General features: G+C 62.7%; 50 protein-coding genes and 4 pseudogenes (1 of these 54 running past the window's edge). 31 read left to right on the top strand and 23 right to left on the bottom strand.

Annotated features, from left to right (window positions below; genetic code table 11):
• The 7 genes in view from FXB41_RS13535 to rfbF are tightly spaced (at most 31 nt apart) and all read right to left on the bottom strand, a layout consistent with a single transcriptional unit that may run on beyond the window.
• On the bottom strand, nt 1–678 hold the beginning of the coding sequence (locus FXB41_RS13535; protein WP_219682110.1) for a thiamine pyrophosphate-binding protein. The gene continues 1128 nt to the left of window position 1, outside the view; the window shows 678 of its 1806 coding nt (coding positions 1–678); its start codon is at nt 676–678; its stop codon lies beyond the left edge, outside the window.
• Nucleotides 675–1751 (bottom strand): NAD-dependent epimerase/dehydratase family protein, encoded by a 1077-nt coding sequence (locus tag FXB41_RS13530; protein ID WP_219682109.1) that lies wholly within the window; start codon nt 1749–1751, stop codon nt 675–677. Before FXB41_RS13530 ends, FXB41_RS13535 begins: the two co-directional genes overlap by 4 nt.
• Before the next feature lie 27 nt (nt 1752–1778).
• On the bottom strand, nt 1779–2903 hold the full coding sequence (locus FXB41_RS13525; protein WP_219682108.1) for a 3-dehydroquinate synthase: 1125 nt from the start codon (nt 2901–2903) through the stop codon (nt 1779–1781).
• The gene (locus tag FXB41_RS13520) at nt 2887–3603 is read right to left on the bottom strand and encodes an SDR family NAD(P)-dependent oxidoreductase (RefSeq protein ID WP_219682107.1); all 717 of its coding nucleotides are present in this window, start codon (nt 3601–3603) and stop codon (nt 2887–2889) included. The genes FXB41_RS13525 and FXB41_RS13520 overlap by 17 nt, the downstream gene beginning before the upstream one ends.
• Before the next feature lie 31 nt (nt 3604–3634).
• Nucleotides 3635–4432: an aldolase/citrate lyase family protein gene (locus FXB41_RS13515; protein WP_219682106.1), complete on the bottom strand. Its 798-nt coding sequence runs from the start codon at nt 4430–4432 to the stop codon at nt 3635–3637.
• Between the two features lie 24 nt (nt 4433–4456).
• Entirely contained in the window at nt 4457–5554 is a 1098-nt protein-coding gene (rfbG, locus tag FXB41_RS13510; RefSeq protein ID WP_246648807.1) for a CDP-glucose 4,6-dehydratase, read from the bottom strand.
• Entirely contained in the window at nt 5536–6303 is a 768-nt protein-coding gene (gene rfbF / locus FXB41_RS13505) for a glucose-1-phosphate cytidylyltransferase (RefSeq protein WP_219682105.1), read from the bottom strand. The genes rfbG and rfbF overlap by 19 nt, the downstream gene beginning before the upstream one ends.
• Before the next feature lie 120 nt (nt 6304–6423).
• Here rfbF and FXB41_RS13500 point away from each other — a divergent pair, with 120 nt between their 5' ends.
• From FXB41_RS13500 to FXB41_RS13490, 3 genes are all read left to right on the top strand, one after another.
• A complete protein-coding gene (locus FXB41_RS13500; protein ID WP_219682104.1) occupies nt 6424–7761 on the top strand; it encodes a sedoheptulokinase in 1338 nt (445 codons plus the stop codon).
• A gap of 20 nt (nt 7762–7781) precedes the next feature.
• Complete coding sequence (locus FXB41_RS13495) at nt 7782–8279, top strand: NUDIX hydrolase (protein ID WP_219682103.1); 498 nt, start codon at nt 7782–7784, stop codon at nt 8277–8279.
• An 85-nt stretch (nt 8280–8364) separates the two neighbouring features.
• On the top strand, nt 8365–8928 hold the full coding sequence (locus FXB41_RS13490; protein WP_219682102.1) for a sugar transferase: 564 nt from the start codon (nt 8365–8367) through the stop codon (nt 8926–8928).
• A gap of 4 nt (nt 8929–8932) precedes the next feature.
• Here FXB41_RS13490 and FXB41_RS13485 read toward each other — a convergent pair whose 3' ends face one another.
• Both FXB41_RS13485 and FXB41_RS13480 read right to left on the bottom strand, forming a co-directional pair.
• A complete protein-coding gene (locus FXB41_RS13485; protein WP_219682101.1) occupies nt 8933–9808 on the bottom strand; it encodes an NAD-dependent epimerase/dehydratase family protein in 876 nt (291 codons plus the stop codon).
• Between the two features lie 51 nt (nt 9809–9859).
• On the bottom strand, nt 9860–10135 hold the full coding sequence (locus FXB41_RS13480; protein WP_219682100.1) for a hypothetical protein: 276 nt from the start codon (nt 10133–10135) through the stop codon (nt 9860–9862).
• A gap of 517 nt (nt 10136–10652) precedes the next feature.
• On the opposite strand from FXB41_RS13480, the gene FXB41_RS13475 reads away from it, so the two are divergent.
• The 8 genes from FXB41_RS13475 (at nt 10653) to rfbB (ending at nt 19291) form a co-directional block, all read left to right on the top strand.
• Nucleotides 10653–11831, top strand: coding sequence for an ABC transporter substrate-binding protein (locus FXB41_RS13475; protein ID WP_219682099.1), 1179 nt, complete (start codon nt 10653–10655; stop codon nt 11829–11831).
• Nucleotides 11832–11990: 159 nt separating this feature from the next.
• Nucleotides 11991–12860 (top strand): branched-chain amino acid ABC transporter permease, encoded by an 870-nt coding sequence (locus FXB41_RS13470; RefSeq protein ID WP_219682098.1) that lies wholly within the window; start codon nt 11991–11993, stop codon nt 12858–12860.
• Between the two features lie 8 nt (nt 12861–12868).
• Nucleotides 12869–13897, top strand: coding sequence for a branched-chain amino acid ABC transporter permease (locus FXB41_RS13465; RefSeq protein ID WP_219682097.1), 1029 nt, complete (start codon nt 12869–12871; stop codon nt 13895–13897).
• Nucleotides 13894–14649, top strand: a complete 756-nt coding sequence (locus FXB41_RS13460) for an ABC transporter ATP-binding protein (protein ID WP_219682096.1) — start codon at nt 13894–13896, stop codon at nt 14647–14649. Before FXB41_RS13465 ends, FXB41_RS13460 begins: the two co-directional genes overlap by 4 nt.
• Nucleotides 14642–15358: an ABC transporter ATP-binding protein gene (locus FXB41_RS13455; protein ID WP_219682095.1), complete on the top strand. Its 717-nt coding sequence runs from the start codon at nt 14642–14644 to the stop codon at nt 15356–15358. The genes FXB41_RS13460 and FXB41_RS13455 overlap by 8 nt, the downstream gene beginning before the upstream one ends.
• Nucleotides 15359–15377: 19 nt before the next feature.
• Nucleotides 15378–16496 (top strand): cobalamin-independent methionine synthase II family protein, encoded by a 1119-nt coding sequence (locus FXB41_RS13450; RefSeq protein WP_219682094.1) that lies wholly within the window; start codon nt 15378–15380, stop codon nt 16494–16496.
• An 830-nt stretch (nt 16497–17326) separates the two neighbouring features.
• Nucleotides 17327–18214: a glucose-1-phosphate thymidylyltransferase RfbA gene (rfbA, locus tag FXB41_RS13445; protein ID WP_219682093.1), complete on the top strand. Its 888-nt coding sequence runs from the start codon at nt 17327–17329 to the stop codon at nt 18212–18214.
• Between the two features lie 15 nt (nt 18215–18229).
• Nucleotides 18230–19291, top strand: coding sequence for a dTDP-glucose 4,6-dehydratase (rfbB, locus tag FXB41_RS13440; RefSeq protein WP_219682092.1), 1062 nt, complete (start codon nt 18230–18232; stop codon nt 19289–19291).
• 777 nt (nt 19292–20068) lie between these two features.
• On the opposite strand, the pseudogene FXB41_RS13435 reads toward rfbB, so the two are convergent.
• From FXB41_RS13435 to FXB41_RS13425, 3 genes and pseudogenes are all read right to left on the bottom strand, one after another.
• Nucleotides 20069–21168: pseudogene (locus FXB41_RS13435) on the bottom strand (IS256 family transposase).
• Nucleotides 21169–21337: 169 nt separating this feature from the next.
• Nucleotides 21338–21781, bottom strand: a complete 444-nt coding sequence (locus FXB41_RS13430; RefSeq protein ID WP_219682091.1) for an arsenate-mycothiol transferase ArsC — start codon at nt 21779–21781, stop codon at nt 21338–21340.
• A 312-nt stretch (nt 21782–22093) separates the two neighbouring features.
• The gene (locus FXB41_RS13425; RefSeq protein ID WP_219682090.1) at nt 22094–23812 is read right to left on the bottom strand and encodes a caspase family protein; all 1719 of its coding nucleotides are present in this window, start codon (nt 23810–23812) and stop codon (nt 22094–22096) included.
• A gap of 172 nt (nt 23813–23984) precedes the next feature.
• Between FXB41_RS13425 and FXB41_RS13420 the strand changes: the two genes are divergently transcribed.
• The 5 genes from FXB41_RS13420 (at nt 23985) to FXB41_RS13400 (ending at nt 30278) form a co-directional block, all read left to right on the top strand.
• Entirely contained in the window at nt 23985–25340 is a 1356-nt protein-coding gene (locus FXB41_RS13420) for a hypothetical protein (RefSeq protein ID WP_007601977.1), read from the top strand.
• A gap of 60 nt (nt 25341–25400) precedes the next feature.
• Nucleotides 25401–26597 carry a methionine adenosyltransferase gene (metK, locus tag FXB41_RS13415; protein ID WP_007601978.1) on the top strand — a complete coding sequence of 399 codons (1197 nt, stop codon included), beginning with the start codon at nt 25401–25403 and terminating at the stop codon, nt 26595–26597.
• A gap of 124 nt (nt 26598–26721) precedes the next feature.
• Nucleotides 26722–28143 (top strand): adenosylhomocysteinase, encoded by a 1422-nt coding sequence (ahcY, locus tag FXB41_RS13410; protein ID WP_219682089.1) that lies wholly within the window; start codon nt 26722–26724, stop codon nt 28141–28143.
• Between the two features lie 422 nt (nt 28144–28565).
• A complete protein-coding gene (locus FXB41_RS13405; protein ID WP_219682088.1) occupies nt 28566–28895 on the top strand; it encodes a hypothetical protein in 330 nt (109 codons plus the stop codon).
• Between the two features lie 396 nt (nt 28896–29291).
• On the top strand, nt 29292–30278 hold the full coding sequence (locus tag FXB41_RS13400) for an O-antigen ligase family protein (protein ID WP_219682087.1): 987 nt from the start codon (nt 29292–29294) through the stop codon (nt 30276–30278).
• Between the two features lie 692 nt (nt 30279–30970).
• On the opposite strand, the gene FXB41_RS13395 is transcribed toward FXB41_RS13400, so the two are convergent.
• The 3 genes from FXB41_RS13395 to FXB41_RS13385 all read right to left on the bottom strand — a co-directional run bounded on the left by FXB41_RS13395 (nt 30971) and on the right by FXB41_RS13385 (nt 32708).
• Nucleotides 30971–31231 (bottom strand): hypothetical protein, encoded by a 261-nt coding sequence (locus FXB41_RS13395; protein WP_219682086.1) that lies wholly within the window; start codon nt 31229–31231, stop codon nt 30971–30973.
• Nucleotides 31195–31548 (bottom strand): integrase arm-type DNA-binding domain-containing protein, encoded by a 354-nt coding sequence (locus tag FXB41_RS41940; protein ID WP_376707499.1) that lies wholly within the window; start codon nt 31546–31548, stop codon nt 31195–31197. Before FXB41_RS41940 ends, FXB41_RS13395 begins: the two co-directional genes overlap by 37 nt.
• Nucleotides 31549–32138: 590 nt before the next feature.
• The gene (locus FXB41_RS13385) at nt 32139–32708 is read right to left on the bottom strand and encodes a DUF2939 domain-containing protein (protein WP_219682084.1); all 570 of its coding nucleotides are present in this window, start codon (nt 32706–32708) and stop codon (nt 32139–32141) included.
• Between the two features lie 287 nt (nt 32709–32995).
• On the opposite strand from FXB41_RS13385, the gene FXB41_RS13380 reads away from it, so the two are divergent.
• From FXB41_RS13380 to FXB41_RS13370, 3 genes and pseudogenes are all read left to right on the top strand, one after another.
• Complete coding sequence (locus FXB41_RS13380) at nt 32996–33436, top strand: hypothetical protein (RefSeq protein ID WP_219682083.1); 441 nt, start codon at nt 32996–32998, stop codon at nt 33434–33436.
• Nucleotides 33437–34156: 720 nt separating this feature from the next.
• Nucleotides 34157–34328: pseudogene (locus tag FXB41_RS13375) on the top strand (LysR family transcriptional regulator); the annotation flags it as partial.
• A 145-nt stretch (nt 34329–34473) separates the two neighbouring features.
• Nucleotides 34474–34629, top strand: a complete 156-nt coding sequence (locus FXB41_RS13370; RefSeq protein WP_219682082.1) for a hypothetical protein — start codon at nt 34474–34476, stop codon at nt 34627–34629.
• Here FXB41_RS13370 and FXB41_RS13365 read toward each other — a convergent pair.
• The gene (locus tag FXB41_RS13365; RefSeq protein WP_246648806.1) at nt 34598–35260 is read right to left on the bottom strand and encodes a hypothetical protein; all 663 of its coding nucleotides are present in this window, start codon (nt 35258–35260) and stop codon (nt 34598–34600) included. The two genes, FXB41_RS13370 and FXB41_RS13365, sit on opposite strands and share 32 nt — an antisense overlap.
• A 249-nt stretch (nt 35261–35509) precedes the next feature.
• Here FXB41_RS13365 and FXB41_RS13360 point away from each other — a divergent pair.
• The 3 genes and pseudogenes from FXB41_RS13360 to FXB41_RS13350 all read left to right on the top strand — a co-directional run bounded on the left by FXB41_RS13360 (nt 35510) and on the right by FXB41_RS13350 (nt 38774).
• A pseudogene (locus FXB41_RS13360) lies at nt 35510–36438 on the top strand (aspartyl/asparaginyl beta-hydroxylase domain-containing protein).
• Between the two features lie 391 nt (nt 36439–36829).
• The gene (locus tag FXB41_RS13355; protein WP_219682151.1) at nt 36830–37288 is read left to right on the top strand and encodes a YybH family protein; all 459 of its coding nucleotides are present in this window, start codon (nt 36830–36832) and stop codon (nt 37286–37288) included.
• A gap of 145 nt (nt 37289–37433) precedes the next feature.
• Nucleotides 37434–38774 (top strand): MFS transporter, encoded by a 1341-nt coding sequence (locus FXB41_RS13350; RefSeq protein ID WP_219682081.1) that lies wholly within the window; start codon nt 37434–37436, stop codon nt 38772–38774.
• A gap of 63 nt (nt 38775–38837) precedes the next feature.
• Here FXB41_RS13350 and FXB41_RS13345 read toward each other — a convergent pair whose 3' ends face one another.
• From FXB41_RS13345 to galE, 3 genes are all read right to left on the bottom strand, one after another.
• Nucleotides 38838–39539 carry a fumarylacetoacetate hydrolase family protein gene (locus FXB41_RS13345; RefSeq protein ID WP_219682080.1) on the bottom strand — a complete coding sequence of 234 codons (702 nt, stop codon included), beginning with the start codon at nt 39537–39539 and terminating at the stop codon, nt 38838–38840.
• 35 nt (nt 39540–39574) lie between these two features.
• On the bottom strand, nt 39575–41377 hold the full coding sequence (locus FXB41_RS13340; protein WP_219682079.1) for an ABC transporter ATP-binding protein: 1803 nt from the start codon (nt 41375–41377) through the stop codon (nt 39575–39577).
• Nucleotides 41378–41495: 118 nt separating this feature from the next.
• The gene (gene galE, locus FXB41_RS13335; protein WP_007612473.1) at nt 41496–42509 is read right to left on the bottom strand and encodes a UDP-glucose 4-epimerase GalE; all 1014 of its coding nucleotides are present in this window, start codon (nt 42507–42509) and stop codon (nt 41496–41498) included.
• A 125-nt stretch (nt 42510–42634) separates the two neighbouring features.
• Here galE and FXB41_RS13330 point away from each other — a divergent pair, with 125 nt between their 5' ends.
• Nucleotides 42635–43672, top strand: a complete 1038-nt coding sequence (locus FXB41_RS13330; protein ID WP_219682078.1) for a glycosyltransferase family 4 protein — start codon at nt 42635–42637, stop codon at nt 43670–43672.
• Nucleotides 43673–43894: 222 nt separating this feature from the next.
• On the opposite strand, the gene FXB41_RS13325 is transcribed toward FXB41_RS13330, so the two are convergent.
• Nucleotides 43895–44425, bottom strand: coding sequence for a D-glycero-alpha-D-manno-heptose-1,7-bisphosphate 7-phosphatase (locus FXB41_RS13325; protein ID WP_219682077.1), 531 nt, complete (start codon nt 44423–44425; stop codon nt 43895–43897).
• Nucleotides 44418–45488 carry a lipopolysaccharide heptosyltransferase II gene (waaF, locus tag FXB41_RS13320; protein ID WP_219682076.1) on the bottom strand — a complete coding sequence of 357 codons (1071 nt, stop codon included), beginning with the start codon at nt 45486–45488 and terminating at the stop codon, nt 44418–44420. The genes FXB41_RS13325 and waaF overlap by 8 nt, the downstream gene beginning before the upstream one ends.
• A 173-nt stretch (nt 45489–45661) precedes the next feature.
• On the opposite strand from waaF, the gene rfaD reads away from it, so the two are divergent.
• The 4 genes from rfaD (at nt 45662) to FXB41_RS13300 (ending at nt 51432) form a co-directional block, all read left to right on the top strand.
• A complete protein-coding gene (gene rfaD / locus FXB41_RS13315; protein WP_219682075.1) occupies nt 45662–46642 on the top strand; it encodes an ADP-glyceromanno-heptose 6-epimerase in 981 nt (326 codons plus the stop codon).
• Nucleotides 46643–46653: 11 nt separating this feature from the next.
• Complete coding sequence (gene rfaE1, locus FXB41_RS13310; RefSeq protein ID WP_219682074.1) at nt 46654–48138, top strand: D-glycero-beta-D-manno-heptose-7-phosphate kinase; 1485 nt, start codon at nt 46654–46656, stop codon at nt 48136–48138.
• Nucleotides 48135–49424, top strand: coding sequence for an O-antigen ligase family protein (locus FXB41_RS13305; RefSeq protein ID WP_311985841.1), 1290 nt, complete (start codon nt 48135–48137; stop codon nt 49422–49424). Before rfaE1 ends, FXB41_RS13305 begins: the two co-directional genes overlap by 4 nt.
• An 85-nt stretch (nt 49425–49509) precedes the next feature.
• Nucleotides 49510–51432, top strand: a complete 1923-nt coding sequence (locus FXB41_RS13300) for an SDR family NAD(P)-dependent oxidoreductase (RefSeq protein WP_219682073.1) — start codon at nt 49510–49512, stop codon at nt 51430–51432.
• On the opposite strand, the gene FXB41_RS13295 is transcribed toward FXB41_RS13300, so the two are convergent.
• The gene (locus tag FXB41_RS13295) at nt 51410–52183 is read right to left on the bottom strand and encodes a glycosyltransferase family 2 protein (protein ID WP_219682072.1); all 774 of its coding nucleotides are present in this window, start codon (nt 52181–52183) and stop codon (nt 51410–51412) included. The two genes, FXB41_RS13300 and FXB41_RS13295, sit on opposite strands and share 23 nt — an antisense overlap.
• A gap of 101 nt (nt 52184–52284) precedes the next feature.
• Nucleotides 52285–53244, bottom strand: a complete 960-nt coding sequence (locus tag FXB41_RS13290) for a lysylphosphatidylglycerol synthase transmembrane domain-containing protein (RefSeq protein WP_219682071.1) — start codon at nt 53242–53244, stop codon at nt 52285–52287.
• Nucleotides 53245–53467: 223 nt separating this feature from the next.
• On the opposite strand from FXB41_RS13290, the pseudogene FXB41_RS13285 reads away from it, so the two are divergent.
• The 4 genes and pseudogenes from FXB41_RS13285 to FXB41_RS13270 all read left to right on the top strand — a co-directional run.
• Nucleotides 53468–53731: pseudogene (locus FXB41_RS13285) on the top strand (UDP-glucuronate 5-epimerase); the annotation flags it as partial.
• A gap of 7 nt (nt 53732–53738) precedes the next feature.
• Nucleotides 53739–55151: a mannose-1-phosphate guanylyltransferase/mannose-6-phosphate isomerase gene (locus tag FXB41_RS13280; RefSeq protein WP_219682070.1), complete on the top strand. Its 1413-nt coding sequence runs from the start codon at nt 53739–53741 to the stop codon at nt 55149–55151.
• Nucleotides 55152–55335: 184 nt separating this feature from the next.
• The gene (locus tag FXB41_RS13275) at nt 55336–56337 is read left to right on the top strand and encodes a Gfo/Idh/MocA family protein (protein ID WP_219682069.1); all 1002 of its coding nucleotides are present in this window, start codon (nt 55336–55338) and stop codon (nt 56335–56337) included.
• 9 nt (nt 56338–56346) lie between these two features.
• Complete coding sequence (locus FXB41_RS13270) at nt 56347–57522, top strand: DegT/DnrJ/EryC1/StrS family aminotransferase (protein WP_246648805.1); 1176 nt, start codon at nt 56347–56349, stop codon at nt 57520–57522.
• The last annotated feature ends 149 nt before the right edge of the window (nt 57523–57671 follow it).

Genomic DNA, 57671 nt, shown 5'->3' with positions numbered 1-57671 from the left:
GCTGAGGCGAACGCCGCCGCCGGCGAACACGACCGGGCGCTTGGCGGAGGCGACCTTCTCGAGGATGGCCTTGCAGACGGTCGAAAGGTCGGTCTTCTTCCAGGGCTCGTCGAGCTCGGAGGGATCGAAGCCTTGCAGCGTGTCGGGATCGATCTTGGAGGCCTGCACGTCGAGAGGGATGTCGAGCCACACCGGACCCGGACGACCCGCGGTGGCGATGTAGAAGGCCTTCTCCAGATGATAGCGGATCGTCTTGGGATCGGTGACCATCGCCGAATATTTGGTGATGGGACGAATGAGCTCCTCGATATCTAACTCCTGGTCGCCGTACTGACGCAAGGGCAGGCCGGTGCTCCTGACTGTGGTCTCCCATTTGACCTGACCAGAGATGACGACCATGCCGATGGAATCGACGAAGGCGCCATAGACGCCGGTGATGGCGTTGGTGCCGCCGGGTCCCGATGTCACATTGACCACCGCTAGGCGGTTGGTGAGGCGATAATACGCCTCGGCGCCCATCGCGCAGGCCTGCTCGTGGTGGTTGAAAACGGCTTCGAGCTGCTTGTGGCTGCCGAACGAGTGGTTGAGGTGCATGGCACCGCCGCCCGTGACCATGAACACGTGGCGAACGCCAAGCTCGACGACTTTCTGCGCTACCCAGTCCGATAACTTCATCATTTTTGTGGTTTCCATCCGTGCCAGAGGGCCGTTCGGCGGATCGCCTCGTCCAATGTCACAGTTCTGTACAGGCCCAGCTCTTTGGTCACAAGATCGGTTTTCGGCACGTAACGGCCCGGATTCCAGCCCGCATCGGCCGCACCCAGCACCTTCACCTCGCCCGTCCCGAGCAGACGGGACGTCCGTACGGCCAGTTCCTTGATCGAGATCGATTCGTCCGAGCCGACATTATAGGCTTTGCCCGGCGCCCCCCGCACGAGCAGGTGGAGCAGCTGAACCGTCAGATCGGATGCGTAGAGATAGGACCGGCAGGGCCTTCCGTTGCCCTGTACGACCACCGTCTGGCCGCGCATGGCGTCGAGGATGAAATTGCCGGCGGCAAAATGAATGTCGAGGGCGAGGTACGGGCCGAGCAGGGCGAAAATTCTGGCAATCGAGACGTTGAGGCCGAACTGCTTGCGGTAGATGCCGCACAGCATTTCGGCGGCACGTTTGCCTTCTGCGTACGCATTCTTCGGGTCGGTACAGTCCGGCGCGCCGATCCAATCCTCGCCGACCTGGGTCATCTCCCAGGGCTGCCGCCCATAGATCGCGCCGGAGCTCAGAAACAGGCAGCGGCCTGCCTGTTTTTCGATCGCCAGATCCAGCGCCCGCCGGGTTCCCTGGACCACCGTGCCGAACATCTGGCGCGGGTCCCTTTCGTTGAGCTCGGCGCTGGCATCGGTCGCCGCGTGGATCACGTGCGAGAAGGCCCCTTCGGGGCTGGCGAAATCCGAGGTGTCGCCACTGACGAAGTGGAAGCTCTCGTAACTGGCGAGGTGCGGTGCCTTACGCTGGAAGGCGGCGGGATTGCGCGTGAGAACGGTGACGTTCAGGCCGAGCCCAAGTTCGGTGTCCGCGTAGCGTAAGGATTCGAGCAGCCAACAGCCGATGAAGCCGGTGCCGCCGGTCATGAAGATGCTGGCATTTTTCAGCTGCGCCCAGACCTCCTTGCCCACGGCGTCGGCGACGAACTCAAGGTCGCTCGTCAGCGACCAATCGGAACCTGCGTTCGTCTCGGACGGAGCTGTCATGTCTGGCCTATGAAGTGTGTGCCAACCCTACGACGCCAGCGCGGCGCGCTCGGGCCTGGCGAACGGCCAGGGAATGTCTCCCAGTGCAGCCTCGTAGGCTGCAACGATATTGCGCCGAACCTCGTCGGTCTTCGGCACCGAGATCAACTCTAGGCCGCCGTCGCCGGACGGCACGATGATGCGGTAGAACCCGGGACGGTGCTTCTTGTCGTAGTCGAACTTGTCCATCACGAGCGCAAGATCGATCATCGGCAGGCCCGGCGGCAGGCACGACGACGCGCCGCTTCCGAGCAGCGCCCTGACGTGGCTTGCAAGATGGTCGGCGCGCTCAAGACCATCGCTCGTCAAATTGCCATGGCGCCTGGCGTACTCGTTTGCGACCAGCATCCCGAGGCCGACGCCGATGCCGTGCGAGACCGCGAACTCCGTTGCGGCCTCGAGGGCGTGACCAAAGGTGTGGCCGAAGTTGAGCAGCAGCCGCTCCTTGCGGTCGAACTCGTCGACCTCGATGAACCATTTTTTGGTGTGTAGCGATTTCAGGATCACGCGCTGGGCCTGCTCGGCGGTCATCGCGCGCGCCGGCTCCTGGGCGAGATACTCGAGGAAGCCCTGATAGCCGCTGGCGTAGCAGATCTTGCCGGCCTCATAGAGGCCGCCGACGATCATCTCCGCGTCCAGCGTGTCGATGAACGAGACGTCGACGACGACGTTGTTGGGCGGAAAGAAATTGCCGACGAGATTCTTGTAGCCGGCTGCGTTGATCGACGACTTGCCGCCGATGCAGGAGTCCACCATGCTAAGCAGTGTGGTCGGCAGGTATGTCCACTCGACGCCGCGCATGTAGATCGAGGCGGCAAAGGTCGTGATATCCTGGATGATGCCGCCGCCGATCGCGAACAGGTGGCTGGTGCGGTCGGCCCCGAGCTTGCGCAGCTCCTTGATCACATGCGGCGCGAATTCGAGCGACTTGTTGCTCTCGAGCGCCTCGATCACGATGCGCCTGGTGACGCTGGCGGGCAACCGCGGCTCAAGGATCTTGTCGATGATGTAAATCGCGTCGGGATTCTCGGCGACCAGCTGCGAAAAGAGGTTCTGGCCGACGGTGACTGGATAGCGACCAGTCGATGCCGAAATCTCAAATGATTCTTGCATGGGAGAAGCCTCGGTCCGCAGCGATGAACTGGCCGGTGATGCCGGTATTTGCCTCCGAGCACAAGAAGCCGACGAGGTTGCAGACGTCGTCGAGCGACGGCAGTGTTCCAAGCGGGCTCATGTGCTCAAGACGCGCGATCTGGTCCGCACTCAAGTTTGCCCGCGTCATCGGCGTATCGAGCGCGCCGGGCAGGACCGCGTTGACCAGGATCCCAGAGCCTCCGAGGTCGATCGACAATGATTGCACCAGGCCCTGCAGCGCGGACTTGGTGATGGCGTAGGACATCTTCTTCTGCTTGGCAATGTTCTGCCAGATCGAGCTGATCACGCACAGCCGTGCCGCCGGCGCCAGCAGTTCGTCCTTGAGCAGGATGTGCAAGCTTTCGAGCACGAAGACGACGTTCGCGGAATAGATCCGCTGATGCTCGGCGGCATCGAATGAATGGATGTCGTCGTTGAAGTTCATGCCCTGGGCCCAGACCACGGCATTGAGTTTTCGCAATCCCAGGGCGTCAGGGAATTGATCGGGCGAGCCGATGTCCCAATTGACCCACTGCATACCGTCGGCGGTCCTGGGAGGCGACGACGCGCGGCCGATCGCCACGACATGGTGGCCGCGCGTCTGGTACCAGCGGCAAATCGCCTGACCGATCGCGCCGGTTGCTCCGAAGATAGCAACGGAAAAACCGGCTGGGTCCATCACATTTGCCTTGAGCGGAAGACGGACGTCCTCAGCCCTTGATCTTTTCCCAGCGCTTGTCGAGCATCTCAATGCGCGAAGCGTCTTCGCCCTGGATCTCGCCGTAATAGTCGCGCTTGTTCTTCAGCCACTGCAGCTCGAAGTTTACCGTGTTCTTGAGACCTTCGGCCATCTTCGGATTCGAGAGCGCGTCGGCGCCGAAGATCACCTTGCGGGTTTCGAACCGGGTCAGGTGAACGTCTCGCATCTTCTTCAGCTCGGGAATGGAGTCGATGCCAATCGCACCGCCGACCACCAGTTCGAGCTTGGCGGCCTTGGACACCGCGGCGGTCTTGAGCACGTAGTTGGTGACGCCTTCGCTGTCGATCACCGAGCGGTCCTGGCCGTTCGAGCCCGCGAAGTCGACGCGGCCGAACACGAGGCCCTGGATGCCGTCCTTAATCTGCGCGACCTTAGCCATCTCGTCGAGGCTGTTGAAGCTCGTGATGGTCTCGATGTTGACGAGGAAGCTGGTGTCTTCCTTCTGCTCTGCCGTGTAGACCTTATTCTTCGCATCGATGAACTTCTTCAGCGCGTAAGGGGTCTCGACCATCGGCGCGATGATGTACTCGACGCCGAACTGCTTGCTCTCGATCAGATCGCGTACCGCCTCGCAGCCGCCGATCTTCAGGCCAATCTTCAGATCGGCGCGGCGCGCCAGATCGATCAGCCGAAGCAACTCATCGGTGCGGGTACCCTCTGCCTCGAACTCCGCCTTGACAGAAACCGCACCATACTCCTGGCGCAGCTTCTTCAGAATTTCGAGCATTTCCCGTTCGCGCTTATTCATGATTATCCCCGACGCAATAGAAACCTAGAACCCAAGTTCTTCCTGGTAGGCCCTCACTTGGGCGAGTGTCTTGGCATACACATTACCACCCTGTAAAGCCTCCTTGTGCCAATCCGCAATCCGGCTCAGCGCCTGTTCCAGGCTCCAGATCGGTTTCCATCCAAGTTCCGACTTGGCCTTGGCGCAATCGAGCTTCAGATAGTGCGCCTCATGGAGAGGATTGTCCTGCTGGTCGAGCTGCCAGCCCGCGCCATCACCCCACATCTTCGTCAGGTGCTCGACGATCCATTGCACGGGGCGCGCGTCTGTCTCGGAGGGTCCAAAGTTCCAACCTTGGGCGAAAGCCGGTCCCGCCTCGTACAGCTTCTGAGCTAGGCTCAGATATCCGCTTAGAGGCTCCAGCACATGTTGCCAGGGGCGGATCGCGTGCGGATTGCGGATCCGAACCAACTCCCTCGCTTCGATGGCGCGCATAATGTCGGGAATGAGCCGGTCGCGCGCCCAGTCGCCGCCGCCGATGACATTGCCGGCACGCGCGCTGGCAAGCGCGATGCCATGCTGGTTGTAGGTGTCAGGATTGAAGTATGAACGGCGATAGGCCGCGGTCACGAGTTCGGCGCAGCCCTTGCTGCTGCTGTAGGGGTCGTGACCACCCATGGGCTCGGTTTCACGATATCCCCAAACCCATTCCTTGTTTTCGTAGCACTTGTCGCTCGTGACGTTGACCACGGCCCGCACGCCCGGCGACCTACGTACGGCCTCGAATAGGTGAACGAGCCCCATCACGTTCGTCGCGTAGGTCTCGATCGGCTGCTCGTACGACAACCGGACGATGGGTTGAGCCGCCATGTGAATGACGACTTCCGGCCGGGCATGGCGTAAGGCCTTGGCGAGAGCGTCCGCATCGCGGATGTCACCAATGATCGAGGTCATTCCGGATGCAATGTCCGCCGCTTCGAACAGGCTCGGCTTGGTCGGCGCAGGCAGCGCAAATCCGGTCAGGTCTGCGCCGAGATCCCTCAGCCAAACCGTAAGCCAGCTTCCCTTAAAGCCCGTGTGACCCGTCAAGAAGACGCGCCGACCCGGCCAGAATTCACGGGGAGTCACGACCAGACCTTCCAAGGGGCCTTGCCCGACCGCCAGAGATCCTCGAGGTGGTTCTTGTCGCGCAGCGTATCCATCGGCTGCCAGAAGCCGTGTTGGAAAAACGCCTGCAATTGTCCGGTGCGCGCTAGCGTTTCGAGCGGCTTGCTCTCCCAGACCGTTTCGTCGCCGTCGATCAGCTCCAGCGCCTTGGGCGACAGCACGAAGAATCCGCCATTGATCCAGCCGCCGTCACCCGTCGGCTTTTCGAGGAACGACGTCACCGAATGGTCCTCGAGCTGCAGGGCACCGAAGCGGCCGGGAGGCTGCGTCGCGGTCATCGTCGCGAGCTTGCCGTGCCGGCGGTGGAACGCGATCAGTTCAGTGATGTTGATGGAGCCGACACCGTCGCCGTATGTCATGCAGAAATCCTCGTTGACGTAGTCGGAGATGCGCTTCAATCGTCCACCTGTGTTGGTCGACTCGCCGGTGTCAACCAGCGTGACCCGCCACGGCTCGGCCTTCTTCTGATGGACCTGGACGGAATTGCTTTCCATGTCGAACGTCACATCGGACATGTGCAGCGCGTAGTTTGCGAAGTACTCCTTGATCATGTACCCCTTATACCCGCAGCAAATGACGAAGTCGCGGAGACCATGCGCAAGGTAGATTTTCATGATGTGCCAGAGGATCGGCCGTCCTCCGACTTCAATCATCGGTTTCGGCCGTAACGCAGACTCTTCCGAGATTCGCGTGCCAAGGCCGCCTGCAAGAAGTACGACTTTCATCTGAGAGGACCCCTTATGTGTGAGCCAATTCGTCTGCCGGTTTGACGCCGCAAGGGTGTCCGATGTCCTCAATGGTCCTATCGAAATGCACAAGGATGGTACAGATCGAAGGGGTGCTCAATGGCCGATATTCTGCTCGTCGATTTCGGAACCAGCCGCGTGAAATCTGTAGTGGTTTCCATGGATTCACACAAGGTCCTGGACGAGGCCCAGGCCGCCTCACCAGCCCCGAGATTTGGTCCGGCAGGCGAGGTCGAGATTTCTCCCGAGGGCTATTGGGCCGCGCTCGAGGCGACCGCCGGCGTGCTCGCGAGCAGGTATCCGAAGGTCGCGGCGCTCTGGCTGTGCTCGGAACTGCACGGTGTTATTGTTGCCGACGCCGAGGGCGTGCCTGTTACTCCCTATATCAGCTGGCGCGACGGACGTGCGTCTTTGATGGATGCGTCAGGCTCATCGACCTTCGATCGCATCAGCGCCTCGGCCGAACGGTTGTTGTCGCTGACCGGCATGCGCGTTCGGCCGGGTTTGCCGGTGTCGTCTCTGGCGCATCTTGCGGCACAGCGCCGTTTGCCCGAACGGTTCAGGATCTTCACGTTGCCGGACTGGCTGCTGTGGCGCGGTGGCGAGCGCGATCCGGCGGTCCACGTGTCGATGGCGGCCGGGACCGGCCTCTACGATCTGACGCAGCAGGGCTGGTCGCGACAACTTGCTGAACTGGTGGGGCTCGACGAGTTTGACATCATCAAGTCTCGGATCGTGTCGATGGGTGAGATCGCCGGCCGTATTCGCCTCGCTGGTCTCGATGTGCCGGTGTTCGGATGCCTGGGCGATGTGCAATCCACTGCGGCAGGCACGGGTTTCCCGCAAGTTGCCAAGGTGATTATCAATCTCGGCACGGGCTCGCAAGTACTTTTCAAGACGGCCGCCATCCCGCCCGACGTCGAACGGCGCCCGGGAGCCGATGGTGCCGAGTTCGCCGCCATACCTTTCATCCCGTCCGGTCGCGCGCTGAGCGTATACGCGGAACTGTTGGACGGAAGCGCCGTGCTCGGAGGTGGCAAGCCTTTCTTCTGGAGCCAGTTTGCCGAACTGTCGGCGGTGGAGGTAATGGAGGCGGCGCTCGAGGTCGACCTGAACGTGTTCGAAGCTGCCTGGCGCTATCACGACGGCGGATCGATCGGTGCGATCCGGGAAGGAAATCTCTCGCCGAGAAGTGTAATGTCCGCAATCGCCAAAGCCTGGCTCGCTCAGTATATTGAAGCGATGGATCGCCTGGATCCGGATCGGCACGAGCAGATTGTTCTCGTGTCTGGAGGTCTCAGCCGACGCGCGCAATTCATCGTCCCCGTGCTCGCCGCGCTGAGTGGCCGAACGCCGCGCCTTGCGGGAACTGCCAGTGGAGAGGAAACGCTCGACGGCCTGCTGGCTTTGTCGCGAGCCCATACGCGTTCCAGTTGATTGTCAACCTGAGGAATCCGATGACCGCCAAAGTCGATCTTGAGAACGTGCTCGCGACGATGAGCGACCCGCGCAAAGGACTGTCTGACGAGGTATTTCATTTCATCCGCAAGGTGACCCCCCTCATCAACGTCGATCTGCTCATCCGTCGCAACGGACGCACACTGCTCGCCTGGCGCGAAGACGAATACGATACCGGCTGGCATATCCCCGGCGGCATCATTCGCTTCCGGGAAGATTTCCGCTCGCGGATCGATGCGGTCGCGCGCATAGAGATCGGTGCGACCGTCGAGAGCGAGGCGGCGCCCTGCAATATTGCCGAGCTCCGCGAACATGACCGTGGCCACTTTGTTTCTCTGCTCTATCGCTGCAGCCTGACAAGCGAGCTCGATCCGGCGCGGATGTATTTGGGCGAGGGCCGGCCCGCGAACGGCGAGCTGAGCTGGATCGAGGGCCTGCCGAAGGATTTTTATCCGGCCCAGCTCTTTTATGGAGACTGGCTCGAAGGAAAGAGGTAGCTGCGATCGATTGGGTCCTGACTGTCCATGCTCGCCGGATGCATCGGAAGGATAGGCGGAATGCGCAAGAGGTGACGAGTAAGAGATGAAAAGGCTGTTCGACATACTCGTCTGTACGGCGTTCCTGCTGGTGTTCTGGCCGATCCTGCTCGTCATCATCATCTTGATCCGGCTCCAGTCCCCGGGGCCGGCGATCTTTGCGCAGGTTCGCATCGGCAGGAACGCCCAGCCGTTCACCTGTTACAAGCTGAGGACGATGTACATCGGCACCGGCGATCTCCCCACCCACGAGGTGCAGGCCTCGTCGGTCACGCCTCTCGGCAAATACCTTCGCCGCTCCAAGATCGATGAGCTTCCGCAATTGTGCAACGTGCTGGCCGGTCAAATGAGCTTGGTCGGGCCACGGCCTTGCCTGCCATCGCAGACAACGCTGATCGAGGCAAGGCACCGGCTGGGCGTGTTCAAGGTGTGCCCTGGCATGACCGGCCTTGCCCAGGTCAACGACATCGACATGTCGGAGCCGGAGCTGCTTGCGGAGGTTGATGCTCAGTATGTCAATAGCAGAAGCCTGCTTAGAGACCTGAAGTTGCTCTGGGCAACGTTGTGCGGGCACGGAATGGCCGTAGATCGCGTGGCACGTATCGGCTGAGATTTCAGTCGCCGCGATCAAACACCGGGTGGAAGCTGCGCGGCTTCCAGCCGAAATCCTCGGTCGCAGGCCTCGCATCGAAGGTCATATCTTTCATCATTCGTAGGCCCATGGCGACATTCGCGGTCGGGAAGAGCGGCTTCGCCGCACCAAAGAAGGCGCGCCATAGCCAGGGCGGGACGGAAACCAACCGTCGCGGCCGCCGCATACCGTCGAAAATCCGGCCGATCATCTCGCAATAGGGCAGTGTCTCGGCGCCCGGGAGCGCATAGAACTTGTTGCGGGCCGCTGGGCTCTCGGCCGCGGCAATCGCGCCGATTGCGAGATCCTCGGCGTGGACCGGCTGCCGCAGGCCGGGGGCGCCCCCGACCAGAGGCATGAAACCGAAACGGCGGATCAACCGCGACAGCGGTGTGATGTTGGTGTCCCGTCCCTCGGCGTAGATCAGGGTTGGGCGTAGAATGGTCCAGTCGATGTGCGCGCGCTCGCAGATCGCCACGACCGCCTGCTCGGCCTGCGTCAGCCGGCGGATCATCTCGCGCTCATCATCGACCTCGGTGTCCTGCTTGGTTACTACGCTCGTCGAGCTAAACGCCACCACACGCCTTACGGACGGGGTGAGGAGGCGAGGCAGGGCGTTGGCGAGCAGGATAGCGCTAGCCGTGCAGTACAACGTCGTGAAGTTCAGGCCTGTCGGCGTATCCGGCTGCTGCAGTTCTGCCTGGATCCAGCGTGCCCCGGCCGTTTCGCGCCGAGAACGCGACATTGCAACCACGCGCTCGCCGCGGCGGGCGAGATGCTGGATAATGTAGCTGCCGACCAGTCCGGTGCCGCCAATTACCAGGCTATCGGTCTGCTCCGCTTGTGCCTCGTCGTCCACGATTCCACTCAGTTCCGGCTGCTTTCGATCCGCGTCGCCTTAGAAGCAACGCTAGCGTACGGGGTCAAGTTCGCTCCGGTCCGGTTTGGCCCCCTTGCGCTCGGAAGCCGGAAGCAGACGGTTTGCCTCCCGTTCCTTCATCCAGGCGTCGTACTTGGTCGAGCCCGGTCGCGGCGGCGCGTCGGCTGGTAGGCCCCCAGCCCACTGCGGAACGTAGTCGCCCATGGTGGCGGTGATCCCTTCATTGATGTTGCTGCAGCTGCACAGTGCCACAGGCAGCAGGAGGGCCGCCAAGCCAATGACGAGGGAGCGGATGTTAGAATTCATTCACTTCTATTCTATCGTTCTGACAGGAGATGGGAAGAACGCCGGATGGTCGTCGGCGATCGCAAGTCTAACTATCAACGAGGTAAAATAGACTTATTCGAGGTCGGTATTAAATACCAAAATTTGGCCGGCCGTGTCCTTGTACGCATTCTTGCAAATCCTCCATCCACCTGGCTGGCGGTATCCCTAGACTGCGCCTGTCGGCTCGCGACAAAGTGGTTTGACCGGCCAGGGGCTTTTTCGTTGACAAGTCCATTTTATTTGTACAATCGTACAAATCAAAGCAGACAGGGTCGGGGCGTTCAGGTCACCCCGGCGTAACCGCGACATCGCTCCCCGCCGTTGGAAATCGGGACGCTCGGCTTGCGCCGAATGGTCGCCAAACGTCCGATTGACAAGGGGGGCGCCAAGAACGCCATGTTGCGCGCGATAGGGCTCGCGCGTGAGCTAGAGTGAGGCAAGGATCGGGCACTCGGTTCGCCGCACAAGAGGTCAGGAATCAAGGGGAGGGACACTGATGTTCGAATGCAAACAATTTTCTCGGACAGCCGCGGTAGCCGCCGTCGCTGGTCTCGTGGCCGTTGCTCCGGCCAAGGCCGTGGATAGCGTCAAGGTCGGCCTGATCTTACCGATGACCGGCGGTCAGGCCTCGACCGGCAAGCAGATCGAGAACGCGATCAAGCTCTACATGCAGCAGAAGGGCGACACCGTCGCCGGCAAGAAAATCGAGATCATCCTGAAGGACGATGCTGCGATTCCGGACAAGACCAAGACCGCTGCGCAGGAGCTGATTGTCAACGACAAGGTCAGCTTCATCGCCGGCTTTGGCGTGACGCCGGCCGCCCTCGCGGCCGCACCGCTCGCGACGCAGGCGAAGATCCCAGAAGTCGTGATGGCGGCCGGAACCTCCATCATCACAGAGCGCTCGCCCTATATCGTGCGCACCAGCTTCACGCTAGCGCAGTCCTCCACCATCATCGCCGACTGGGCGGTGAAGAACGGTATCAAGAAGGTGGCGACGCTCACCTCCGACTACGCGCCCGGCAATGATGCGTTGAACTTCTTCAAGCAAAACTTCACCGCCGGCGGCGGCGAGGTGGTCGAAGAGGTCAAGACGCCGCTCGCCAACCCCGACTTCGCGCCGTTCCTTCAGCGCATGAAGGACGCCAAGCCCGATGCGATCTTCGTATTCGTGCCGGCCGGCCAGGGCGGCAACTTTATGAAGCAGTATGCCGAACGCGGGCTAGACAAGGCCGGCATCAAGGTGATCGGACCGGGCGACGTTACCGACGATGACCTCCTCAACAACATGGGCGACGCCGTGCTGGGCACGGTCACCGCGCACCTTTATTCCGCGGCGCATCCCTCGCAGATGAACAAGGATTTCGTGGCGGCCTACAAGAAGGCGTACGGCAACCGGCCGGGCTTCATGGCGGTGAGCGGCTATGACGGCATTCACCTGATCTATGAAGCGTTGAAGAAGACCAATGGTGATACCGACGGCACCAAGCTGGTCGAAGCCATGAAAGGCCAGAAGTGGGAGAGCCCGCGCGGCCCGATCTCGATCGACCCAGAGACCCGCGACATCGTGCAGAACATCTACATCCGGAAGGTCGAGAAGGTCGACGGCGAGCTCTACAACGTCGAGTTCGCGACCTTCGAAGCCGTCAAGGATCTCGGCAAGACCAAGAAGTGACGCACGAAAGTGCGTCATCCCGGCGCGCGCATTAGCGCGCATCGGGGATCTCGCCCGCCACTCTCGTCATGCCCGGGCTTGACCCCGGCATCGGGAGCCGAACCAAGAACGTGGATGACCGGACGCGCCCGGCCATGACGATAACGCCAAGCTGAGACGATGACCTCAATCCTCACCAACCTGTTCGATGGCGTTGCCTACGGCATGCTGCTGTTCGTGCTGGCTTGCGGGCTCGCGGTCACGCTCGGCCTGATGAACTTCGTCAACCTCGCCCATGGCGCCTTCGCCATGGCCGGCGGCTATGTCTGCATGGTGCTGGTCAACCGGATGGGCTGGCCATTCTTCGCGGCATTGCCGCTCGCCTTCGTCTCCTCCGCTGCGATCGGCATAGTGCTCGAGCGCACGCTGTACCGACACCTCTATACGCGCAGCCATCTCGACCAGGTGCTGTTCACGATCGGCCTCACGTTCATGTCGGTCGCGGCCGTCGACTACATTCAGGGCTCGTCGCGGGTCTTCATCAATTTGCCGGCCGCGCTCCAGGGCCAGTTCGACCTGTTCGGCGTCGGCATCGGTCGCTATCGGCTGATGATCATCGTGATCTGCGGGCTGCTCACCATTGCTCTCCAGATGGTGCTGGCAAAGACTCGCTTCGGCAGCCGCCTGCGCGCGGCGGTCGACGATCCCCGCGCCGCGAGCGGCTTTGGCATCAACGTGCCGCAGGTGTTCGCCTTCACATTTGCCTTTGGCTGCGGCCTGGCCGGTCTCGGCGGCGCGCTGAGCGCCGAGATCGTCGGCCTCGACCCGTATTTTCCGCTGAAGTTCATGATCTACTTCCTGATCGTGGTGACCGTCGGCGGCTCGTCCTCGATCACCGGCCCGTTCCTGGCCTCGCTCCTGCTCGGCATCGCCGATGTCGCCGGCAAATATTACGTCCCGAAGATGGGACCTTTCGTGATCTACACCATAATGATCGTGATCCTGATCTGGCGCCCGAACGGCCTGTTCGGCCGCACGGCCGCGCGTTGAGTTCGCCGATGAGCGCCTCCTCCGACGTCGGCTATCACGCCCAGCGCCAGGCACGCTGGCACTATGGCGAGGCCGCTTTCTGGCTGATCGTGCTGGCCTGCGGCTTCGTATTTCCCTCGCGCTACCTGATCATGACGGACATCCTGCGGCTGGCGCTGTTTGCGATGTCGCTCGATCTGATCCTCGGCTACGCCGGCATCGTCTCGCTCGGCCATGCCGCCTTCTTCGGCGTCGGCGCTTACGCGGCGGGGCTTCTCGCGCTGCACGGGATCATCAACGAGCCCGTCCTTGCGCTTGTTGTCGCCGGCCTTGTCGCGATGGTGCTCGGCTTCGCCACCAGCTTCCTGGTGATCCGTGGCGTCGATCTCACTCGGCTGATGGTGACGCTCGGCATCGCGTTGCTGCTTGAGGCATTGGCCGAACGCTTCTCCAACATCACCGGTGGCACCGACGGCCTGCAGGGTATCGAGATGCAGCCGATCTTCGGCGAGATCCCGTTCGACATGTTCGGCAAAACCGGCTTCTTCTATTCGCTCGCCGTTCTGTTTCTGTTGTTCCTGTTCGCTCGCCGGGTCGTGCACTCGCCGTTCGGTCTGTCATTGCGGGCGATCAAGAACAATCCGCTCCGCGCGGCCGCGATCGGAATCCCCGTCAACCGTCGGCTGATTGCGATCTACACGCTCGCGGCGTTCTATGCCGGCATCGCGGGCGCGCTGTTCACCCAGACCACCGCGATCGCCTCGCTCGACGTGTTCGCCTTCGAGCGCTCGGCGGACCTGATGCTGGTGCTCGTCATCGGCGGCACCGGCTATCTCTATGGGGGGCTGATCGGCGCAGTGCTGTTTCGCATGCTGCAGGAATTGTTCTCGACCATTACTCCGCAATATTGGCAGTTCTGGATCGGCCTCGTGCTGGTCGCGATCGTCCTGATCGGACGGCAGCGCCTGCATCGCTGGATGCTGTATGTGCCCAATCTGGTCATCAGGCAGATAGCCGGGCGCAAGGCCGTGGTCGCCGCGCCGGAGAGCGACGCATGACCATCGCGCTCGAAACCCAGAATCTCGAAAAGCAGTTCGGCGGTCTGCGCGTCACCCGCGATCTGTCCTTGAAAATCGAGCAGGGCGCCCGCCACGCGCTGATCGGCCCGAACGGCGCCGGCAAGACCACGGTCATCAACCAGCTCACCGGCGTGCTCAAGCCGAACTCGGGCCGCATCCTGCTCGAAGGCCAGGACATCACGGATCTGCCCGTGCACAAGCGCGTGTTGCGCGGCTTATCGCGTACCTTCCAAATCAACCAGCTCTATCCCGACCTGACCCCGCTCGAGACCATCGGTCTCGCTGTCTCTGAGCGCCTCGGCCATGGCGGCGACTGGTGGCGGCGGATGGGCACGCGCAGCGACGTCAACGGCGAGATCGCCGACCTCCTGACACGCTTCCACCTGCTCGACGTCAAGAACGAGCAGACCGTGACGCTGCCTTATGGCAAGCAGCGCCTGCTCGAGATCGCGGTCGCGATCGCCGCCAAGCCGCGCGTGCTGCTGCTGGACGAGCCCGCCGCCGGCGTGCCCGAGAGCGAGCGCCACGACATCCTCGCCGTCGTCGGCAGCCTGCCGCGCGATGTGACCGTGCTACTGATCGAGCACGACATGGACCTCGTGTTCTCCTTCGCCGACCGCATCTCTGTCCTGGTCTCCGGCGCGCTGCTCACCGAAGGCCCGCCCGAGCAGGTCGCGCGCGACCCGCAAGTGAAGGCGGTCTACCTCGGCGAGGAGGCGGTCAATGTCTGACCTGCTCACGATCGACTCGCTTCGCGCCGGTTACGGCGAGGCCGTGGTGCTGCCGAACATGTCCCTGCGTCTCGCCGAAGGCCAGGTGCTGGCGCTGTTGGGGCGCAACGGCACCGGCAAGACCACGCTGATCAACTCGATCGTCGGCGTCACCCGTCGCTTCTCCGGCACTGTCGGGCTGGCGGGCACCGACGTCACGACCTTGCGGCCCGACCAGCGGGCCCGCGCCGGCATCGGCTGGGTGCCGCAGGAGCGCAACATCTTCCGCTCGCTCACGGTGGAGGAGAACATGACCGCAGTGGCCCAGCCCGGCCCCTGGACTGTCGAGAGGGTCTACGAGATGTTCCCGCGGCTGAAGGAGCGGCGGAGCAATTTTGGCAACCAGCTCTCCGGCGGTGAGCAGCAGATGCTCGCGATCGGCCGTGCGCTGACCCTCAATCCGAAGGTGCTTCTCCTGGACGAGCCGACCGAGGGCCTTGCCCCCATCATCGTCGAGGAGCTCTTGAAAGCGATCGGGACCATCACGCGGGCGGGCGGCATCTGCTCGGTCATCGTCGAGCAGAATGCCCAAAAGATTCTGGGGCTGGCCGACCGTGTTGTGATATTGGAGCGCGGAACGATCGTCCACGACGCCCCGAGCGCCGCGCTGAAGGCCGACCCGTCGGTCCTCGAGCGCCACCTCGGCGTCGCAGGGGCGGCGGCCCACTAAAAATAACTGGGAGTAAGAAATGCAGCGAACCAAAGCCCCCTTCCGCGCCGACGAGGTCGGCAGCCTCCTGCGCCCCGCCAAGATCAAGGAAGCCCGCGCCAGGCTGGAGAAGGGCGAGATCTCGGCCGACGATTTGCGCAAGATCGAGGACATGGAGATCGAGAAGGTCGTGCATAAGCAGGCCTCGCTCGGCCTGAAGCTCGCGACCGACGGCGAATTCCGCCGCTCCTGGTGGCATTTCGATTTCCTGGCCAAGCTCACCGGTTGCGAAATGTTCCACCCCGACACCGGCATCCAGTTCGCGGGCGTCGAGACGCGGCATGATGCGGTGCGGGTGATCGGCAGGCTCGACTTTCCCGACGACCATCCGATGCTGGATCACTTCCGCTTCCTGAAGAAGGTCGCCGACCAGGCCCACGTCACCGCCAAGATGACGATCCCGTCGCCTGCGGTGCTGCACTTCCGTGGCGGCCGCAAGGCGATCTCCAAGGACGTCTATCCCGATCTCGACGCTTTCTACGAAGACCTCGGCAAGACCTACCGCAAGGCCGTGAAGGCGTTCTATGACGCCGGCTGCCGCTATCTCCAGTTCGACGATACCGTGTGGGCCTATCTTTGCTCGCCGGACGAATTGCAGAAGGCGCGCGAGCGCGGCGACAATCCCGAGGGTCTCCAGCAGATCTATGCGCGCGTCATCAACTACGCGCTGGCCGAGAAGCCCGCCGACATGGTGGTGACGACGCATGTCTGCCGCGGCAATTTCCGTTCGACCTGGATTTCGTCAGGCGGCTACGAGCCGGTTGCCGAGACCATGCTCGCCGGCACCAATTACGACGGCTATTTCCTCGAATACGACAGCGACCGCGCCGGTGGCTTCGAGCCGCTGCGCTTCCTGCCCAAAGGCAACAAGGTCGTCGTGGTCGGCGTCATCACCTCGAAGTTCGGGGAACTCGAGAACAAGGACGGCATCAAGCGCCGTCTCGAGGAAGCCGCCAAGTTCGCCCCGCTGGAGCAGCTTGCACTTTCCCCGCAGTGCGGTTTTGCGTCGACGGAGGAGGGCAACGTCCTCTCCGAAGAGGAGCAGTGGGCCAAGCTCAGTCTCGCGGTCGAAATCGCGAAGGAAGTGTGGGGTAACTGACGCACCGCGTGTCTTAGGTGGGAGGCCTGAAAGCCCCGTAGCTCTTCGCGCGGTCTCCGCCCCAGCTGGGGAGTGGACCCATAACCTCTGGGCCGGAGGCGGATTGAGGCAAGAAGCGCAGCGGTGATGAAGTTGCGTGTGAGTTTGTCGAAACGGGTTGCCACCCGGCGAAACCGTTTGAACTTGCAGAAGGGGTGTTCGATCGGGTTTTGCTGGTCGCGAGGTCGAGGACGGCGTTGCTGTCATAGCCTCGATCGGCGGCCAATGTCGCAGGCGTGGGCGGCTCGTCAATAGCTGGGGAACGGCAACCTTATCAGACCCTTGTCTTGGCGAGAGGAGCGATCGCATCGGGCAAGCTGTCTTGATCGGCGACGCATGGATCACCGGCGACGTCACGACGTTCGAATCCTGAACCGAGTTCAGCGCTGCGAGCGTGAGGCCGACGACGATCCCGAGTTGCAGAAGGTGTTCCGCGGAGCGTGCCCAGGTAGCGCAATATGAAGCGAAGGGGACTTGGTGCTTGTCCGCCCGCTGCGAGACTTGGTTGCGTTGCACCGCTTTGGCTGGGTGTGCTGCATCACGTAATTGGTCGACGTCTAGGGCGTTGGCTCTGTCCCGAGCTCATGGGTGAGGTCCCGGACGGGGAAACTGGCTGATCGGCTCCAACAACAAGCAGCGAATGTCGCCGGGGCGCGCCATTCTCAATACAGACCATTTGGCGACTGCGTCTGTCTACATCGCCGGCGACTGCGCGTGGAATCGGCTTGCGCGGTCTGGGCCATTCATTGTCTAAAGGGGAAGATTGCTAATCTCAGGCTTCGAGGGGGCGCATGAAGGGCATTATCCTGGCGGGGGGGACCGGTTCGCGTCTCCATCCCGTGACCGCCGTGGTGTCGAAACAGCTATTGCCTGTCTTCGACAAGCCGATGATCTATTATCCCCTGTCCACCCTGATGTTTGCCGGCATCCGGGACATCCTCATTATTACGACACCACAGGACCAGCCGCTGTTCCAGCGGTTGCTCGGTGACGGATCCGAACTCGGCCTGCGCTTCGCTTATGCACATCAGGACAGCCCGCGTGGACTGGCGGATGCCTTCATCGTCGGTCGCGACTTCGTCGGCAAGGACCCGGTCGCCCTGGTGTTGGGTGACAATATCTTCTACGGCAATCGCCTGCCAGAGATGCTGAAGGAAGCCGCCGCGCGCAAGCGGGGAGGCACGATCTTCGGATACCCCGTCAACGCGCCGGAGCAATATGGCGTGGTCGAACTCGACGCCAGCGGCCGCGCCTTGTCCATCGAGGAGAAGCCAAGACAGCCGCGCTCTAACATCGCGGTGACCGGACTCTATTTCTATGACAATGACGTTCTCGACATCGCCGCCGGCATAGCGCCATCCGCGCGTGGCGAGCTCGAGATCACCGACGTCAACAGGGTCTATCTGGAGCGCGGCGATCTGTTCGTGCGGCTCATGGGCCGCGGCATGGCCTGGCTCGACATCGGCACGCATTCCTCCCTGGTCGAAGCCAGCCATTTCGTTCAGATCCTGGAGCAGCGGCAGGGTCTGCGCATCGCCTGCCCGGAGGAAATTGCGCTGCGACAAGGCTACATCTCCCTTGAAGCGTTCGAAAAGTCGGCGCAAAAAAACGCCAAAAGCAGCTACGGCGAATATCTGCTGTCGGTCTACCGCTCGTTCGGGCGCGAGGCAGGTGGCTAATGAAGCAGAGACGGAATGCGTTTTGACGGCACCACCCTCTTCGTGACCGGCGGCGCGGGCTTTATCGGCTCGGCCGTGATCCGCCATCTGCTGGGGGGCACTAGCGCTCGCGTTGTTAACATCGACAAGCTGACTTACGCGGCTAACCTCGAGTCACTACCAGGCGCAACCAGCGATCCGCACTATGCCTTCGAGAAGCAATGCATCGGCGAGAGCGCCGGCCTGAGGGCGTTGTTTGACAAGTACCAGCCGGATGCCGTGATGAACCTAGCGGCGGAGAGCCACGTCGACCGTTCGATCGACGGCCCGGCCGAGTTCATTCAGACCAACGTGGTGGGTACCTTCATCTTGCTTCAGGAGGCGCTGCGCCACTGGCGTGGAACGACGCCGGAGAGGCGCGCACATTTCCGCTTCCTTCACGTCTCGACCGACGAGGTGTTCGGATCGCTCGGTGCGAGCGGTCTGTTCAGCGAGGAGACGGCCTATGCGCCAAATTCGCCCTATTCGGCGAGTAAAGCCTCGTCCGATCATCTCGTTCGCGCTTGGCGGGAGACCTACGAGCTTCCCACCATGGTGACCAACTGCTCGAACAATTACGGGCCCTATCATTTTCCCGAGAAGCTCATCCCGCACATGATCATTCGCGGACTGGCGAACGAGCCGCTGCCGGTCTATGGCGACGGCGGCAATATCCGCGACTGGCTCTATGTCGCCGATCACGCGGAGGCCCTGACGCTCGTGCTCGAGCACGGCACGATAGGCGAGACCTACAATATCGGCGCGCGCTGCGAGCGAACTAATCTCGATGTGGTGACGCGCATCTGCGATCTGCTCGACGAGCTATCGCCCAGTACCATCAAGCGCCGCGACCTGATCAGCTTCGTGGCCGACCGGCCCGGCCACGATCTTCGCTACGCCATGGATCCCGGCAAGATCGAACGTGAACTCGGATGGCGGCCGCGCGAGACTTTCGAGAGCGGACTTGCAAAGACCGTCCGTTGGTTCTGCGACAACCGGACATGGTGGCAGAACATCCTCGATCGCGGCTACCGGCACACGCGGATCGGCCTCGGTTGACTAATCTCCCGTGCTTGTACGGAGCACTGTGCGCCGATTTCATCGCGGTAAGGTTGAGCGGTTAGCTTAATCCTCGCTGTCTTGCGAGGTATTGCGCGAGCGCTTAGCCGAAGTTCGACATCGTTGTCGACCATTGCTCGTCGTTCAAGAGTCGCGCAAAGCTCGTGGCCGACCGGTGCGGCGTCGACAGCGGCTACAGCATCGATGTGGTCAGCCAAGTCGCGCATGGCCTTGCGTCGTTCGCCGCAGTCGGCAAGAGCGCCTCTCTCCTGGCCGTCGATCGGGCTTGACCGCGTTATCCGCGCCATCGAGGCCAATCGCATCGCCCGCTCCCTTCAATTCCCTGATTGCGTCCTTCAATCAAACTGTGCCCTGGCTTTACACGGCCGGCCGGGAGCGGTCGTCTCGAACGGATCCAGTGAAGTCTTGCAACCACATCGTCTTCCCCGTGTGCTCTTCAGGAGGAGGCGATAGGCTCGCCGCAGAAAACGTACACCAGCGCCGACTTTGGGGCGGCGTCCGACAGCCGCCGCCCGCATGAGATAGTTACAAGGATGAAAGTGGCGGCTCCTGCGTCAGCGTTCATAGAGCTCTTCCCAGTGCGTGCCTGCCCTTGGTTGCCGCCGGACTCGGAGATGGATTTTTGGCGCTGGCGAAACGGACGAACAGCCGCGTGATCACACTCTAAACTCGCGCGTTGCATTCTTGGCATCAGGAAGGTGTCTCCGTGGTGTAGCTGGCGGTGGGGCACGCGTTCACCGGCGAGAGCCGGGCCGGTCAGCTGGCGATAGCCGTGAGGCTGACACTCGGATCATCGCTCAGTGGCGCGATGGTTTCCAGCGTCAGGTAGCGTGCGCGCTGGACGGCCCACTCGTCGTTCTGCTCGAGCAGGATCGGTCCGATGAGGCGAACGACGGTGTCCTCATTGGGGCAGATGCCGACCACCTCGGTCCGCCGCTTGATCGCGCCGATGAGGCGCTCGATCGCGTTGGTGGAGTGCAGCTTGGTCCGGGCTGCGGCGGGAAGGTCATGTAGGCCAGCACGTCGGTCTCGGCCTCGCCCTGTGCGAATGCTGTGGCAATGAAGGCGGAGACGACGCGCAGGCCGCTCTTGCCGGCATGCGCCAGCGCGTTGCGCATGAAGTGGACGCGGCAGCGCTGCCACGAGGCATTGAGCACCTTGGCGATGGTGGCCCTGATGCCTTCGTGGGCGTCGGACACGACCAGCTTGACGCCGCGCATGCCGCGGCGCGCAAGCTTGCGCAGGAACGCCGTCCAGAACGTCTCGGCCTCGGACGGACCGATGTCCATCCCGAGCACCTCGCGCCGGCCATCACTGTTGACGCCGACCACTACGATCACCGGGACCGACACTATACGGCCATTCTTGCGCACCTTCACGTAGGTGGCGTCGATCCATAGATACGGCCAGTCACCCTCGATCGGGCGGGCGAGGAATGCCTTCACCTTGTCATCGAGCTCGCCGCAGAGCCGGCTCACCTGGCTCTTGGACATGCCGGTCATGCCCATGGCCTGCACCAGATCGTCCACCGAGCGGGTCGAGACGCCCCTGCACGTAGGCTTCCTGCACCACGGCGGTGAGCGCCTTCTCGGCCATGCGGCGCGGCTTCAGAAAACCTGGAAGCAAGAACCCCTGCGTAGCTTGGGGATGCGCAGCTCGACCGCGCCAGCCCGGGTCTCCCAGGTCCGGTCCCGGTAGCCGTTGCGTTGGGCCAGGCGCTCGGGGGCCTTCTCGCCGTAGGCCGCCCCGGTCTGGCCTTCGACTTCCAGCTCCATCAGGCGCTGGGCGGCAAAGCCGATCATCTCGCGCAACAGATCGGCATCAGGGGTCTTCTCCACGAGCGTGCGCAGGTTCATCATGTCGTCGGTCATCGGTGGTTCCTCGGTTGCGTTGGCGTGTCGCAACCCGATCCTACCGGAGAACTGCCGGTGACCACCGCAAAGCCGCCCGCCCGCTATTTGAGGGCGCGCGTCCGGGCGGCTTTGCTCTACCGAACTACACCACCACTGGGGACACGACCTGGCATCAGACTAGAGAGCGGATTCTTGAGACCAATTCGCGCACGTGTTCGTCAATGATCGCCAACGCCACCGAAGGTTCGGCACAATCGATATCGTCCACGTGCCAGTAACTGACCCTGTCAGCGGCCTCCGGAAACCGGCGCTCGATCAGCGGGCGATGCTCGGCCTCCTTTAGCGCAATCACGAGCCTGGAAGCATCGAAATCGCTCAACGAACACGGCTGCGGATCACGCGCTGCACCCTGCGGGACTATGCCCCTTGCATGGAGACCCGCACGCGCAAATCGCGACATCGGCCCAATGTTGTCGGACGAACCGTTGTCGGTCACTCCTCTAGAGAATGCATGCCATTCCAGACCTTCAAGTTTTGCAATATGATTGAATAGCTCTTCTGCAAATCGACTTCGATAGTAGTTCCCGGTGCACAGGAAAAGGACTTTGTTCAACATTGCGCGTCCCCTTTTTGGTCCGGTAAACCAGCAGGGGAGCTGCAAACCGTCAAGTGGCCCGTTGACACGGTCATTTCGGAGGCTGAAGTCCTCTTTCGAGCTCCCGCACCCCATCATCTTTAGCATCTTTAGCGTTCGTGGGACCGCGGACGCTGCAGCGTCTTGGCCTCGACGCGCGGCCCGTCTATCCGAACACCGCACACTTTGACAGTGTAGAGGATCAGCGGCATTGCCTTCGGATGGATCGGCTCCACGCCGCGTTAGGATGGTTTCGAGAAGCCGTAGACAAGGTGAGGGCCCGGCCCGCTGCCCTCACTTCTCCGCTAGGTAAACCTCTCCCAGCAGCGACGAGTTCGACCACGGCACCTGCTTGTTCTTCGTGGTCGACACCACCTCGGCCCGCACCCGCGTCAGCATCTGCTGCACTTCCAGGCCGGGCGTGCCGAGATGGCGGGAGAGCGCGGCGGAGAACGGCGAGTTGGCGCCTTCGCCGTCGAGCGCGACCTGGCCCGGCGCCGTTGCGAAAGCGATTAGCGTGCCGGCGCCGAGCGTCGCGCCGGATCCCAGGCTCGTCGGCGCCGCGAGGCCCGAGGCAGCTTCGATGGCGCGGTTGGTGCCGGCTGATGCGACCTGCTGTGCCATCGGATTATTGCGGCAGGCATCGAAGATCAAAATGTTGGTGCGGACCTGGTCGTCGAGGCCGGCCATGATCGTGTCCATGTCGATCATCGCGTCCGTCATCCTCGCGCCCGGCTTGAGTTCGACGTCGACCGGAATGAGATAGTTGCGGCCGTCGACCTGCACGCCGTGGCCAGCATAGTAGACCACCACGAACTGCGCCCGCGCCGCCTCCCGCAAGAAGTCACGCGTCATCTTCTGCATCGCCGAGCGGTCGAGGTCGACGCCTTCTGATACAGTGAAGCCGATATCGCGCAGGCTCTTCGCAACGGCGCGCGCGTCATTGGGCGGATTGGGCAGCGCCTTGACATGCGCATAGGCGCCGTTGCCGATGATCAGCGCCATGCGCGTGCCGCGCGCGGCCGGAGCAGGCGAGGGAGGCGCCGCGGCACCCGTCTGCTGGGGAGCCGGCGCCTTTGCCGGCTGCGTCGTCGGTGACGGCGCATCGCGCGGGATCGGCACGCTAGCGTCGGTGATCAGCGACAGCCGCACCTTTGCGGTGGCTTGATTGGCCTTGCTGCCGGCATCGGACGCCGCGATCGCCAGCGTGGCCTTGTAGTCGTCGCTCGCGTGCGCGTAATCGCCTTTCGTCTCATAGGCCAGCGCGCGATGGGTGTAGCCCGAGATCAGCACGCTGTTCGGCGGCGTCATGATGTTGACGGGCGGCTTCTCCTTCGCGAGCCGGATCGCTTCGCTGCCGTCGGCAATCGCGCGATCGTAATCGCCTCTGACACGCCAGATCGCGGTCCGGTTGATCAGCGGCTGCGGCAACGTCGGGTCGAGCCGGATCGCCTGGTTGATGTCGGCCAGCGCGCCGTCGAGGTTGCCGAGGGCCTCCTTGGAGATGCCGCGGTTCTGGTAGGAGAATGCCGATTTCGGATCGGCTTTGATCGACATATCGTAATCGGCAATGGCCTTGGTGTAGTCGCCCTTGCCGCGCCAGGCATTGCCGCGATTATGGAAGATGGTACCATCAGGCGGGCCCAGGTTCAGCGCATCGTCGAAATCGGCAATCGCGATTTCGTACTCGCCTCTGTCGTAGTAGGCCGATCCCCTGAGATTATAGGTTGCCTGGCTCGGCTGGAGCCGGATCGCTTCCGTGGCGTCGGTGATGACCTTGGCGTAATCGCCCTTCTTGTTCCAGCCCACCGCGCGCCAGAAGTAGACCGTTGCGAGCTGCTCGCTTTTGAACACCTTCAGCGCGATGATCTTGCTGCAGGCGTCGATCATCTGGTCCGCCGGCGTGGTGTCGGTGGTGCAGAGCGGCCCAAGCTGGTTGCGCGCCTGCGCAAATGCGGACGCCGACCACAGCGTTGCAGCGAGCAGGCAGAGCGCGACGAGGAGGCGGCGCATGGCGGTGTTCCCGTAGAGGAGAGGCGTCTGTTTGTTGCCCGGCAGGGGAAGGTGGTTCACGGCCTCGCTGTTGTGCACACGGCAGCGGGGGCGGCTCTATCCCCTATTCCCTCAGTGGGCAGATTTTGCTACGAGGCGTTACCCAATCCTTCTGCCCACTGCGTCCCACTTCATGAAGAATGACGAAATCCTGAGCCAAATCACCGAGTTCTGCCGTAAGGCGGACATGGCGGAGTCGACGTTCGGCCGGCGCGCGGTGAACGATGGGAAGCTCGTGCACCGCCTGCGCGAGGGCAAGCGCATCACGATCGACACCCTGGACCGGATCCAGGCCTACATGGCCGCATCGATGGCCGGCGGCGTGCCGCCGCCACGGGGACTTCAGGTGCCCCCGGAAAAGCGCGATCCGCGCGGCAATTTCCGCTTTTTCGAGAACCGCCAGAAATACCTGCTGTTCGTCCACACTTGCAGTGAGAAGCGGGTGGTCGCCGAGCGCGTGGCGCTGGAGCTTGCCAGCATCCATCCCCGCCCCCCGGCGCTGCGCGTGTTCGATGCCGGCGTTGGCGACGGCACGGTCTTGGCGCGTGTGCTGCGCTCGATGCATCAGCGCTTTCCGCACATGCCCTTCTATGTCGCCGGCAAGGAGCTCAGTCTCGAGGACCTCCGCCTGACGCTGGACAAGGTGCCGGATCGCATTTTCGAGCATCCGGCCTCGGTGTTCGTTTTTACCAACATGCTTTATGCGGAGGCGCCTTGGCTCACGCCTTCATCGCCCGCGGCGGCAGCCGCGACAGTCTGGCATGAAGTTCCGCTGCGGGGTGCTTCCTCGGGCGAGTTCGAGACGCAAATCGCGGAGTTGAAGCCGTTTTTGGAGCAGAACTGGCGCGCAGCGGTCAGCCCGCGCACGGGAATGCCGCTCTATGAGCGGCCTGTCGTGCTGGTGCTCTACCGTGAAGACCAGCGGTTTCTGCTCGATTCGACCATTCCGCGGCCGGGTCAGGCCGAGGCCAATTTCGATCTCGTTATCGCATCCCAGCCATACCGTGCGCTGTCCTCGGTGAATTTTCGGGCAAAACGGATCATTGCGCCCTTGGCCCGGGCCTTGCGGGCGGGCGGCCGCCTGATCGGAATTCACTCCCACGGCCAGGATCCGGGCATGGAGATGATCCAGGCGATCTGGCCCGGAGAAAATCCTTTCTCGGTGAGCCGTCATGAGCTATTGCGCGCGGTGAAGTACGAGCTCGGCTCGGTGGGCCGCGACTTAAATTTTAATGCTTACGCTGATAACCGCTCGATCTTCAGGTATGATATGGAAGCGCTGCCCAACGAGGTGACGGGCACTATCGGAACCTCGACGGCCTTTGCAGCCTGGAATGCGGCGGTGTATGTGGCTCAGATTGAGGACGACCGGTTGACGGAAATGACTCAAAACGGCCGCACTCTGGATGCCGCCAGGGACGTGCTGCGAAAGTACAATGGGCTCTGGTTTCTCGACGAATCCTACGTCATCTCGCGCCGGCGTGATTGACATCATTCAAAGCTAAATATCGCAACGCCCGCCAGCTAGCGGCGGAACAAGGGGTTACTGATGCGCGCGTCCTATCTCTTCACCAGCGAGTCCGTGTCCGAAGGCCATCCGGACAAGGTGTGCGACCGGATCTCCGACGAGATCGTCGATCTGTTCTACCGCGAAGGACCGAAAGCAGGCATCGATCCCTGGCAAATTCGTGCCGCTTGCGAAACGCTCGCGACCACCAACAAGGTCGTGATCGCCGGTGAGACCCGCGGTCCCGCATCCGTCACCAATGAGCAGATCGAAGGCGTCGTGCGCGCCGCGATCAAGGACATCGGCTACGAGCAGGAAGGTTTCCACTGGCAGAAGGCGGACATCGAGATCCTGCTGCATCCGCAGTCCGCCGACATCGCGCAGGGCGTCGATGCGCTGCAGCCGGGCGAAGTCAAGGAAGAGGGCGCGGGCGACCAGGGCATCATGTTCGGCTACGCCACCAACGAGACGCCGGATCTGATGCCGGCACCGATCTTCTACGCCCACAAGATCCTGCGCCTCATCTCGGAAGCGCGCCACTCCGGCCGCGAGAAGGTGCTGGGCCCGGACTCCAAGAGCCAGGTCACCGTGCAGTACGAGAACGGCAAGCCGGTCGGCGTGCGCGAGATCGTGGTCTCGCATCAGCATCTGGTCGAGGACATCTCGTCCAAGCAAATTCGCGACATCGTCGAGCCCTACGTGCGCGAGGCGCTGCCGAAGGAATGGATCACTGCGAAGACCATCTGGCACATCAACCCGACCGGCAAGTTCTACATCGGCGGTCCCGACGGCGATTCCGGCCTGACCGGCCGCAAGATCATCGTCGACACCTATGGTGGCGCGGCCCCGCACGGCGGCGGCGCGTTCTCCGGCAAGGATCCGACCAAGGTCGACCGCTCCGCGGCTTACGCTGCCCGCTACGTCGCCAAGAACATCGTCGCGGCCGGTCTTGCGGATCGCTGCACGCTGCAGCTCGCCTACGCCATCGGCGTGGCGCGTCCGCTGTCGATCTACATCGACACCCACGGCACCGGTAAAGTGTCGGAGGAACAGCTCGAGAAGGCCGCCGCCAAGGCGATGGATCTCACCCCGCGTGGCATCCGCAGCCATCTCGACCTCAACCGCCCGATCTACGCGCGCACCTCCGCCTACGGCCATTTCGGCCGTACCCCCGACAACGAGGGCGGCTTCTCCTGGGAGAAGACCGATCTCGTCGAAGCGCTCAAGCGCGCAGTCTGATCGCCGACGTCATTCCCGGGCGCCGCCACAGTGGCGAATCCGGAATTCTTCCATCGTATCGAGATTCCGGGCTCGCCTCTCCAGGGCGACCCGGAATAACCAATTCAACAACAGGACGCCCGCAATGAACGCGAAGCCCGGCTTCACCGATTACATCGTCAAGGACATTTCGCTCGCCGATTTCGGCCGCAAGGAGCTCTCGCTCGCCGAGACCGAGATGCCCGGCCTGATGGCCACCCGCGAGGAGTACGGCCCGAAGCAGCCGCTGAAGGGCGCGCGCATCGCCGGCTCGCTGCACATGACGATCCAGACCGGCGTGCTGATCGAGACGCTGGCAGCGCTCGGCGCCGACATCCGCTGGGTCTCCTGCAACATCTATTCGACGCAGGACCACGCCGCGGCTGCGATCGCAGCCGCCGGCATTCCGGTGTTCGCGGTCAAGGGTGAGAGCCTTACCGAGTACTGGGACTACACCGCCAAGCTGTTCGACTGGCACGGCGGCGGTCACCCGAACATGATCCTCGACGACGGCGGCGACGCCACCATGTACGTCCATCTCGGCCTGCGCGCCGAGAACGGCGACACCAAGTTCCTGGACAAGCCGGGTTCGGAAGAAGAGGAAGTCTTCTTCGCGCTTCTGAAGAAGCAGCTCAAAGAGAAGCCGAAGGGCTACTTCGCCGAGATCGCCAAGAGCATCAAGGGCGTTTCCGAAGAGACCACCACGGGCGTGCATCGTCTCTATGACATGCAGAAGGCCGGCACGCTGCTATGGCCGGCCATCAACGTCAACGACAGCGTCACCAAGTCGAAGTTCGACAACCTCTACGGCTGCCGTGAATCGCTGGTCGACGGCATTCGCCGCGGCACCGACGTGATGATGTCCGGCAAGGTTGCGATGGTCGCGGGCTTCGGCGACGTCGGCAAGGGTTCGGCCGCCTCGCTGCGCCAGGCCGGCTGCCGCGTCATGGTCTCCGAAGTCGATCCTATCTGCGCGCTGCAGGCGGCGATGGAAGGCTATGAAGTCGTGACCATGGAAGACGCCGCGCCCCGCGCCGACATCTTCGTCACCGCGACCGGCAACAAGGACATCATCACGATCGAGCACATGCGCGCGATGAAGGATCGCGCCATCGTCTGCAACATCGGTCACTTCGACAACGAGATCCAAATCGCGGGTCTGCGTAACCTGAAGTGGACCAACATCAAGCCGCAGGTCGACGAGATCGAATTCCCCGACAAGCACCGCATCATCATGCTGTCGGAAGGCCGCCTCGTGAACCTCGGCAATGCGATGGGCCACCCGTCCTTCGTGATGTCGGCCTCCTTCACCAACCAGACGCTGGCGCAGATCGAGCTTTTTGCCAACAACAAGGACGGCAAGTACAAGAAGGAAGTCTACGTGCTGCCGAAGACGCTCGACGAGAAGGTCGCGCGCCTGCACCTCGCCAAGATCGGCGTCAAGCTCACCGAGCTGCGCAAGGACCAGGCCGACTATATCGGCGTGAAGCAGGAAGGCCCGTACAAGAGCGATCACTACCGCTACTGATCGGCGCATCTATCGATACAAATCAAGAGTCCCGGGGCAATCCGGGGCTTTTGCACATCTGCTTCGGATTCCAAGTCAGGCGTCGCCGCACCTGTGCTGGGCGTCAGGAAGCCTAGTGTGGGCGTGCGCCCGCAAATTCGTGATGTTCTATTCGCGACCACGTTCATCGCCTCACGGGCAACCGGCAGGGATGGATGCGCGGCACATTTCAACGGCATCGCCGGCGTGGCTTTCAATAAGCACCTTGTCGCTGTCGTAGGTCACGACAAAGCCGCCATTGTTGAACAAGGCGGATGTCCCTGCGGCATTCAGGTGCGCGACCGGCGGCGGCTGAGGGGGGGTAGTTTTCCCCACAGTGACAACGCTAGGGCGCGGAGCTTAAATAGGTTCGCGCCCTGATTCCATTGAGCGGCTGACCTCCCATGCCTGACGAGATCGAGAGAGAGTACCAAAAAGTTCTCCACGAATCCCTTGAGAAGATGCCCGAGATCATTCGCTCGGCAATTTTCGAGCCAAAGTTGAGCGCCACAGATAGGTTGAAATGGACCGAGATCGCTGTTCGACTTACCCATCCTCCCGTGGGACGCGCCCGTACGGATTTGGACCGCAAGAATGCGCGCGAATGCAGACGTATCCTTCGGCAGGTCGTTCCCTACCTTGTGCAAATCCGCGACGGGCACCCGTCAGAACGGTTACGCATGAAAGCCGATCATTGGTTCAAAGAGATCACCATGAAGCTCGGTCCCCAATAAAGCGAGGGGCTTTCGTCTCGCGCTCACCATGCTCGCCGGTTCACGCTGGCGGGCCTGTGGCCTGAGTTCGTTCGAACTGGTGTATAATTCGGAGGATCGATTCTTCGGGCATTCGGCTGGATGGGTGATGCCGAGCGCGCTTCCACCAGCAGCAATGGGAGGCGTCGATGAGCTTCTGTGCGCCTGCAGCGCTGGAGGGAAAGAGAGGGTCGCCGCGATCCCTCCGGGCTGGCTCTATCCCATCTGCGTAGAACATCGTGTGCAATCCTACTGGCGGTCGCGCCAGCCAGCGCCGCCCCGAGTCACCACGCTAGTCTAGAGCCTGCCTCGATCGATGAAGCTCTCGAGCGTGGGATCGTGGTGTCTTCGCTAGCTTGAGGGCAGGCGGCGTGAGCAATGCGGCGGATCTCGATGAACTGGTCGTCGAACCTCGTGGACGCAGCGTTATGTTACGCACCGGCAATCGAGCGCGCGCGTGTCGCTCATCCGAAAGAAGACAAGCCGGCGGAATGGGGCGGTGCTGAAGAGCAGCAGACCGTTGCTACCGAGATATCTGAGTCCGTCGATATCCCGCCGGTCGAGTATGGGAGACACCGACCCGGTCAAGGGGGAATTTGCCGTTGCCGCTCCGACGGTTGTGATCGGAGCGTTGGTGACGATCCCTGCACTCATCGAGCAGTGGTCCGCCAGACACGGGCAGCAATGGTCTTTGGCGAGTTTGATGCGGCGCCTGCGCAGTTCACTATGCTGCTAAGCTTTGTGATCCTCGCCGCTGCAACGTCGAGCAGATTCGCGGGACGCGGAATGTTGGCCCTTGGTCTCGCTCTAGCGCGGCCTGTCGCGGCATTTGCCGCTTCCGAGGTGCGATTTACATTTTTGGCGCTAGCGGTAGTGCTGGCGACGGTGGCGCTGCTCGATGCGTCAGTAGTAAGCCGAACGGTCGCTCGTGCCGTCCTTGGCATCGCATTTGCGCCGTCGTCGCGGGCGTCTTGCGCGCTGGCACACAACGTCGCTTTAGTTGATGAAGATCGCCACAGCTTCGGATGGCCTAGAGGTCGAGCGCCTCTCGCCTTCCATGGGCGGGTGTCCGCCGATCCAGATCGACAATTCGATTGCGATCCGGAAGCAGCTCTACGTATTCTACCGCGAGCCGGGCTATTCGGCATTGGGCTGGACCGCTTCGCGGAAAGGAGCTGCATTAGAGTCTTTGCGCCGCATAATGCGTTCATGCAGGCGGCGGTTGAGTTCGGTTGGATCGCTGGCGCCGCCCTGCTGGTTCTACTGTTTGCACCGCTCGATCTATCGATGGTTAAGCTAGCTCGCATTTCGACGGAGGCGCGGTTCGCACTCGCGGGGTGTCGTCTTCGCCGCGTTGATGGCTAGTGCTCATGGGCGTATTAGTCGAAACGACGTGATGTTCTTAATGCTAGGCTATATAGCAGCGTTATGAAGTAGGTCTATTGTTCGTAGGGACCATATAGCCGACGCGGCGATGGCTCAGTGCACCGCCGTCGATCAGTCCAGGACCCGTGGTGAGCGCGCGTAGTATCAGCTGCCATGGTTTGCCTTTTGGCGTTCGTCGCGTCATCACTTGAACTGCGCTTCGTCTGTACTCCTGCGACAGGCGCGGCCCGAGGTCAGGCCGGACTTCAATTGGAATGAGCCGCCGTTGTTTGCAGGCCGATAGCGGGGAAAACGGCCCCGGCCGTGGGGTTTCGTAGGTGGGCGTTGGAGGCCGGGACCGTGGGGTGGTTGGACCTTGGGGAAGCTCAAGCAGCTCCGAGCTTACTCACAGCTCGGAGCGCCGTTCTGTTCGTTTCCCAACATTGGCAGTAGTTTTCCGGACGGGAACTTGCGCAACGAATGACCGAACGAGGCTAGGGCTGACTTTTCGGCGACCCAATCATCCTGCGGCTGGCCAGAATCTGGTGATCCTAGGGGACCCGGACAATACATCTCGCCGCTGCCGCGGGCGACCCAACATCGGCCGGAGTGGCAGGTGGCAGTGGGCCAACGATGTCCGCGCGGATCGGCATCATGCGGGCGCTGAGCGCGGGTTTGGCCGCGCCGGAGCGTCAAACGGAAGGAATCGCTCCCGGCTCTTTTCCTTGCCCCCGGCGTTTCTTGCTCGGCATCGGTTGCGTGGCGAATTTCTCGTCCCGATCTGTCCACCACCTGAGTACTGTCTTGAGGTGGCTGTGAACGCGGTTGGCCATCGGAAGGCCGCCCTTGGCGCCGCCGTTCGCCTTCACCTTGTCGAGAATGTCAGTGATGCTGCCGGTCGTCTTCGCGGTGCGGGTCAGGTCATAGACCGGAATGTCGCCGATCTCCGGCAATATGTGCCGGCTGAAGATGCCCGAGATGGCCTTGCGGCTCCTGGGTGGTTTCCCCTCCCTGGCAACTGCCGCGTACTTCTCGTCCCATTCCTCGTCGACGAAGCGAACGGTGTTGGTGGACCGCGCACCGCGATCTCTACCTCGGCGGCGGGATTGCCATCACCGGCGACATCTCCGGCCTTGATCTTGGCAGCTGTGCGGGCCTCCGCAACGGTCAGCGAGCCGTAAAGGCCAAGCTTGAACCAACGCCGCGTTTCTCCCCGTGCCGTGTATTGGTAGCCAAACGTTACGGTGCCAATCGGCAAAGGCCGTGCAATGAAGCCTTTGATCTCGGTATCGCTGATGAACTCGCCCGGCGGAAGTTAGCGACCGCGGTTCTTGGTGATCTTCGCCTTCACGCTTTATGGTCCTCTGCCCGTGCAACGCTGATGCAACGCGTGCAACGAAAATCGGGTTGCACGTGGATACTCAGGGATAGCAACGTAAATCTAAAAATCCCTGCAAATCAGCTACTTGCGAGATTGTGCAGATCTCGGAGTCAGTTACAAATCGAGGTCAGATATAACTTTTAGTCAGGGGTGTCCTGGGTTCGAGCCCCAGCGCGCTCACCAACAAAATCAAAAACTTAGTCTCACCTTCCGCTCATTTGCTTCCCAGAGATTTGCAACTGGGAAGCGCCTGGGAATGGCCGCGGAGGAAGCGAAATGAGAGAGCCCAATCCGAGGAGATGGCCGAGATCATCACGAAGCTGCTGGCCGTCGGGACGCTCTTTGCGATGGTGCTGGCCTTCATCGTGTGGTTTGCGCTGCGATCCGGGCTGATCTTCTAGCCCTGAAAGGACGTAGGCGATGGTCCAGCCGGCGGCGTTGGGCTGCCGCCGATTAGCGCGGCAAACCAACACTCGATTCTAGCGCGTCGGCAATCGCTCTACGAGCTTGGACAGCATGCGGGCAGGCAGGTTTATGGCTGAGAGTTTCCAGCCGTCGCCGCTGAAATGCATGCTTATGCTTCCGGCATCTTCCTCGGAGCCGAGCCGCAATGAGAACTCGACCGGCTTGATCGGCACGATTCGACCCATGTAAGTCGCGACGTTTGACAAATCGACATTTGCTAGAGGTGGTATGGCGCCGATCTCGGCATCGCCTCGTACTGCACCTGTTTGAAGTAGCGCCGCAATATTTTCGCGGGTCATCAGCTTACCCGCCAGCTCGTCAGCGATGCTGGCGCCGAACGTGTTGATTGCGAGCCGCTCGAACGGCTTTACCGGCCGCTGACGCCCCAGCCGGCGGAGATACGCATCAATGAGTTGATCGACCATAGCATGGCGCACCCGGGGTAAATCTGTGCGGGCCACGACATGTTCGGCGTCCCCACGGCGAACAGCCACGACTAGGCTAGCCAAAGAAGCAAACGCCGAGCCCGCATAGATCGCCAGGCAGATTGCCAGGGCGGCTATGGCATAAAAGAACCATCTCACGTTGTCTCAACGCAACGGGTGAACCATCGTTCCTCGAGCCTATGCAACCAAGATAAACCAGGTGCTCGCTCGAGTGCGATCAAAACTTGAACGGCTGCGCAAAGATGGCGATCTGTGACGCCGATAGGCGAAGTTGCGCGCACACCCGAGCCAGCTCCTGAATCCCGGCGGGTCAAAGGATCAAACGCGTCAATCCACCGGCAATGCCAGCTTGCCGTCAGCCGCCGGCCGCAAAACAATCCGCACTCTGTCGGACCGGTCTTGGCTTGATGCGGAGGAAATCGGCTATGCCATCGACTGTTGAGGAAATCGAGGCCGAACACAAGAATGTTCAGCTCGAAGTTGCGAAGCTCGACCCCGAGAGCAAACGCTTGGACTTGGCAGACAGGACTAGGCCCGCCATCGCCGTGCTTTCGAACCCGGTCGTGATATCTGGAGTGATCGCGGCCCTCGTGACACCGAACTCGGGTACAATCAGCTACATAGTCTCCTCCCACCAAAAACAGCTGGAAACTCGGAAAGCGGAAAATGCGCAACAACAGGCTCGACATCAGGCGGAAGCTGATGCACGACTCGAAGCGCTCAAGACTGAAAGCACACTGATCCTTGAAGTAAGAACCTATGACTCGGACCAGGCGGCGACTCATCTCAAATTCTTGACAGATGTAGGCCTCATACCCGCTCGGCGCCTAGCACAGGCGCTACCTCGACGAACGCCGGCCACATGAGGGTAAGGTGCTGCCACCGTTAGACCGGCCACCAATCCAATTACCCAGCGTCAGAAAAAATAACGTTCTTGCACTCGCCCTCCGGTTGCTCAATCATGGCGATTGAGGCATGGCGCGACGCAAGGAAAGAGGAAATGTCAGCATCTCCGTCGCTCGCAGATGCAAAGGAGAACATCCGGCTGCTCTCACAAAGTCTGCCGACCATCATAGACATGGGTGCTTTTCGTTGAAGAACACATTCGGTCTGGCAAGGGCATCGCGAGCTCTACGACCGGCGTGGAGGGCTGTGGGCAAAAAAAGCATCTTCCCAGAGATGCCTGAGTCCATCAACGTGCTTACGTTTATGGAGGATGGAAAAAGTCATTCCCGGCTTTGAGAAACAGTACCATCAGTTGATCGGGATATCGCACCCCAATTGGGCAGGGTCTGCCGCGATCTACCCCAAACGTTCGGATCATAATCTCACCACCTATTTCGGAGGGGATGTAAGAGACGATGCATCCTCTCGTAGGCTAGCCATTGGCGCACTCGTCATGGACTAGAAATCTTCGGCTACGCTTACAACCTAATTACCGATTCACATCGCAGTTTTTGTTGAGGCTTGCGAGGCGTCTCTTGGTCATGGTCCAGCGGTGTGAAGCCAATTCCCTCGCGACAAAGGCAGATCACCGGGCGCCATGGAATTGGTGAATTGGGCGTCCGCGCGGTCGCTTTGCCAAGCACGGCGAGCTTGAGATCGTGCTGGCCGGCGAGGAATCCCGAGATGCCCGCGCATTTGATCTGTCCGCAGGGCCGGCTCTCGGTGCCGAAGGTCCGGACCTTCGCGGACTTTGCGGTGCCGCGGCTGAAGAAGCTGTTTGCCCAGCTCAAGAACAGCATCACTGCCCGGTGAGCCGCTGCACCCCAGGCAATGCGTTGTTTTGCGTATACGGCCGCTCGGGTGAATCGGCCATGTTGCCCGAACGGTTAACGCCGGATTAACCGCGGAGTCCTAGCCTGTCTCGGCCGGGGTTACTTGCAAGGCCGAGGTGAGCCCAATGGAAGCCCAGAGAATCGCGGTCGACGCCGTCGTCGCGTTGACCGATTGCGACCGCGACGCCGTGATCACGTTCATCCGCCGCCTGTATCTCGCCGGCGTCACCGACCCGAAGCGCCTGACCTTCAAGGGTCTCCAGGCCCTGTCACGGGAGTGACCAGGGCCTCGTACAATCTGTTTACTGGACGGTCGGATCGCTGATCCGGATTGACGTGACGCGGTCCGCCTGCACTTCGAATGAGAAGGGCCATAGATGATAGGTCCAGAGCTCGGTCTTCTCCAGCCCGCTCGGCCCGACATGGAAGGGGCCGCCGAACTGCGCCATCAGTTTTCTCGGTGCTGTCGCCGAGATTGATGTGGTTGAAGCTGTAGCCGGGGGCAGGTGCCGGCCCGCTGACCTGAAGCGCGATCACGCGGTTCGCCTTCACGGTTGCGGCGAGATAAGGAGACTGATCGGCCTTGCCGAGGAAGTACACATAGTTCGTTGCGTTGTTCGCCGGCGGCAGCTTGCGGTGCGGTTCGCCGAGCGCGGCCTTCAGTGACGCCTCCGAGATGCCGACGCCCAGCGCGCCCATGCGCTGGCAGGCGAAGCTGAGTAAATCAGGATCCGGCGGGGCGGCGCCCTTCTTGGTTTCGACGCGGCAGGCGAATGTCTGTCCTTGCCGCAGCCATTGGCCGCGCAGCTCCGGATCTGGCGTCTTGCCCTGCTGCGGCCGCGGCTGAACGCCTTGGCCATTCGCGGGTACGGATATTCCAAGCAGAGACAGCGCGAGGGCGAAGCCCGCCAACGACCGCCATATCCCCAAGACGCAACTCCAGATTCCCAACCTGTGGAACCCAAAGATACTACGTGGCCGAAACCGGCTGCAACGCCGGTATCGAGGTGGGCGCGGCTTCGATTTGTACTTGTGCGCCGCCCCGCCCAGGGCCGTGCCAATCACAACCTGCGGAGCAGCCAGGATGCATGTCGATATCTTGCCACTCGGGCCGCGCCGGGATAGATCACGTCCCCGGTTAAATCACCGGGAATTGGGGAGATGTTAAAACTGCTTTTTGCGCCGCAACTCGTCATTCTCTATGTGCTGGCGGCATCGACCATCTACGTTCATTTCCGCGGCAAGCAGCGGCTGCGCTTCGCGCGCCAGCTTGGCGACCACTCCACCTATCTCGCGCCCTACAATGTGCTGATGTACGCGGGCTCGGCGGTGCCGAACAAGCCGGTGATCGCGGTCGATCAGTTTCCCGAGCTGAGAGCCCTCAGCGAAAATTGGGAGACCATTCGCGACGAGGCCGTTCGCCTGTTCGACGAAGGCTTCATTCGCGCGGCGGCGAAGAACAACGATTGGGGCTTCTACTCGTTCTTCAAGAGCGGCTGGAAACGCTTTTACCTGAAATGGTACGACGACTTCCTGCCCTCGGCGCGCGCGCTGTGCCCGAAGACGGTGGAGTTGCTCAACTCCATTCCGAGCGTGCATGGTGCGATGTTTGCGATGCTGCCGCCGGGCGGCAAGCTCGGCGCCCACCGCGATCCCTTCGCCGGTTCGCTGCGCTACCACCTCGGCCTCGTCACGCCGAACTCGACCAAGTGCCGCATCCTGGTCGACGGCGTCGAATGCGTCTGGCGCGACGTGAGGCCTTCATGTTCGACGAGACCTTCATCCACAGCGCCGAGAATGCCACCGACGTCAACCGCATCATCCTGTTCTGCGACGTCGAGCGTCCGATGAAATACGGCTTCATGACCGCGATCAACCGCTGGGTCAGCCACCACATCGTCAAGGCCTCTGCAACCCAGAACGTGGACGGCGAGAGCGTCGGCGTGCTCAACAAGGTGTTCGGCAAGCTCTACGAGATCCATCTTGCGAGCCGCAAGGTCAAGCAATGGAATCGCAACGTCTACTACACACTCAAATATTCGCTGACGGCGGTGATCCTCGGCCTCATCGTGCTGTCGGCATTGCGGTGATCGCGTTTAGTGACGGTGCTTGTGTTCTTCGGAGCAAGTCGATCACCGAACTCGAGAACATGGCTCGGACCGGGATATCCATTGAGCTCGGCGGCAAGCGCCAGACCCATACCACGTCCGGCTCGAAGATCCTCGATCTGCTGGTGCGACAGCGCCTTGATGGGCCGATGCTCAAGGCCAGCATAGGGCTGACCAGACTGCGCGCCGGCAACGTTGCACGAGACGATAAGCGTGGCCGCAAGCAGGAGAGGGCGTCTCATGAGTCCGCCTCCATGAAATCGGCCCGGTTCGTGGATCGATCTCCACCGGTGCTCTCCACATACCTTGCTGGACGGTTCGCCTCATGGCAACAAAGACTGCCGCGATTGAGTTGCCGAACATGGAGCAGGCGATGGCCTCCTTGCCGACCGCGAATACCGAGATCACGCAGTTCTTTCGCCACTGGCTGGAGACCTTCGCGGGCTATGTCCGCGAGGTCGACTATGCTTCGGCGCGGCCGCTTTTCCATCCGGATGTGCTGGCGTTCGGCACGCACAACGACGTCATTCCCGGCCTCGACCAATGGGTCACCACGCAATGGGACAACGTCTGGCCGAAGACGTCCGACTTCCGTTTCGTCATCGCCCAGGCCTCGATCCTGGCATCGTCCGATGGCACAATGGCGACAGTGATCGTGCCATGGACGAGCACGGGCTATCATCCCGACGGCAGCGCGTTTCCACGCCCCGGTCGGGCCACGATGGTGTTTTCAAGACATGGCGATAGCTGGCTCTGCGTGCATTCGCACATGTCGCTCAATCGCGGTGTGCCGCAGACAAGCCACGCCAATCGGCCGGTGAAGGCTTGGTAGTGCCCCCTCGCGGGGCTTATCGACCGACTAAAGTTTTAGCCTCCCATTTCACGTCGGTTGGAACTCTTGGAACCCAACGTCGTTTTGTCGGCAACAATAACAGGTGAAAACACGCAAGCGGGGGCCTATCTGAGGATGCGCTCCCATGGCAACCCTTGATCTCGACGCCACCCGACTTACTGCCCCCGAGCATCAGCGCCAGCTTCGCCGCGCCGTGATCGCCTCCACAATCGGGACCGCGATCGAGTGGTATGACTTCTTTCTTTACAGCACCGTCACGGGTCTGGTTTTCGCAAAGCTCTTCTTTCCTCACTCCGATCCCTGGGTCGGCACGCTGGAGGCGTTTGCGATCTACGCGGTCGGATTCGCCGCGCGGCCCGTCGGCGCGGCGATCTTTGGCCATTATGGCGACCGCATCGGACGTAAATCCACGCTGATCGCGACGTTGCTCTTGATGGGACTGGCGACCGCTGCGGTGGCGGTGGTGCCGACCTATACCAGCATCGGTATTTGGGGCGCCGTGATCCTGACCGTGCTGCGGTTCATTCAGGGCGTCGGCGTCGGTGGTGAGTGGGGCGGCTCGGTACTGATGTCGATGGAATGGGCGCGCAACGACCGATCCCGTGGATTGATCGCATCATGGCCGCAGTTCGGTGTGCCCTGCGGGCTTTTCCTCGCCAATCTTGCCGTGCTGGTGTTCAGCCAGATGGCGGGTGATCAGTTCCTGGCATGGGGCTGGCGTATTCCCTTCGCGCTCAGCATCATCCTAGTCGGCGTGGGCCTCTATATCAGGCTCGGCATTCTCGAAACCCCGGTGTTCTCCAAGCTCGTGGCCGAACGCCAGGTCGATCGCACGCCGATGCTCACGGTGATCCGGGAATACCCGAAGGAGATTCTACTGTCTGCGTTTGCGCGCATGTCGGAGCAGGCGCCGTTCTACATCTTCACGGCCTTCGTGTTCTCCTATGGCATCGGCACCCTGCACGTATCGCGCGACTTCCTGCTGACCGCGGTGCTCTCGGCCTCGGTGCTGTCGTTCGTGTCGATCCCGCTGTGCGGACATATCTCCGATCAGATCGGCCGCAAGAACATGTATATGCTCGGCGCTGCTGTGACGGGCATCTTCGGCTTCGTCTATTTCGCCATGCTCAATACGGGGTCGCTGACCATCATCTTCCTCGCGATCATCCTGTCGCTGATTCCGCACGACATGCAGTATGGACCGCAAGCCGCCTTGATCGCCGAGAGCTTCACCGGACGCCTGCGCTACAGCGGCTCCTCGCTCGGCTATCAGCTCGCATCCGTGATCGCCGGCGGCCCCGCACCGCTGATCGCCACCTGGCTGTACGGCACGTTCCACTCGGCGACCGCGATCGCGGTCTACATCGCGATTTGCGCGGTCGTGACGCTGGTCGCGACCGCGATGATGACCGATTACACCGGAAAGGACATCAACGCGGCGGGGGCTTACGAGCGACGAACTTGAATCCGCAAAAAGCCCCGGACGCGATGCCCGGGGCTTTGCTGTCCCGTGATCTCGAGCTCAGCCTTATTCCGGCTGACCGATGCTCACCTTCAGCGTGCCGACGCCGTCGACGCCGCATTCGAGCTTGTCGCCCGGCTGGAGCTGCGACACGCCGGCCGGCGTGCCCGTCATGATAATGTCGCCGGCGGCGAGCTTCACCTGCTGCGAGAGTTGCCAGATGATCTCGGGCACATTCCAGATCAGCTCGGTGAGGTCGCCCTTCTGCGCCTCCTTGCCGTTGACCGTGAGCCAGATCTTGCCCTTGGCGGGGTGGCCGATCTTCGATGCCGGCTGCACCGCGGAGCAAGGCGCCGAATAGTCGAACGACTTGCCGACCTCCCACGGACGCTCCTTCTTGCGCGAGGCGATCTGCAGGTCGCGGCGGGTCAAATCGATGCCGACGGCATAGCCGTAGACATGGTCGAGCGCCTTCTCGGCGGGAATGTTGAGGCCGCCGCTCTTCATCGCGACGATCAGCTCGACCTCGTGATGCAAGTCCTTTGTCAGCGGCGGATAGGGAATGGTGGCGCCGTCCGGCACCAGCATGTCGGCGTGCTTGGCGAAGAAGAACGGCGGGGCGCGCTCGTCATTGCCCATCTCGCGGATGTGCTCGAGATAGTTGCGGCCAACGCACCAGATGCGGCGCACGGGATAACGGCCGCTTTCCCCGACGACGGGAAGCGAGGCCTGGGTCGGAAGCGGGATGACGTAGGAGGCGGCGTTCATGGTGCGATCTCGCTGCTCTTGAGGTGAAAGGAACTCTATGCGGTTGTGCTGATCGGCGCCAGAGCGCCGGCGTCGTGATGTTGCAGGCGGAAGAAGGAGGCGTAGCGCCCGCCGCGGCGGAGCAGCTCGTCATGCCGGCCCTGCTCGACGATCTCGCCGCCCTCGACCACCAGGATCGCATCGGCATGCATGATGGTGTGCAGGCGATGCGCGATCACGATTGTGGTGCGGTTCTGGCAAAGATGCTCGATCGCCTCCTGCACCTGCCGCTCGGACTCGGAATCGAGCGCGGCGGTGGCTTCGTCGAGCAGGATGATCGGCGCGTTCTTGATCAGCGCGCGCGCGACCGCGATGCGCTGGCGCTGGCCGCCGGACAGTTGCGTGCCGTGCTCGCCGACGGGCGTGTCGTAGCCGAGCGGGAAGCCCATGATGAAATCATGCGCGCAGGCTGCTTTCGCAGCATCGATGATTTGTTCTTCGGTTGCGCCCGCGCGGCCGAAGGCGATGTTGTTGCGGATGGTGTCGCGGAACAGGTAGACGTCCTGGCCGACATAGGCGGTCTGGGCCCGCAGCGATTTTCGCGAGACGGCGCCGATCGACTGGCCGTCGATCACGATGTCGCCTTGCGTCACCTCGTAAAAGCGCAGCAGCAACCCCAGCACGGTCGATTTGCCGCCGCCGGAGGGGCCGACCAATGCTGTGACCTTGCCGGGCTCGGCAACAAAGCTCATGCGGTTGAGCACGGCCTCACCGCTACGATAGGAGAAGCTGACGTCACGCAGCTCGATGCGTGCAGTCGACAGTTTCAGCGCCAGCTTGTCGTCGTCGGAATGCTCGCTCGCGGGGCTGTCGACGACTTCCAGCAGCATGCGGGCGCCGACGAGCTGGCTGTTGAGGTCGATGTTGAGCCGCGCCAGCCGCTTGGCCGGCTCGGTCGCCATCAGGAACGCGGTCATGAAGGAAAAGAATGCGCCAGGCGTGGCGTTGAGCGCGACCACGCTATAGCCGCCATAGAGCAGGCAGCCCGCGACGGCGAAGCCGCCGAGCATCTCCATCAGCGGATTGGAGCGGTTGGCGACGCGGGCCATCTTGTTGGCGTTGCGCTCGACGATCGCGATGTTCTCGTTGATGCGGGTCTGCATGGTGTCTTCGAGCGTGAACGCTTTCACCGTGCGGATGCCCTGCAGCGATTCCTGCATCGTCTCCAGGATGTCGGCGGTGCCGGTGAACTGGTTGTAGGCGAGCCCCTTGATGCGCTTGACCAGCTTGCGCAGCACCAGCATCGCCGGCGGCACGGCGACGAGGCCGATGAACGACATCACCGGATCCTGCCACACCATCACGCCGATCATGGCGAGCAGCATCATGAGGTCGCGCCCGACCGCGTTGACCAGCATGTTGAGGACATCGGTGATGGACTTCGCGCCGGCCGTCAGCCGTGCCAGAAATTCCGACGAATGCCGCTCGGAGAAAAAGCCGACGCTCTCGCGCATCAGCTTGGCGAACAGCTGGCGCTGGTTGGTGGCGAGGATCGCGTTGGAGATCTTGGTCAGGATCACCATGTGGCCGTAGGTCGCCACGCCCTTGATGAAGAGCAGGATCACCGTGATGCCCGAGAACATCGCGATGCCCGGGATGTTCTTGTCGACATAGGCCTGGTTGATGACCTGGCCGAGCACGTAGGTCGCGCCCGCGGTCGATCCGGCGGCAAGCGCCATCAGCGCGAAGGCGACGAGGTAGCGCCGCCAGTAGATGATCCCCTGTTCCGTGACCAGGCGGCGAATCAGCACCGCTGCCGCATAGGGATCGTCGGTGATTTTCTTTGGAAACTGAGCCATCCGCAGTCCATTGACGGCACAGGAATAAGCCTGCCCGCGCGTCAGGGATCGAACGGCCTCTGTGCCCGCTAAGCCCGCGCTTTTCAAGCCCAATTAAGGGCTTGCGCTGGAATGGAATCTAGGCCGAGGCGGCGTGGCGGAGCTCGCCGTGGCGCTCGCGGAACAGCTTGTCCTCCCACGCCAGCGCGTGCGCCGCGATGGTCTCGAGGTCGTCGTATTGCGGCTTCCAGTCGAGCAGGCCGCGGATGCGACTGGTGTCGGCGACCATGGTCATGATGTCGCCGGGCCGGCGCGGGGCGTATTGCACGGCGAAGCTGCGGCCCGAGACACGCCGTACCGCGTCGATGGTCTCCAGCACCGAATAGCCGCGGCCATAGCCGCAATTGAGCGTCGTCGAGGCGCCGCCGTTGCGCAAATAAGCGAGCGCCGAGCGATGCGCCTGCGACAGGTCCGTGACATGGATGAAGTCGCGAATGCAGCTGCCGTCCTGGGTCGGATAGTCGGTGCCGAACACGTCGATCTTAGCGCGCTGGCCGGTCGCGGCTTCCACCGCGATCTTGAGCAGGTGCGTGGCGCCGACGGTGGCAAGGCCGATACGGGCCTGCGGATCGGCACCCGCAACGTTGAAATAGCGCAAGGTCACGTATTGCATGCCGTAGGCGGCGGCGACGTCGTGCAGCATGATCTCGGTCATCAGCTTCGACGACCCGTAGGGCGACAATGGCCGTGTCGGCGCATGCTCGGGCACCGGCACCTGGTCCGGATCGCCGTAGACCGCCGCGGTCGAGGAGAAGATGAAGCGGTCGATGCCGCGCTTGACCGCGACGTTGAGGAGGTTGCGCGCGGTCGTGAAATTGTTGCGGTAATAGCCGAGCGGATCGCGCATCGAATCCGGCACGACCACCGAGCCCGCGAAATGGATGATGCTCTCGATGTTGTGCTGGGCGATCACGCCTTCGAGCAGGTTCTCGTCGCCGGCATCGCCAATGAACAGCGGCACGCCTTCGGGCAGATAGGCCGAGAAACCGGTGGAGAGATCGTCGATCACGACGACGTCCTCGCCGGCTTCCGCCAGCGCCAGAACCGTGTGGCTTCCGATGTAGCCGGCACCGCCGGTGACAAGCACAGTCATGATCTCACCCGTCTTCGATCAACGCTCCAACCTAACGTTTACGTGGTGAAGAGTGGGTATCGGCGCGGCTGAACTGGTCACTATGCTTAATGTTGCGTATAGGGACTTTCGAAACGGAGCGTGACGTGGCGAATTCCCCAAGCGATCTCGAAGTGATCGTGCCAAATCTGCACAGGCGCTATTCCGGGGTCACCGCGACCAATCGGATGGTGGCGCCGCGGCTGGCAAAGCTGTTTCGCGCCGCGTGGTTCGGCTCCGACGCGCCGGAGGGCATCGGGCGCCTGGGCGGTGCCGATCTCCTGGGATTGTGGCGCCGCAAGGCGCCGGTGATCTGGCACGCGCGCCGCAACAACGAGATGATCGCGGGTGTGCTGTTGCGCGCGCTCGGCTGGCCGCTCAAGCTCGTCTTTACCTCGGCGGCACAGCGCCATCATAGCTGGATCACGCGCTGGCTGATCCGGCGCATGGACGCGATCATCGCGACATCAGATCTTTCGGCCTCGTTCCTGAAGGTGAAGGCGACGGTGATTCCGCACGGCGTCGATACCGAAATCTATGCGCCGCCGCTCGACCGCACTGCTGCCTTCGCGGAAACCGCGCTGCCGGGCCGCTACGCGATCGGCTGCTTCGGCCGCGTGCGTGCGCAGAAGGGCACCGATGTGTTCGTCGATGCGATGTGCCGCTTGCTGCCGCGCTATCCGGATTTCACCGCAATCATCGTCGGCCAGGTCACACCCGAGCAAACCGCTTTCGCAAACGACCTGAAGAAGCGGATCGAGGCCGCCGGTCTGCAATCGCGCATCGTCATCACTGGCGAGCTGCCGATCGAAGACGTGCAGCGCTGGTATCAACGGCTGACGATCTACGCCTTCACCTCGCGCAACGAAGGTTTTGGCCTGACGTTGATCGAGGCGATGGCGGCCGGCAGCGCGCTGGTCGCCGCGCGGGCCGGCGCGGCCGAACTCGTGGTCGAGGATGGCGTGACAGGCGTGCTGATCCCGACCGGTGATGCCGATGCGCTGGCTGCAGCGGTCGAACCGCTGATGCGTGACGTGGCCACTGCGATCGCTATGGGCGAGCGCGGGAGGGCACGGGTGCTCGAACGATTCAGCCTCGATGCCGAGGCGGCCCGGATCGGTGAGGTCTATCGGCCACTGCTCTGAGCGAGCGGAGAAAATATATCCCCATGCACTAGCCGGGCAGCGGAATCAATGGCTTGGCGGCCTGCGCAATGCAAGTGCGGATTTACGAACTTGTTTGAGCCGTCGGACGAGACACTGCAAGTAGACGGCATTGCAGATTGTGCGCGACCCCCCGGGGATACACTCCGGCACGGCACCCGTTGACGTTCTTTCTCGACTCCATGTCCCGCCGGATCGCCGCGTCTACGGTCGTTTGGTCCGGGCGAGCACCTCGGTCACGAACGCGTCGAGGTCGCCGCCTGGAAAGAGAAAGCCCGGCAGTCCGAACGCCTTGCCGGCCTCGATGTCCCGGGCCTGATCTCCGATTACGAAGCTGCTGTCGAGTTGCACCGGCCAGTGCTGGACGAGATCGCGCAACATACCGGGTGCGGGCTTGCGCCAATCATGCTCTCCGATGTAGCCGGCGACCGTTCCTTGCGGATGGTATGGACAGAAGCGGAAGTCATCGATCTGCGCGCTGTCACGGGCGAGCTCGGCGCGCATCCAGCCATGCAGCCGGTTCACATCGGCTTCGGTGAAGAGGCCGCGCGCTACTCCGGACTGGTTGGTGAAGACGAATACCCAATAGCCGGCCTCGTTGAGGCGGCGAATGGCCCTGGCAATATTGGGCATCCAGCGGATGCGGTCTTGCGTGCCGATATAACCATCGTCACGGTTGATGACGCCGTCGCGATCGAGGAATGCGGCGGGCTTCGCCGCGCGGCCGTCAGACATTTCCAAGTCCCTGCGTCCTCGCAAGCACGTCTTTTGCGGTCTCGACCACGTCGTGCGCCGCGATATCTCGCATGCAGCGGTGGTCGTTCATCTTGCAGATCGTGCTCTGGCAGGGCTGGCAGGAGAGCACGCTCTTGTCCTGGACTACGGTCGCGGCGAGGCCGTTGAGGGGGGCCCAGAGGTAGGGGCTGGTCGGGCCGAAGATGCCCATGGTCGGCGTGCCCAGGGCGGCTGCGATGTGCATCAAGCCGGAATCGTTGGACATCGCGACGCCGGCTGCAGCCATGGCCAGCACGCCGTTGCGCAGATCATTGCCGGTGAGGTCCCGGACCGCCGGGCCGCCGGCCGCGACGATCTCCTGGGCCAGGCCCCTTTCCCCGGGGCCGCCGACAACCCAGACTTCAAGGCCGCGCTCGGCGAGCAAGCGGGCGGCCTCGGGATAGTAGGTCCAGCGCTTTGAAGCGCCGACCGAGCCGGGAGCCAGCGCCACCGCGGCGCCTGTGCTCAAGCCGTTGGCCTGCCGCCAGCGGACGATGTCCTCGGCCGGGACCCGCAATTGCGGCACCGGCCATTCCGCCGGCAGCGGGGCTCCATCGGGCTGGGCGAGGGCGGCGTTCTTGTCGATGAAGCGGGGCAGCTTCTTCTCACCCCAGCGCCAGCGGTTGAGCAGGCCGAACCGGAACTCGCCGACGAAGCCGATCCTTTCGGGGATGCCGGCCAGCGCAGGCGCAATGGCAGCCTTCCAGGTCCGGGGCAGCACCAGGGCGGTGCCGTAGTTCCGCTCGCGCAGGAGCTTCGCCAGGCCGAGCTGGCGGCCCACGGCGAGCCGGCCGCGCGGCAGGTCCCAGACGATCGCATCGCGCACGCCGGGCATGTAATCGACCAGGGGCGCGCACAAGGAGGTCGTGAGCAGATCGACCGGCCGGTTCGGCCAGCGCTCGTTCAGGACCCGCACGACGGTGTGATTCCGCACGAAATCGCCGATCCACATGTAGGGGACGATCAGGATCGGGCGCGTGTCGCCCCGCTCTGCCTCGCCACTAAGTTGTGAATCTTGGTTCATTCTTTAATAAGACCGAGGCGCGCTGATGTGCCGGTTCGGTTAGCCCCTCTGGGCCGGCAGGTAAAGCCGGCTGAGCGGCAATCCCAAAACCGCTTACACTTTGGCGGATCATGCGCTAGGGCAGAACCGGGCCGCAAAACTTTGGGCAGGCAAAATCTGGCAGGGAAGTTGGAATGTTGCTGGTGACCGGCGGGGCCGGTTTTATCGGATCGAATGTCGTCGCCGCGCTGAACGAGGCCGGCCGCAGCGAAGTCGTCGTTTGCGATTTCCTCGGCAACGAGGGCAAATGGCGCAACCTCGCCAAACGGCAGCTTATGGATGTCGTGCCGCCGGCCGAGCTTCCCGACTGGCTGAAGGACCGCAAGCTCGATGCCGTGATCCATCTCGGGGCGATTTCCGCGACCACCGCGACCGACGGCGACCTGGTGTTCGAGACCAACTTCCGCCTATCGATGCGCCTCCTGGACTGGTGCACGGCGAATGCGGTGCCGTTGATCTACGCCTCTTCGGCGGCGACCTATGGCGACGGCGAGGCGGGATTTGACGATGACGCCTCAGTCTCTGCGCTGAAGAAATTGCGGCCGATGAATCTCTACGGCTGGAGCAAGCACCTGTTCGATCTCGCCGTCGCCGAGCGCGCAGCGAACGGCGCGAAGCTGCCGCCGCAATGGGCCGGGCTGAAATTCTTCAACGTGTTCGGCCCCAACGAATACCACAAGAACTCGATGATGAGCGTGCTGGCGCGCCGCTTCGACGACGTCAAAGCCGGTCGCGTCGTGCAATTGTTCAAGTCGCATCGCGAGGGCATTGCCGATGGCGATCAGCGCCGCGATTTCATCTATGTCGACGACGTCGTGCGCGTGATCATGTGGCTGCTGGCGACGCCCTCGGTGTCCGGCATCTTCAATGTCGGCACCGGCAAAGCGCGCAGCTTCAAGGACCTGATGCTGGCGGCTTATGCCGCGCTCGGCGCCAGCCCCAACATCGAATACATCGACATGCCCGAGCAGATCCGCGGCAGCTACCAGTATTTCACCCAGAGCAAGGTCGATCGCCTCCACCGCGCCGGCTATAATGGAGGTTTCACGACGCTCGAGGACGCGGTGAAGGCCTATGTCGGGGATTATCTCGACCGGCCCGACCGCTTCCGCTGAGGCCCATCACCATGCCGACGCCCATTCTCGATTTCGATGCCCTCGCACAAGCCATCTCAGGCCGCACGGTGCTGTGCATCGGCGACATCATGCTGGACGAGTTCGTCTATGGCGAGGTGTCGCGGATCTCGCCGGAAGCGCCGGCGCCAGTCATCGCGGCCCAGCGCAGCGAGATCCATATCGGCGGCGCCGGCAACGTCGCGCGCAACGTCGCCGCGCTTGGCGCGCGCTGCATCTTCGTCGGCCTCGTCGGCGAGGATGATGCGGGAAGGCAGCTCGCCTCGACGCTTGCGGAGCAGGGTGCAATCGAAACCGTGCTGGTGTGCGATCCCTCGCGCCCGACCACGCGAAAGGTCCGTTTCGTCTCCGAGCACTTTTCCACGCACATGCTGCGTGCGGATTGGGAGCAGGCCCAGCCTGCCTCCGATACGATCGAGACCAAGCTGATCGAGGCGATCCTGCCGCAGATCGCGCGCGCGGACATCGTGCTGCTGTCCGACTATGCCAAGGGCGTGCTGACGGCCCGCGTCATCCGCCACACCATCGACGCCGCCCGAAAGCTCGGCAAGCCCGTGATCGTCGATCCGAAGAGCCTGAACTGGGCAATCTATCGCGGCGCGACGCTGCTCACGCCCAATCGCAAGGAATTTTCGGAAGCGACCCGAAGCCGCGCCGACACGCCGCAGAGCATCGTCGATGCCAGCGAGGACGTGATGCGGCTCGCCGACTGCGAAGCGATCCTGGTCACGCAAGGCGAGCACGGCATGACGCTGGTGCCGCGCAAAGGCGACGCCGTTCACGTTCCGGCGCTTCCCGTCAAGGTGCGCGACGTCTCCGGCGCCGGCGACACCGTTGCCGCGGCGCTCGCGGTCTCGCTCGCCACCGGCGCGGACTGGGACACGGCGCTCCGCATGGCCAGTGCCGCGGCCGCCGTCGCCGTCGGCAAGCAGGGCACCGCCAGCGTGAGTGCAGCGGAGCTGAAGCGAAAGATATTGCCGCATGCCTATCTCGCGGCCGAAGAGAAGATCGTGCTCGAGCCCGGTGCGCTCGACGCGCAGCTCGCGGAATGGAAGAAGCAAGGCCAGCGCGTCGGCTTCACCAATGGCTGCTTCGACATCCTGCATCCCGGCCACGTCAAGGTGCTGACAGCGGCGCGCTCCGCCTGCGACCGCCTGATCGTTGGCCTGAACAGCGACGCCTCGGTACGGCGGCTGAAGGGCGCGGACCGCCCCGTTCAGGACGAGCGAGCGCGTGCGGAAGTGTTGGCGGCGCTCGAAGCCGTCGATCTCGTCGTTATTTTCGATGAGGATACGCCGATCGACCTGATCACCCGCATCAAGCCGAGCGCGCTGATCAAAGGGGGCGATTACACCCGCGAGCAGGTGGTCGGCCATGAGGTCGTCGAGGCCGCAGGCGGGACGGTCGTGCTGGTCGACATTCTCCAGGGCTTCAGCACGACGGCGCTGGTTCATCGCGCGCGGGGAGAGGGCAAGTGACGGCACTAGCGCGGGACTCGATGTGGGGGAGGGTGCAGCGGCGCCTGCGCAGTCCAGCAGCCTGGTCCGAGACGGTCGATCTATTTGCCATCCTGACCGCGGCCTCGCTGCCGTGGTCGACGTCACTGGCGGCGATCTTCAATGTCGCGATGCTCGCTTGCATGGTGCCGTTTCTCGACGTCAGGGACTTCCTGCAGTCGCTGAAGCGACCGATCTGCGCGCTGCCGATCGCGCTGTTCCTGCTCGCGCTGGTCGGCACGCTGTGGTCGGGGGCGCCCTGGGGTGCACGGTTCTACGCCGTGAACCCGACGACGAAGCTGCTTGTGCTTCCGGTCCTGATCTATCATTTCGAACGTTCGTCGCGCGGGCATCTTGTGTTCATCGCATTTCTGGTTTCGTGCGCGCTGCTGTCGGTGATGTCCTGGCTCGTGTTTTTCCATCCCACGCTCTCGCTGAAGCCGCCTGATGAACCCAATTCGCGCGGCATCTTCGTGAAGAACTATATCGACCAGAGCCAGGAATTCACGCTCTGCGCGGTCGGGCTCGCCTATCCGATCGTGAAGCTGCTGCAGCAGAAGAGGGTCTGGCTGGCTGCGCTGCTGGCGGCCGTTGCGCTCAGCTTCTTCATCAACATGGCCTTTGTGGTGATCTCGCGCACCGCACTTGTGACCGTACCGATCATGCTGGCCGTCTTCGGGCTGCTGCATTTGAAATGGCGCAGCGTCCTGATCATCTTCGGGGCTCTCGCGGCTATCGCCGCGCTGACATGGAAGACCTCGTCGACGCTGCACAACACGATTGAAACATTCTCCGTGCAGTACGAGCTCTACAAGGACAAGGGCATCCCGACATCGATTGGACTTCGGCTCGAGTTCTGGCGCAAATCGCTGGGTTTCTTTGCCGAGGCGCCGGTCTTCGGTCGCGGAACCGGGTCCACACGCGGCCTTTTCGAGCAGGCTGCGAGCGGTGGCCCCTACCAGGCCTCAAGCGAGGTGATCGGCAATCCTCATAACCAGACGCTGAACGTGGCCGTGCAATGGGGCGTTGTCGGCATCATCATCCTGTATACGATGTGGGCGGTGCATCTCCTCCTGTTCGGCGGCGACGCGCTCGCCAACTGGATCGGGTTGCTGGTCGTTGTCCAAAACGTATTCACTTCGCTCTTTAATTCCCATCTTTTCGACTTCCATGAAGGGTGGATGTACGTGCTCGGTGTCGGGGTTGCCGGCGGCATGGTGTTCAATTCGCACCGGAACGGCCGCAGCCCGGGAGAAGCCCGCGGCTGAGCTTCGGAGCGCTGGCAAGTCCCGGACCGATGGGTTATCAGCGCGATCAGGTTGTGTTGAAGAACTGGATAAAGTCAGCCGGCAGATGACCCGTCTATCGCATCTTACCTTGCGCAATTTCCTGATCGCGCTTCACGACGTGGTGGCGACGGCCGCGGCCCTGTTCGTTGCGTTCTACCTGCGCTTCGAGGGTGGCGCGGGCTTCGCGGCGCGCTTGCCGCTGCTGCTGCAGATCCTGCCCTATTTCCTCGCCTTCAGCGTGGTCGTCTTCTACGTCTGCAACCTGACGACAACGAAATGGCGCTTCATCTCGCTGCCCGATGCGCTGAACATCATCCGCGCCGCCACGGTGCTCACCGTCGCCCTTCTCGTGCTCGACTACATCTTTGTGGCGCCAAACGTGCATGGCACCTTCTTTCTCGGCAAGGTCACCATCGTCCTCTACTGGTTCCTCGAGATCTCCGCGCTGAGCGCGCTGCGGCTGACCTATCGCTATTTCCGCTATACCCGCGTGATGCATCACGTCAGGACCGAAAATGCCGCGACGACGCTCCTGATCGGGCGCGCGGCCGATGCCGAGGTCGTGCTGCGCGGCGTCGAGAGCGGCGCCATCAAGCACCTCCGACCCGTCGGAGTGCTGTCGCCGTCCCGTTCCGATCTCGGCCAGCTCATCCGCAACGTGCCGGTCGTCGGTGCGATCGACGACATCGAGGACGTCATCGCCAGCTTCGCCAAGAGCAACAAATCGATCGCCCGGGTGGTGATGACGCCGTCGGCCTTCGAGCCGGAGTCCCATCCCGAATCCGTGCTGATGCGGTCGCGCCGGCTTGGCCTGATCGTCAGCCGCCTGCCGTCGCTCGAGCATGGGGACATGCCGCGGCTCACCTCGGTTGCGGTCGAGGACCTGCTGCTGCGGCCGAGCGAGACGATCGACTACGCGCGGCTGGAGGCCCTGATCAAGGACAAGAGCGTCATCGTCACCGGCGGTGGCGGCTCGATCGGCTCGGAGATCTGCGAGCGGGTGGTTGCGTTCGGCGCTGCGCGTCTCCTGATCGTCGAGAATTCGGAGCCGGCCCTTTATGCGGTCACCGAGGCGCTCGCCGCGCGCGGTTCCGGCGCCGAGATCGAAGGCCGGATCGCCGACATCCGTGACCGCGTGCGCATCACGCGCCTGATGGCGGAGTTCAAGCCGGACATCGTGTTCCATGCCGCCGCGCTCAAGCACGTTCCGATCCTGGAGCGGGACTGGAGCGAGGGCGTCAAGACCAACATCTTCGGTTCGATCAACGTGGCTGATGCCGCGCGCGCGGCGGGCGCCGAGGCCATGGTGATGATCTCGACCGACAAGGCGATCGAGCCGGTCTCGATGCTTGGCCTGACCAAGCGTTTCGCGGAGATGTATTGCCAGGCGCTCGACCACGAGCTGGTGGTGCAGGCCGGCGGCAGCAAGCCGGCGATGCGCTTCATCTCGGTCCGGTTCGGCAATGTGCTGGCGTCGAACGGGTCGGTCGTGCCAAAGTTCAAGGCGCAGATCGAGTCCGGCGGTCCGGTGACCGTGACGCATCCCGACATGGTCCGGTATTTCATGACCATCCGCGAAGCCTGCGATCTCGTAATCACGGCCGCCACGCACGCGCTCGGCGCCAGGCGTTTCGACGTTTCGGTCTATGTGTTGAACATGGGCCAGCCGGTGAAGATCGTCGATCTGGCGGAACGGATGATCCGGCTTTCCGGTTTGCAGCCCGGCCACGACATCGAGATCGTGTTCAGCGGCATGAGACCCGGCGAGCGGCTGAACGAGATTCTGTTCGCCTCCGAGGAGCCGACCGTCGATATCGGGGTCGCAGGCGTCATGGCGGCGAAGCCGAACGAGCCGCCGATGCAGACGCTGCGCAAATGGATCTCCGCGCTCGAGCTCGCCATCGCGCATGACGACCGTGCTACCATCAGGACCATCCTGAAGGACGCCGTTCCGGAATTTGGCGTCAGCGCGAGCGCCGCATCCTGAGGGACGCCGGCGAGCGGAGCTGAAGGATCCGCCGGGCAAAGCGCAGGAAGAACGCGGCGTCGACGACCGGCGCGTTCAGATGCTGCCGTCGCGACCGCAGGCACTCGAGATTGCCGCGCAAGGTCACGCGCCAACTGCTGGTGCTGATGCCGCCCATCTGGAAATCGGCGATGACGCGCGGAAGATAGGCGATCCTGTAGTCGTTCAGCGCCAGCGCACGCAGCATGTAATCGTAGTCGGCGGTCGTGACGTAGCTCAGATCGTAGTCGCCGACCTTCTCGGCGACCTGGCGCCGCATGTAGAACGTCGGATGCGGCGGGACCCAGCCGAGCTGAAACGAGTAGCGACCGTAGTGCCCGCCACGCCAGGCGCGCACGAGGGCCTTGGATTGATGATCGGTGACCATGTCGAGGTCGCCATAGACGACGTCGGCTTGTTCCAGCGCCGCCGCGATCGCCGCCAGCGCGCCGTCGTTGTGGAACGTGTCGTCCGAATTGAGGAAGCCGATCGCGTCGCCCTTGAACAGATGCAGCCCCTTGTTCATGGCGTCGTAGACACCCTTGTCGGGCTCGGAGATCACGCGGATCTCGCTGGAGCCGAACGACTCCACGAGCTTCAGTGTCGCATCCTTCGAGGCGCCGTCGACGACCAGCATCTCCTTGTCTGGATGGGTCTGGGCGAGGAAGGATTCGATGGTGGCGCCGATCGTCGCTTCGGAGTTGTAGCTGGCTGTGATGACACTGATTTTCATTCCAGATCCGTGATGCTACGCGCCGGAGATTGTAAGCAACAACCCGAAGGTTGATAGGTCGTCGCCGAGTCGCGGTGCTTTCGTGCCGGCCCGGTGAACTCTTATTCACGCGCCTCGATCGGCGCCGATCCCTGCGCGGCCTTCTCCGCGCTGAGGATCCAGACCAGGCCGCCGATCGCGCCGACGATGAAGTACACGGCGCCGAACAGCAGCGAGACGTTGACGCCTTCATTGGCAGCGAGCCCGGCGAAACCGAAGGCCAGCCCCATGCTCGCCTCGCGCACGCCCCAGCCGGCGATCGAGATCGGCATCAGTGTGATCAGCATCACTGGCGGCACCAGCAGGAAGACCTGCACGAAGCTCACCGGTGCTGCGATCGACTGCACCACGCACCAGGCGATGACGACAGCGAGCATGTGAACCAGCAGCGAAAGGATCGCGATGACAGGTCCGCGCGTGCGGTTGAAGATCACGCGGTTGGCGATTACGGCGCAGGCGTGGAGGTGGTGGGTGGCCCACCAGGTCTTCAGCCACGACCATTTCAGCGCGCCGAAGATCAGGAAGCCGATGCCGCCGGCAAGTGCGGCGAAGTCGACGAGCAGCAGCGCCGAGCGGCCGTGCGGATCGGTGATGAGCGTGAAGCTCCAGGGCAGGCTCGCGACGATGAGGACGGCCAGTGCCACGAGGCCAATCGCGCGATCGACAAAGATCGAGTAGGTCGCCGCGCGCCAGCCGGCGCCGGCGCGCGCGACGAGCCACAGCCGGACCGCATCGCCGCCGATCGCCGAGGGCAAGGTCTGGTTGAAGAACGATCCGATCACGTTGTAGCGCATGGCCCGGCCGAGCTCGAGCGGGGCGCCGCATGCGGCGCTGATCTCGCGCCAACGCAACACGCCGACGAAGATTTGCAGGAACGTGACGGCGATCGCCAAGCCGATCCAGAACAGGCTGGTCACGGTGAAGCGCGAAAACAGTTCGGACAGATCGACCTTGCGCAGCGCCAGGTATAGCAGCGCTCCGGAAATCAGGATCTTGGCCGTCGACAGCAGGATTCGGCGCATTTCGCCCGCATGAACAAGGGTTTTGAAGCAACCCGACGCAAGGCGCCGAATTCGGCCGCTTTGGTATGGTTTTGGCGCCGATCTTGCAATAGCGGTGATCAGGAGCCCGCATGCAGGGCGGCGGGGCTATTGCGGCCCCGTCGATGCGGAGGCTAAAGAGGCGCCGCGGGCGAAAGATCGAGCGACGGATCGGGCGAAGCGGTCCTTGGGAACAGAATGAGGGATCACCGCAGATCGTCCGGCTGCCGCAAATGCGCCGTCTAAGGTCTACAATGTCGGCAATCATCACCCGGAAGAGCTGATGCACGTCGTCGGACTTCTGGAGCTGGGTCGGACGGCGATCAAAGAATTGCTGCCGAGAGACCTTTTGGAAACGTTCGCGGATGTCGAGGATCTGATGCGCGATACCGGCTTTGCACCGTCAACGCCGATCGCGCACGGAGTTCGTAATTTTGTCACCTGGTATCGGAACGACTTCAAGGTTTGAAATGACGATGGACAAACGCATTATCCCCCTGATCATGTGCGGCGGTGCCGGAACGCGGCTGTGGCCGGCTTCGCGCGAGGTGCGCCCCAAGCAGTTCCTGCCGCTGTTCGGCACGCGCTCGACGTTCCAGGACACGCTGTTGCGCGTCTCGGAGGCCTCGCTGTTCGATCGCCCGATCATCATCACCAATGCCTCCTACCGCTTCATGGTGCTGGAGCAGCTCGCCGAAATCGGCATCGAGGCCGACGTGATCCTGGAGCCGATGCGGCGCGATTCCGGCCCGGCGATCGCCGCCGGCGCGGTGTTCGCACAGAACCGTTCGAGTGAGGCGATCGTGCTCGCGCTCGCCGCCGACCACGTGGTGCAGGACAATGCGGCCTTCGTCGCGGCGTGCCGCCAAGGGCTTACCGCCGCGAGCGCCGGGCGCATCGTCACGTTCGGCGTCAAGCCGGAGCGGCCGGCGACCGAATATGGCTATATCAGCCCGGGCGAGGTCATCTCCGGCGAGGTGCACGCGGTCGCGCGCTTCGTCGAGAAGCCGGATGCGGTGAAGGCGGCCGACTACCTCAATTCCGGCTATCTCTGGAACAGCGGCAATTTCATGTTCCCGGCCAGCGTCCTGCTCGACGAATACCGCAAGGTCGATGCGGCGAGCGTGGAGGCCATCTCCAATGCCGTGACCAATGCCGGCCGCGATCTCGGCTTCGTGACGCTGGAGCCCGAGGCGTTCGGCGCGGCCAAGGCGATCTCGATCGACTATGCGGTGATGGAGAAGACCGCGCGCGCCGCGGTGGTGCCGGTGTCGTGCGGCTGGTCCGACGTCGGCTCCTGGCACGCGGTGTGGGAATTGTCGGACAAGGACGCCCAAGGCAATGCGTCGCATGGCGCCGCCGTGTTCGAAGATAGCCGCAACTGCAACGTCACCACAGATTCTGCGCTGGTCGCGCTCGAAGGCGTCGATGATCTCATCGTGGTGGCGACTGCGGACGCCGTGCTGGTCTCGCGCCAAAAAGATGCCAACGGGCTGAAGCGGCTGGTCACAAAACTCAAGGCGGTCGCACCGAAGGTCACCGAGGAGCATCTCAAAGTGCATCGGCCCTGGGGCAGCTACCAATCGGTCGACAATGGCGAGCGCCATCAGGTCAAGCGCATCGTGGTGAAGCCGGGTGGGCGTCTGTCGCTGCAGAAGCACCATCATCGCGCCGAGCACTGGATCGTGGTCCGCGGCACCGCCCGCGTCACCGTCAACGAGACCGTCAAAAGCGTGCACGAGAACGAGTCGATCTACATCCCGATGGGCGCGGTGCACCGGATGGAGAACCCCGGTAAAATCATGCTGGAGCTGATCGAGGTCCAGACGGGAAGCTATCTCGGGGAAGACGACATCATCCGGATTGAAGACGACTATCAAAGGTCGTAACCAGCACACTCCGAATCACGCGACCCGGGCCAAAAGGATGGTCTCTTTCAGAGGCTTAAGGCCCGGGAAACGTGTAACTTTTTGAATCAAATCGTGTCCCGACCGCTAGCTCCGCATTCGCCACAAATGTGGCGTCCGTGCTAGAAGCGCCTCGGGGATTTGCGTTGAATCGGGGTTTGCTCAAATGAGTTCCACAGGATCTGCACCGGCAAAGGCCGGCTTGCGCGTCGGCGTCATTGGCGCCGGCGTGATGGGCAGCAACCACGCGCGCGTGCTCGCGGGTCTTCCCGGCGTCAACCTCGTCGGCGTCGTCGATCCTTCGCCGGCACATCGCACGCGGGCGATGGAGCTTGCCAATTGCGCGAGCTTCGAGACGCTCGACCAGCTGCTGGCCGAAGGCGTCGATGCCGTGACCATCGCGGCGCCGACCCATCTGCATCACGAGGTCTCGCTCGCCTGCATCGCCAAGAACATCCATGTGCTGGTCGAGAAGCCGATTGCGTCCACCGTCGCGGAAGGCCGCGAGATCGTCACTGCTGCTCAAAAGGCCGGCGTGACGCTGATGGTCGGCCATGTCGAGCGCTTCAATCCAGCGGTCGGGGCCGTCAAGCAGGCGATCGCGGGCGAGGATATTCTGTCGATCGCGATCACGCGCGTCGGCCCGTTCCCGCCGCGCATGTCCAATGTCGGTGTCGTCATCGATCTCGCCGTGCACGACATCGATCTGATCCGCTGGTTCACCGAATCCGACATCGTCGAGGTGCAGCCGCAATTGTCGAGTGCGGTCGCCGAGCGCGAGGATATCGCGCTCTTGCAGTTCCGCACCGCCAACGGCGTGCTCGCGCACATCAACACCAACTGGCTGACGCCGTTCAAGGCACGCAGCGTCACGGTCGCGACCCGCGGCAAATACGTGATGGGCGATCTCCTGACGCGCCAGGTCACCGAATGCTTCGGCTTCAAGCCTGACGGCAGCTATTCGATGCGACATCTGCCGGTCGGCCATGACGAGCCGCTCCGCGCCGAGCTGATCGCGTTCCTCAAGGCCGTGCGCAACGGCGAGACGCCGGCGGTCACCGGCGACGAAGGCGTCGCCAGCCTCGAGATCGCGACGCAGTGTCTGGAAACGCCGTCCCGCCCCGCGGCCTCGTCTGCCCGCAAGGGTCCGCGCCGCGTTGCCGGCTGAACTCTTTCCATGTCGACCAGCCAAGAAGGCGCCATGAACCAGCATCTGCGTTCCGAACCCATTCCCTTCATCGACGTCGCCTCGCAGCGCCGCCGGCTCGGCGACTCGCTCGATGCGGCCGTGAAGCGCGTTCTCGATCATTGTCAGTTCGTCAACGGCCCTGAAGTCGCCGAGCTCGAGAAGCAGCTTGCGGCCTATTGCGGCGCCAAGCACGTCATCGGCTGCGCCAGCGGCACCGATGCGATCCTGATGGTGATGATGGCGAAGAATGTCGGGCCGGGCGACGCCGTGTTGTGTCCGTCCTTCACCTTCATCGCGACGGCTTCGCCGGTGGCGCGGACCGGCGCGACGCCGGTTTATGTCGACGTCGACGAAACCACCTTCAACATGAGCCCGGAATCGCTCAAGCGCGGCATCGCAACCGCCCGCAAAGCCGGCCTCAAGCCGGTCGCGGTCATTCCGGTCGATTTGTTCGGCCAGCCGGCCGATCACGACGCCATCGCCGAGATCGCCAAGGCCGAAGGCCTGTTCGTGCTCGATGACGCCGCCCAAGGCTTTGGCGCGAGCTACAAGAGCCGCAAGCTCGGCACCCTGGCACTCGCCACCGCGACCAGCTTCTTCCCCGCAAAGCCGCTCGGCTGCTTCGGCGACGGCGGCGCGATCTTCACCGATGACGACGAGCTCGCGGCGACGCTGCGCAGCATCCGCGTGCACGGGCAGGGCGTCGACAAATACGACAACGTCCGCCTCGGCCTGACCGGCCGGCTCGACACCATGCAGGCCGCGATCCTGATCGAGAAGCTGAAGATCTTCGACGACGAGATCGCCGCCCGCAACAAGGTCGCCGAGCGCTATGCGCGCGGTCTCTCCAACGTCGTCACCGTGCCGCGTCTGGCGCCCGGCAACAGTTCGGTCTGGGCGCAGTACACCATCCGCCTTCCTGAGGGCACCGACCGCGACGGCTTTGCCGCCGCGCTGAAAGCCCAGGGCGTACCGACCGCGATCTATTACGGCAAGTCGATGCATCAGCAGACGGCCTACAAGCAGCACCCGGTCGCCGAGGGCGGCCTGCCGGGCTGCGAGAGCCTGTCGCAGGACGTCATCAGCCTGCCGATGCATGCCTATCTGACCGAAGTCGATCAGGAGCGAATCATCGAGGCCGTGCGCGGTGCGCTTTCGACCTGATTTCGCTGTTTTGCTGCGCTGCTGCTTCACCTCTCCCGCTTGCGGGAGAGGTCGTCGTGCGTAGCGCGGCGGGTGAGGGTTCTCTCCTCTGGGAGATCGCTTGTGGAAACACCCTCTCCCCAACCCTCCCCCGCAAGCGAGGGCTTTGC

Source organism: Bradyrhizobium canariense (assembly GCF_019402665.1).
Taxonomy (GTDB): domain Bacteria; phylum Pseudomonadota; class Alphaproteobacteria; order Rhizobiales; family Xanthobacteraceae; genus Bradyrhizobium; species Bradyrhizobium canariense.
This window is presented reverse-complemented; position numbering and strand designations above follow the sequence as displayed.

Coding starts and splice junctions, on each gene's coding strand:
- ahcY (WP_219682089.1), top strand. CDS start 26,722: ATGAACGCGAAGCCCGGCTTCACCGATTACATCGTCAAGGACATTTCG.
- rfbA (WP_219682093.1), top strand. CDS start 17,327: ATGAAGGGCATTATCCTGGCGGGGGGGACCGGTTCGCGTCTCCATCCC.
- FXB41_RS13530 (WP_219682109.1), bottom strand. CDS start 1,751: ATGACAGCTCCGTCCGAGACGAACGCAGGTTCCGATTGGTCGCTGACG.
- FXB41_RS13270 (WP_246648805.1), top strand. CDS start 56,347: ATGTCGACCAGCCAAGAAGGCGCCATGAACCAGCATCTGCGTTCCGAA.
- FXB41_RS13490 (WP_219682102.1), top strand. CDS start 8,365: ATGAAAAGGCTGTTCGACATACTCGTCTGTACGGCGTTCCTGCTGGTG.
- FXB41_RS13325 (WP_219682077.1), bottom strand. CDS start 44,425: ATGTCTGACGGCCGCGCGGCGAAGCCCGCCGCATTCCTCGATCGCGAC.
- FXB41_RS13405 (WP_219682088.1), top strand. CDS start 28,566: ATGCCTGACGAGATCGAGAGAGAGTACCAAAAAGTTCTCCACGAATCC.
- rfbF (WP_219682105.1), bottom strand. CDS start 6,303: ATGAAAGTCGTACTTCTTGCAGGCGGCCTTGGCACGCGAATCTCGGAA.
- FXB41_RS13450 (WP_219682094.1), top strand. CDS start 15,378: ATGCAGCGAACCAAAGCCCCCTTCCGCGCCGACGAGGTCGGCAGCCTC.
- FXB41_RS13525 (WP_219682108.1), bottom strand. CDS start 2,903: ATGCAAGAATCATTTGAGATTTCGGCATCGACTGGTCGCTATCCAGTC.
- galE (WP_007612473.1), bottom strand. CDS start 42,509: ATGACTGTGCTTGTCACCGGCGGTGCCGGCTACATCGGAAGCCACACG.
- FXB41_RS13275 (WP_219682069.1), top strand. CDS start 55,336: ATGAGTTCCACAGGATCTGCACCGGCAAAGGCCGGCTTGCGCGTCGGC.
- FXB41_RS13420 (WP_007601977.1), top strand. CDS start 23,985: ATGAAGAATGACGAAATCCTGAGCCAAATCACCGAGTTCTGCCGTAAG.
- FXB41_RS13500 (WP_219682104.1), top strand. CDS start 6,424: ATGGCCGATATTCTGCTCGTCGATTTCGGAACCAGCCGCGTGAAATCT.
- FXB41_RS13455 (WP_219682095.1), top strand. CDS start 14,642: ATGTCTGACCTGCTCACGATCGACTCGCTTCGCGCCGGTTACGGCGAG.
- rfbB (WP_219682092.1), top strand. CDS start 18,230: ATGCGTTTTGACGGCACCACCCTCTTCGTGACCGGCGGCGCGGGCTTT.
- rfaE1 (WP_219682074.1), top strand. CDS start 46,654: ATGCCGACGCCCATTCTCGATTTCGATGCCCTCGCACAAGCCATCTCA.
- FXB41_RS13475 (WP_219682099.1), top strand. CDS start 10,653: ATGTTCGAATGCAAACAATTTTCTCGGACAGCCGCGGTAGCCGCCGTC.
- FXB41_RS13430 (WP_219682091.1), bottom strand. CDS start 21,781: ATGTTGAACAAAGTCCTTTTCCTGTGCACCGGGAACTACTATCGAAGT.
- FXB41_RS13480 (WP_219682100.1), bottom strand. CDS start 10,135: ATGAATTCTAACATCCGCTCCCTCGTCATTGGCTTGGCGGCCCTCCTG.
- rfaD (WP_219682075.1), top strand. CDS start 45,662: ATGTTGCTGGTGACCGGCGGGGCCGGTTTTATCGGATCGAATGTCGTC.
- FXB41_RS13520 (WP_219682107.1), bottom strand. CDS start 3,603: ATGGACCCAGCCGGTTTTTCCGTTGCTATCTTCGGAGCAACCGGCGCG.
- FXB41_RS13290 (WP_219682071.1), bottom strand. CDS start 53,244: ATGCGCCGAATCCTGCTGTCGACGGCCAAGATCCTGATTTCCGGAGCG.
- FXB41_RS13295 (WP_219682072.1), bottom strand. CDS start 52,183: ATGAAAATCAGTGTCATCACAGCCAGCTACAACTCCGAAGCGACGATC.
- FXB41_RS13380 (WP_219682083.1), top strand. CDS start 32,996: ATGCCATCGACTGTTGAGGAAATCGAGGCCGAACACAAGAATGTTCAG.
- FXB41_RS13465 (WP_219682097.1), top strand. CDS start 12,869: ATGAGCGCCTCCTCCGACGTCGGCTATCACGCCCAGCGCCAGGCACGC.
- FXB41_RS13350 (WP_219682081.1), top strand. CDS start 37,434: ATGGCAACCCTTGATCTCGACGCCACCCGACTTACTGCCCCCGAGCAT.
- FXB41_RS13470 (WP_219682098.1), top strand. CDS start 11,991: ATGACCTCAATCCTCACCAACCTGTTCGATGGCGTTGCCTACGGCATG.
- FXB41_RS13340 (WP_219682079.1), bottom strand. CDS start 41,377: ATGGCTCAGTTTCCAAAGAAAATCACCGACGATCCCTATGCGGCAGCG.
- waaF (WP_219682076.1), bottom strand. CDS start 45,488: ATGAACCAAGATTCACAACTTAGTGGCGAGGCAGAGCGGGGCGACACG.
- metK (WP_007601978.1), top strand. CDS start 25,401: ATGCGCGCGTCCTATCTCTTCACCAGCGAGTCCGTGTCCGAAGGCCAT.
- FXB41_RS13345 (WP_219682080.1), bottom strand. CDS start 39,539: ATGAACGCCGCCTCCTACGTCATCCCGCTTCCGACCCAGGCCTCGCTT.
- FXB41_RS13280 (WP_219682070.1), top strand. CDS start 53,739: ATGGACAAACGCATTATCCCCCTGATCATGTGCGGCGGTGCCGGAACG.
- FXB41_RS13495 (WP_219682103.1), top strand. CDS start 7,782: ATGACCGCCAAAGTCGATCTTGAGAACGTGCTCGCGACGATGAGCGAC.
- FXB41_RS13460 (WP_219682096.1), top strand. CDS start 13,894: ATGACCATCGCGCTCGAAACCCAGAATCTCGAAAAGCAGTTCGGCGGT.
- FXB41_RS13400 (WP_219682087.1), top strand. CDS start 29,292: ATGCGGCGGATCTCGATGAACTGGTCGTCGAACCTCGTGGACGCAGCG.
- FXB41_RS13370 (WP_219682082.1), top strand. CDS start 34,474: ATGGAAGCCCAGAGAATCGCGGTCGACGCCGTCGTCGCGTTGACCGAT.
- FXB41_RS13300 (WP_219682073.1), top strand. CDS start 49,510: ATGACCCGTCTATCGCATCTTACCTTGCGCAATTTCCTGATCGCGCTT.
- FXB41_RS13515 (WP_219682106.1), bottom strand. CDS start 4,432: ATGAATAAGCGCGAACGGGAAATGCTCGAAATTCTGAAGAAGCTGCGC.
- FXB41_RS13425 (WP_219682090.1), bottom strand. CDS start 23,812: ATGCGCCGCCTCCTCGTCGCGCTCTGCCTGCTCGCTGCAACGCTGTGG.
- FXB41_RS13355 (WP_219682151.1), top strand. CDS start 36,830: ATGGCCTCCTTGCCGACCGCGAATACCGAGATCACGCAGTTCTTTCGC.